This is a genomic window from Psychrobacter sp. 2Y5 (assembly GCF_051847375.1).
GTDB lineage: Bacteria > Pseudomonadota > Gammaproteobacteria > Pseudomonadales > Moraxellaceae > Psychrobacter.
This window is the reverse complement of record NZ_JBPYDA010000011.1, coordinates 1-57,671: the sequence shown is the minus strand read 5'-3', so window position 1 is coordinate 57,671 and position 57,671 is coordinate 1. Positions and strand designations below refer to the sequence as shown.

Genomic DNA, 57,671 nt, shown 5'->3' with positions numbered 1-57,671 from the left:
ACCTGTTAAAGTAAAAGTTAATTTTGTTCAAAAATACCAGTGTATATTATGATTTTAAGCCATAGCATTTTTGCGAACTATTTTTTCACTGAATAAAGCCTTTGAGCGCTATTATAACCCAAATAGGTTTTAATTCCGACCTCGCTACTGTGATTTAATCGTCATCACTACTTCCTTTATATTAAGGCGATAATATTGATTATCAAGCCACTATCGTTATAGGATATGACGACTCTTTATTTAAGTAGCACAATACCAGTATCAAGCTACTAGCCACTGCGCCTATGCTTTCTCCTTCCCTTTACAAGCCACTATTTTATGATTTCTGAAGACTTAACCTTAATAACCACCAGAGATGGCGAAAAAATCGCCGTTTGGGAAGTTACTGATGAGACTGTTAATAAACCATCGCAAAAGGCGATAAAGAGACAAAATATCTTTTTGACTCACGGTACTTTTTCGGACAAAAAAGTCTGCTTAGGTATCGCCAGTTATCTAGCAGGCCTTGGCCATACTTGCTATATCATGGAGTGGCGCGGACATGGGAGCAGCTCGATCCCTGAGAGTAGATTTAACTTTGAGAGCGTGGCTACTCATGACTATGAGGCTGCTTTTCGCTACTTATTTGACGATCTCAAGCTTGATAACTTGCACTGCGTCACTCATAGCGGCGGCGGTGTTGGCCTAGCGATGTTTTTAGTGCAGAATCCTAGTTATATCACTAAGATTAATAGTATCAGTACTTTTGCTTGCCAAGCCTACGGCGCTGTCCTAAACCCGATCAGTTACGCCAAAATCCTTGCAGCAAAAATCTTTACTAAGCTGCTTGGCTATATACCTGCCAAAAAGCTCGGTCTCGGCCCTTTTAATGAAAGCTACTACACGATGACCCAGTGGTATGACTGGAATCTACAAAAAAACTTTAAAAGTAGCTTTATAAAAAATAAAGATATCGATAAACAGCTGAAGCCCGCAAATGAGCGTTTTGATTATCGGCAAGGTATGGCAAATATTACTACGCCTATCTACGCCATCAGTGGTAGAGGCGATCTATTTATCTCCCCAGCTCAAGGCTGCAAGCTGTTTTTTGATGAGTTTAGCCATGCTGATAATGTTTTTTGTGAGTACGCAAAATCCAGCGGGCATTTAGAGGATTACGATCATACACGAGTACTTATGAGCCGCAACGCCGCAAAAGAGATCTGGCCAACAGTAGCCGCCTGGATCGAAAAATATGCCAGCTAGAGCAAACTAAGACTACAAGTATTAAACCAATGTCACAGAAGATAACTAACTTAAGCGCTCACCCTCGTTAGACTCGGTAAGAATAACTAATAAAAAACTTTCAATGCAAACAATAACTAACAGGAGTAAGTTATGAAATTATACGTCATCCCAGGAACTTGTGCTATCGTTCCCCATACCGCCTTAGAATGGACTGGTGCTGATTATGAGCTTGAGTTACTAGACCATGATTCAGTCAAATCAGAAGAGTATCTAAAAATTAATCCACAAGGTGCGGTACCAGCAATCGTCGATGGCGAGACTGATGGTTCTAAAAATATTGTTACCCAAAATATTGCCACCCAAGTCTATATCGATGCCAATTATCCTGATGCCAATATATTTGGCACAGACACTTCCCCTGCGGGCAAAGCACAAGTGATGCATTGGCTAGCGTTCGTTAATGCTGATCTACATAAAGCCTTTGCGCCACTGTTTGGCCCTGATGGTTTCGTTGAAGGTGATAAAGCACAAGAGAGCTTAAAGCAAAAAGCTAAAGAAAAAATCGCCCACTTAATCAGATTGCCAAACGAGCAGTTAAGTAAACATGACTATCTAACAGGTACGAAAACTACCGCTGACGTTTATCTTTATGTGACGTTAACGTGGGCAAAAAAGTTTGACATTGATTTGTCTAAATACAATAATTTAAACGGTTTTATCAAGCGTATGGAAGCTGATGAGGGTGTCAGCGCAGTTATTAAGCAGCAAGGTTTAGAGAAGATTGAATCGCTGTCAGATTAATTTAGTTATCTAAAAGAACTGCTTGAGACCCTTCTATTCATGCAAGAGTAGAAGGGTCTTTTACATGAGCTTAGCTTCAACAGACCCTAGTTTTGGCGCAAAACATCTTTACACTTGTCAGCCGCTAAGCGCTTGTGTCAATATTAGCGTCATTATACATTTTTTGAGTAATAACAAATAAGCTTGTCGTAGGGAAAAAGGTTTATGAGCGCATCAGCAGCAGCTAATAATAACAACCATAAACACTATAAATATCTGGTTTTTATCGGGCGTTTTCAGCCCTTTCACTGTGGACATAAAGCGGTTATCGATGAGGCTTTGCAGCGCGCAGATAATGTCATTATGCTGATAGGTTCTGCTAACTTGCCACGTAGCCTACGCAATCCATTTTCGGTCGCCGAGCGTACTGCGATGATCAAAGGCGCATATAGCGATGAAGAAGCCGCGCGTATTCACTGTGTGGCGCTCGATGATGCGCTCTACAACGACACGCGCTGGCTAAAGTATGTACAAGCGGGCGTCAGATCGGTCACCGATAATTTGAGCGCAGATATTGGCTTGATTGGTCATTCAAAAGACAGCTCTTCATACTACCTCTCGCTTTTTCCGAACTGGGCTTCGGTCTCTGTACCTAATTATCAAAACTTGTCGGCAACGCCTATTCGCGATAGCTATCTGATGGGTGCGATGCCGACCCCTGAACGTACGCCTGAGTCCACCCGCCAAGTGTTAAAAGCGTTCAATAAAACGGACGAGTACCAGCGGCTGCACGAAGAAGCAGGGTTTATTGATAAATACAAAAAACAATGGGAGTCTGCACCTTACCCGCCGACATTCATGACTGCCGATGCACTTGTAGTGCAATCCGGACATATCTTACTGGTTGAGCGCCGCAGTATGCCGGGACGCGGACTTTGGGCTTTGCCAGGCGGTTTTCTCAATCCAAAAGAAACCTTATTTGATGCCTGCATCCGCGAGCTTAGGGAGGAAACGCGTCTAAAGGTGCCGGAGCCTGTACTACGCGGCTCGTTTCACAGCCAGCATACCTTTGATGATCCATATCGCTCCGCGCGCGGTCGTACCCTTACGCAAGCCTTTTATTTACAATTAAAGAATGATGCAAAAGGTCTACCGAAAGTGAAAGGTGGTGATGACGCTACCAATGCTTTTTGGTTACCGCTAGCTGAGCTAGACGCGAAGATGATGTTCGAAGATCATTATGCGATTATCACTAAGATGGTCGGGCTTTAGTTAATTATTCAGTTTCACTGCCTAAGCCGATAGACGGCAAGGGTTTTTATACATCGTTTATTATTCTAAATAAAACGATGTTAATGGATAAATTGTTAAACGTCTGGATTATAGAAGGAAGCAGATGTACCTCTAGTACTTCAAGTCACTCTATAGCTCAGACGTAACGCAAGTGATCCATTTAATTCAAAGCAGAGGAGTTCTGTGATGTACACTAGCAATTTCAACAATCTTATCTTAAATTCCGACAGCTACAAGACCTCGCACTGGGTGCAATATCCAGCGGGTAGCGAGTATATGTCAAGCTATGTCGAAGCGCGAAAAGGCGACTACGATGTGGTGTTCTTTGGTCTGCAAGCTTTTATCAAAGAGTACCTTAGCAAGCCCATCACTCAGCAAGATATCGATGAAGCCGAGCTCGTTATTGAGGCACACGGCTTGACCTTTAATCGCACGGGATGGGAGCTATTATTAGAGAGACATAACGGCTATCTACCGCTACGTATCGAAGCCGTTCCCGAAGGTAGTATCGTCCCTGTTTCCAATGTCGTCTGCCAGGTCATCAATACCGACCCTGATTTTTATTGGCTGCCAAGCTATATCGAAACCGCGCTACTGCGCGCTATTTGGTATCCCTCAACGGTGGCTAGCGTCTCTTATTACTGTAAGGGTATTATCCGTAAGGCACTAGAGAAGTCCGCCGATAATACGGATTCACTACCCTTTCGCTTGCATGATTTTGGCGCTCGCGGGGCTTCTAGCTTTGAGTCAGTGGCGCTAGGCAGTTTGGCGAACTTAGTGAATTTCTCAGGTACCGACTCGATGACGGCTTTGGTCGCTGCTAGTCGTTGGTACGGTATGGATAAGGAGATGGCAGCTTTTTCTATTCCTGCCGCTGAGCATAGCACGATGACCGCTTGGGGCCGCGATGGTGAAACGGCTGCTTTTGCCAATATGATTGAGCAATTTGGTGGCAAAGATAAAGCCTTTTCAGTGGTCTCTGACAGTTACGACTTGTGGAATGCCATCGACAATATCTGGGGTGATGAGCTAAAAGAAGCGGTCGAAAACATGGGCGGTACTTTAGTCATTCGTCCCGATAGCGGTGAGCCGACGAAGGTAGTGCGTGAAGCTTTAGAGCGCTTAGCGATAAAATTTGGTACCACTATCAATAGCAAAGGCTATAAAGTGTTGCCAGATTGTGTACGCATTATTCAAGGCGATGGCATTAACGCGCAAAGCTTAGGCAAAATCATCGATGCGGTGATGGATGCCGGTTTTAGCGCGGAGAATATTACCTTTGGTATGGGCGGCGGCTTACTACAACAAGTCAACCGCGACACGATGAGCTGGGCGATGAAAGCCAGCGCTATCTGTATCGATGGCGAATGGATAGATATCTATAAAGACCCTGTCACTAGTCACTCCAAACGCTCAAAAAAAGGACGACTGGCCTTAATAAAAGACAGCAGTGGTCAGCTAAAAACCATTAAAGTAGATGAGCTTGATAACAGCGCTCAAGGCTTACTACGCGATGTCTATGTCGATGGCAAACTACTTATCGATGATACTTTAACTACGATTCGGGAGCGTACAGGATGGTAGCGACGACTAAAATAGCTGGCGCTGCAAAAGAGGTGCTGCTAGCGCCTATCTATCTATATCAAGGCTACAAGGTCAAACGCGACACCGTGCGTTTGCCTGAGCCTGAAGGTGAGCGTCATGGACGAGTTAGACTTACTGACGCCGTCCAGCAAATAACAAACGACAACGACCATACCTTAAGCGTTATGGTCGTTGGTGATTCGGCAGCGGCTGGAGTTGGCAGTCAAACCCAACAAGATGCGCTAGCAGGTCAACTGATACCCGCCCTACAGCAACAAGCGCTAGATAATCAAGCCTTTGGTCAGCAGTTTGATACGCTGAGCTGGTCAGTACAGGCGACAACGGGGCATACGAGTTTTGACATTTTACGCCGCTTGTATGTCATCTCTAAACCTAGTCAGCCGCTTGATGTCATGGTTATCAGTGTTGGGGTTAATGATACGACTACACAAGTCGCAGCGGCTGAGTGGCAACAGCGACTCGAAGCGATTATTACTATTGCCCAGCGTAAATTCGCAGTGCGGCAGCTGATTTTTGCAAGATTGCCACAGATGGAACAAATGCCAGCATTGCCTGCGCCTTTAAATCATTTTGTGGCAGCTAGAGCCACAAAGCTCGATGACATATTGCAGCGAGTCTGTAGCGCTCATCAGGGTGTGACTTACATGGCAACCGATTTTTCGCGGATGTTAGACGAGCATGCAAACGGTGCGCCTATTGATATCTCGGTCATGTTTGCTGATGATGGCTTTCATCCCAGTAGCCTCATGTATGGGTATTGGGCGCAGCAATTGGCGGAGCTTATAGCCGAATTGTTTGACACCTGAGCTATCAGCTCAGTCACTGTATAGAAAATAAGAACTGTTATTTTTGCTTCTTTGCATAAAAAAACCGCTAAATCATTAGCGGTTTTTTTTGGCTTAACCTTATCTTATCGATAAGCCTATTAGGATCGTATTGCTTACTCAGCGTTAGTCGCTTTCTTGCTACGACCACCAAACGCGCCAAAGCGTTTGTTGAAGCTTGCCACACGGCCTTCGGTAGAGCTCTTACGCTGCTCGCCTGTGTAGAAGGGGTGTGATGCACTTGAGATATCCAGTGGATAGTATGGATATTCTGTACCTTCGTACTCGCGAGTGGCTTTTGTATTAACGGTAGAGCGCGTCAAAAAGTACACGTCAGCGTTAGTGTCATGGAATAGAACTTCTTGATAATTAGGATGGATATCTTTACGCATAATAAACTCTCTTAAGTCCGATGTATGCCTGTTTATTGAAGCTTTAAGCATACGTAACTGAGGCACTAAGCACATCTATAAGTCTAGCAATTGCATCACTGGCTTATTCCAGCACCCAACACCACACCTTTGCTCTCTTAGCCTTTCCCCAGCGGGAAAATTGAACCGCGATTTTAACGGTTTTTAGGTCCTGATGCAAGTAATGTCTCCGTTAGCGTCCCTTAACATCCACGCCGACCTACTGTTATAGCGATAATTAAAAGCTTAGAAATTGATCACACATACTTTGAGACTACTGTTCAAGATATGAATGTAGTCTGTTCAAAATAGGAAAGGTTTGAAATTTTTGCAAGTCATTAGGGTCTGTTGAGCATTCATAAATGAGCACTGCTGATAACTAAAATTGATCTAGTCGTCGTGCCTCTTTTTGGTTTTCACTGACAAAACTAATGCATATTCTTACGTATTTACTCTGACAGCCTCTTTAGTTTTTTATAAAATACCAGTCTAAATGATAAGTACAACTTCACAATTTTTATTTACAGCTCTAATTGATTAATAACGCATACGGTTGGTATTTCGTATTGAACTTAACCTATTGCGCACGCATATCATTTACAAAGTACCTTATACGACTATTCTTAACCAATTGCGTCTATGAGCTTCAAATACTTGGTAATCAAAAGTAGTGAGCTACAGTTGCTTCTCAAACGTTAATAAGAAAATATTAATACCTGTAGCCGTTAAAGACGCCAAAACAATAAGAGCAAAATAATGACTCAATCCCATGATAAAAAAGCAACAACACCATCCCAAATACTTACGAGCCGTTTTACTAGTAAGCCTGTGATGAACAAAAATAACAATCCTAAGCGCGTTGGTATCTTAGGCGGCGGTACTGCTGGTGCTACTATTGCTATTCGTTTGGCTGCTCTAGGCCTTGAGACTTATTTGTTTGAGAAAAAAGCCTCCTTAATCGATGGTCCGCCCATGTGTCATCTACATGCCGGTGGCAACTTATATCGCGAAATCCCAGATGAGGACTGCGTAGCGCTCTTAAAACAGTGCATCGATATCTTACGTCTTTATCCTTATACCATGGACGTGCGCCCAACGGTTTTTGCAGTTCCTAATCGCGATGAGGGGATGCCCGAGGATTTACTGCCGCGCCTTGAGATATTGACCCAAGCTTATCGTGAGCTTATTGCCCAAGATCCTAATAATAAAGTACTTGGCGATCCTGAGGACTATTATCAACTTTATAGCCATGAACGTTTGATTGAGTTATCAGAGCGTGAGCAAGTGGCAGTGCCAACTACGGTGGATGAATGGGTAATACCTGTTGCTAAGTATTTGGACTTAAATAAGGTTAAGTTTCCGCTGATTGTGGTACAAGAGTACGGCTGGAATATCTTTCGCCTCGCCGCTTCAGCGCAGTTAGCGCTAAAGGGTTATGATAATGCCCATGTCTTTACCGATACGCGAGTTGAGCAAGTGACGGCTGTTGAATGCAGCGACTGTACGACTGCTCATCATCATGTCAGCAAATGGCGAGTGGATTATCAGCAAGAGGGTAAAGACAGCGGTAGCGCTGACAAGACCGAATCTATCGAAGTCGATTATCTAATCAATGCTTGTGGTTTTCGCACCGGTGTCATCGATGATATGGTGGGGGTAGATGTTGAGCGTATGGTTGAGTTCAAATCCTCTTATATTACTCACTGGGAGGATGCAGGGGGTCAAATTCCAGAGATTATCGTTTATGGTGATCGCGGTACGCCAGAGGGTATGGCACAGCTAACGCCTTATCCAGACGGTTATTTTCAGATTCATGGTATGAGCAAATTTATCACTTTGTTCGATGATGGTTTAGTGGCTTCTAGTGAAAACAGTGCGCAGCCAAAACTACCTTCCCAATATCTGCATTATATAGAAGATGGCTGGGACAAAGCGCCTTTGCAAGCTCGTAGTCAGCAAGCGATTGAGTACATAGCAGAGTTTGTACCAACCTTTAATAGTGCGCGTACAGTAGGTAATGCTCTATACGGTGGTCAGCAAATCCCAGGCAAAGACGATACGTTACGAGTAGCTGATGTTAGTCTTTATGAGCATCTACACTATGCTCGTGCTGAGAATGTCAAAGCCTCGTCAACGTTATTGGCGGCTGATGAGATTGTCAAGCAACTGATAGATATAGGGCTGCTAGTAAAAGACTTGCCCGCTGACAAAGAACGCTATACGCATGACTGGGCTTATTTAGCGCGCAATAACAGCGCAGCCGTGCATGAAGTCGCACAAGAGCTTGCAAAACAGCGTGGTTTCCCCTTAGCTATGGCAGGCGTTAACCATGGTATTAGCGAGTTGCCATTAGATAGTCTGACGACTGCTGAGGTTTAGATTGATCCGCTTTGCTCATTTATTAGAGCGTGTTGAATAGTATCGATAATAAACAAAGCGACCGTTGCTAATGTAACGGTCGCTGATTGAGCGCAAAGGGTTAAGTGTAAAGGTAGTCTAATTGCCGACCATCTTTTTGGTATCTACCTCATCTTCGATAGTAACGATGGTTTGTAGCAGCTCTATAGCTTCGTCAATAGTGTTACAGACGACTAAGCGCTCTAGATCTTGTTGCTTCATAAAGCCTTGCTCAGTAGTGAATTTGAGATGCTCAATCATACGATCATAAAAGCCATTTATATTTAGGATAATCATCGGTTTTTCGTGCTGATAGAGCTGACGCCACGTGGCGATTTCCATAATCTCCTCAAGCGTTCCAAGGCCACCAGGTAAGGTAATAAAGGCATCGGCATACTCTGCCATCACCGTCTTACGCGTGTGCATAGTATCGGTGAGATGCAAACGAGTCAGACCTTGATGGGCGATTTCGTGCTTGAGCATAAAGGTTGGAATCACTCCAACCGCTTGTGCATCACCCTTGATGACTTCATCCGCGACTGCGCCCATCAGTCCGATGCTGGCGCCGCCATAGACTAAGCCTAGACCGTTACAGGCTAAAGCTCTGCCAAGCTCACGTGCAGCCTGCTCGTATATCTCATTATTACCTAAGCGCGAGCCGCAGTAGACCGCCACTAGAGGCATACTTAAGCTAGATGTATCGACCGCTTGCTCTATGTTTGAGATATCATTACTGGTAATGACTTCATAGTTTTCATTGTTAATCTTCATTTGCATCATAATATGTCCTATATTTTATTTAACTGTTATTTTTATGCTAGTGTTTTCCTACGCAAGTTGGTAAATATTGGCTTATAGTTCATGCTTATCTTGTTTAAATTATTTCTGCTTAATTCGCTTAGTCTACTAGCTAATTAGCCTAATCTACTATGTATTTTACCATAAGCCTTATCGTCAGATGTCATCAACGACTTCTCACTACTCAACAACGACACTTTTAAGCCATCAGGATATGATTATGCTCGATAACGATACTCTTGCAATAACTGCAACAACTCATTCATCGGCCAATGATGTCAATAATTATACAAATAATACTGAAAATAGCGCTATCGATAGTTATCCCTTGACCATTATGACTGAGCGTAACCAGCCGTTAGCGGCGACTGTCTATCGCCCGCAAACCGACAGCAATTCTGAGACAACCCTTGCGATAAAAACAGCGGTAATGATAGCGCCAGCGACAGGTATCAAGCGTCAGTTTTATCTTAATTTTGCCACTTTCTTAGCGGAGCAAGGCTTTGGAGTTATCACCTTTGATAATGAAGGCATCGGTCAGTCTCTATCGACTACTCTAGCTAAGTCTGATGCTTCTCTCATTAGTTGGGGTCGCCATGACATGCCAGCGGTACTTGATGCTTTGCAGTACGAATTCCCAGAGGCCAGTTATCATCTCATCGGACATAGCGCTGGGGGTCAGCTCATCGGGATGATGCCGAACTATGCCGCTTTGAGCTCAGTATTCAACGTTGCGTGCTCATCAGGACGCATCAAAAACTTAGACATGCCGTATAAACTCAAAGCCATGGGCTTTATGGACGCGTTTATTCCACTAACTAATTTAGTCTTAGGTTATACGCCTGCTGACAAAATCGGAATGGGTGAGCCGCTACCTCGCGGGGTCGCGCGTCAGTGGCGTGAGTGGTGTAATGGCGCAGGCTATATCAAAACGGCGCTAGGCAAAACCATTCACAATCACTACTATGATGATCTGACTATGCCCTCATCCTGGCTCGGCTTTAGTGATGATGATATTGCCAATAGCGAGAATATGGACGATATGATTAGAGTATTCCCAAATATTCCCGTAGAAAAGCACTATCTAGACCCTAAAGATTTAGGCGTGAGTCACATCGGGCACATGCGTTACTTTAGTCGTAGTACTTATAGCAAAGCGCCGCAGCTCTGGCAGATGGCGGTAGATTGGTTAAATAAACAGTCATAAGCCTTAACAAAATTTAAGCAGCATCGTTGGTTAAAAGCAGATATTTATGGTGTGACAAACTGACTTCTCTCATCACTCTTTGGTTTTTTCTGCTTCTACTCGCTTCGTTAGCGCCGAATACAGCGTCGGCTGCATATTGTGAATATTCCCCAGCATCCACTTTATGTAGCTGATAGGTACCTCTTTTATCAGCTTGCCTTTGTGCTTACCAAAAGGCATCCTACTAGCGGGGCTGGCGGTATTAGATACCTTATGCGCAGCGGCAAAGTCGGTTGGCTCAATCTCTAGGCGCTCGCAACAGGCTTTATAAAGCAAATAACACATTCGCGCGTCGCCTAGTGCATCGTGAGCGGCGATAGTCATTTGCTGCGCCTCGTCTTTACCTAGCAACTGCTCGATGCACTTGGACTGACTATAACCCCTCCATTCAGGAAAAGCGACTCGCGCCAGTCTTACCGTACAAATCAGCTTGGCCGAAGGACTCCCTATCACGCGCCAATCAAAGCGTACGTTGTGTCCTATCAGATACTCTGGCAGCTCAAACTTATCTGACTCAAAACGCTCACACCCTGCGACATCATCATCGGTGATACCATGAATCTTGATGACTACCGGCGATATCGTACGCCCACTATTAAAATACTTCATCCACTCAAAACCCGTGGCGACATTGATAGTCGCCACTTGAATAGGACGCGGATCACGGCCTTGATCGGTTTCAGTATCGATGATAAGGGCAGTATTTAGATTAGTCATAAGTTAATTCAGCTAGTAGTAGCTGCAAATGTAAATGTAGCTAAAAACATTGTGATTATTAAGGTCTGTCAGTGTCAAGGTCGAATGCTCAACAGTCCCTAAGGTGTTAAACAGTCTTGCGACAATCATAATATTAAAAACAATATGTTATAAAGGTATATTATACCTATTAACCAAATTACAAGAGCGCGCGATGCCAGCCACTAAGCCTCCACCTCTACCAAAACCTTCTAATGCAAAAGCGCCTAAGCCTTCGCTTATTGGGCATATATTCAGTCTATTACTCAGAGCGGCTTTACTCTTTGCACTACTGTTCGTCGTAGATAAGGTGCTACCGAATCTGCGCTGGCAAACACAAAACTTTATCGTTGCCAAGTGGCAGCAAGTTAATCTACTACAAGAAGCATTGCCTAGTGATAATAGCTTACCAAGCCCGCTACCCGGCCAGCATTTGACTGATACTTGGGGCGCTGCTCGCAGTGCAGGTCGCTCGCATGAAGGCATCGATATCTTTGCCGAGCGTAACACCCCTGTGCAAGCGACTACACATGGTATCGTCAGTAAAGTGGGCGAAAACAACTTAGGCGGGCGCGTTGTGGTCATTGTTGGTCCAGGCGGCGCAGGACATTATTATGCGCATTTAGAAGAGTACGGCGATATTGAGGTCAATGATTGGATCGAGAGCGGCGACACTATTGGCTACGTGGGTGATAGCGGCAATGCCAAAGGCACGCCGCCGCATGTGCACTACGGGATTTATATCAAAGGTAGCGCGGTCAACCCTTATCCTTTATTAGTAAAAAATTAGGAACTGCTAAATTAGCTCATTTCTAAATTAAAATTGAGCGGTCCGTCATTGATACTCATCACTTGCATATTCGCGCCAAATTCACCCGTCGACACTTTGGGATATTGAGTCTTGGCATAAGCGACTAGCTCTGTAAATAGAGACTTTGCCGCCTCAGGACCCATCGCCCCACCAAAGTCAGGACGACGACCTTTGTCGGTCTTCGCCATCAAAGTAAACTGCGAAACCAATAATAAACCGCCACCGACCTGCTGTACATTCTGATCAAGCTTGCCAGTTTTCGCAGGATCGCTCTCATTTTCAAAGATACGATAGGTGAGTATCTTATCGATCATACGCTTCGCCGTGTGTAAGTCATCATCAGGACCAAGACCAATATAAGTTAATATCCCTTGCTCGATTGCGCCAACGCTTTGACCATCGACCTCGACACTCGCCTGCTTTACTCGCTGAATAAGCGCTTTCATTGACCACTCCTTTATGGCTATTATTGCTGATAGATTAAGTATGCGAAGACTAGGGCGTGTTGAACATTTATAAATAGGCACTGCTGATCGCTAAAATCGTTCCAGACTAGGCGCAAGTCGAAGATAATGTTAATACCTTAGCTAGACTTGCAACACCGTATGGGGCAATTTTAGCATCAGCCTGCAAGGACAGGACTCTTTTTTGCCGCTCCTTTGCTAAAAATATCCCCTTAGAATGACTAAGCTAGATATTTTTACCCTTGAATCGCCTAAAAAATAGTCTCTGTCAGTGCCATGATCGAATGTTCAACACGCCCTAAGATAAACATGCAAAGATAACTTATCCACACACAGATAAAAGCGGATCATGATAAAATAAGGGTATTGTTATCATTATTTTTAGCTGTTATTTTCAATTTATTTTTAGGTAGCTCTTATGACTCTATTTACCACCCTGCAGCAGTTTGTACCGCAGCAGAAATTAAGCAAAGCCGCCGGACGCTTGGCTGCTAGCCGTCATCCGCTAGTCAAACGCGCCTTTATTCGTAGCTTTGCCAAAGCCTACAATGTGACACTAGAGGAGTATGAGCGTGATAGCTTCAACGCTTATGAGAGCTTTAATGACTTTTTTACCCGCGAGTTAAAAGACGATGCTCGCGCTATCGATAGCACTGTGGGTGGTATCGTTAGTCCTGCTGATGGGATAATATCACAGCTTGGGCAAATCAAAGATCATAAAGTCCTGCAAGCCAAAGGCCGTGACTATGATATCGGTCAACTGCTTGCCAATAGCGCTGATGGTGATTATTTTGCGGATGGCAGCTTTGCAACTGTCTATCTAGCGCCCAGTAACTATCACCGAGTACATATGCCTTTTGCGGGTACTTTAACGAATACTCGTTACGTGCCGGGCACGCTATTTTCGGTCAACACGGTCACAGCGGCCAATATTCCCGATTTATTTGCGCGTAATGAGCGTCTGGTTTGTATGTTTGATACCGAATACGGTAAGGCGGCAGTGGTACTGGTCGGCGCTATGATTGTCGCAGGTATTGAATCGGTCGCAACAGGTAAAATCACGCGTACAGATGATATGCAGGAAGAGGCGCATAATATGGCGTTGGCGAAAGGCGATGAGCTTGGCCGTTTCTATCTCGGATCGACGGCGATTGTGGTACTGCCAAAAGCGGCAAAGGCAGATTGGCAACAGAGTATGAGCGCTAACTCGGTGGTGCAAATGGGTCAGCTCTTAGGAACGGCTAAAGCCTGATACAAAGGCGTTAGCCTGTTATTAGCCAGCCCTGCTCAGCTGCATAGTCTAGCTGTGCGGTCATCCATTGATGAATAGTGGGAAAGCTATCTTTGATAAAAACATGAGCGGCTGCCACTTGCGACCGTTTTACGCCAAGCTCAATCCATGTCCTACCTTGCGTCTTTATATTTAATAAAAAAGGCAGTAAGCGGTCGACAACCTTAAGCAACTGAGTCTCGGCACTGTTTCCAGTTTCTTGCTCTTCCCAAATCTTGCTTAGTTCTGCTATACCATTACCGCGCTCGCTTTGCAGACGGGCTATACCATCGCGCTCTTTGATATGCGCATCTTTACGAGTATTAGCATACAAAAAGGTATCACCTGCATCAATTTCGCCTAAATCATGAATGAGCGCCATCTTCAGTAACTTCTCATGATTGACCTTCAACTCAAACGCTTCAGCGATGGACCAACATGCCATCGCTAAGTGCCATGAGTGCTCAGCAGAGTTCTCTATTCTGAATTCACTGGCAAAGTCATTTTGGGTAATGTAATTACGGCGGTTGACGTGCTTGAGCGCATCAAGCTCTAACAAAAAATGAGTGATATCGTCCATGTCTCTGGCAGGATGACTGTCATTAGACTGAAGGCGATCTTGAAGGTTAGCGGACGGGCTAGCATACACAGAAGCCTTAGCAGTGGATGTAGCGGTTTGATACAAAGACATAAAAACTCGTTGAGTTGAAGCGTTAGTTTTGAGTGCTAGTAACGATAATGCTTTCATGGATGCTGCTGTATGCTACGCGGCAGCATCGCATTTATTAACGTCACTTATTAAAGATATACTATAGAAACGACTGTTTTATAACACTCGACCTTTATTTGATCAAATTACTAATCGTCTTAAAAGCAGGATCTTTACTACTGCGGCATAGCTCAAACAAGATAGATTCAACGGTAGTAATGACCCCACCTGCGCGGCGAATACGGCGAATAGCTTGCTTTTTGTCATAAGGAAAGCGCGAGCCCACAGCGTCGCCGATGATTACCGGCTGCATGCCATTGTCTAGTAGATCAAGCGCAGTTTGCATTACACAAACATGAGTCTCAACCCCGCATAAGATAACGATGCTGCGGTTTTGCTGCGCTAAGTGATGCCAAGAGTCATCATTGTCACAAGCACTAAAAGTGACCTTTTCAAAGCCTTTGGCGTTACTGCCTTCTAACACATCGGTAATCTCAGGCAAGGTTTCGCCTAGTCCTTTTTTATACTGCTCATTGAGCATAATGGGGATATCGAGCGCTTGTAGACCTTTGATCAAAGTCACTATCTTTTTAGTGATTTTTTCGTGATCTAAGATATGCGGCGTCAGGCGTTCTTGTACGTCGACAACCATAGCTTGGGTATTTTCGCGGGCGATACGGTAAGTCCGATCAGTAATCATAGTAGGCATATTACACTCCTTGTACGACTGTAGTCGTGTACTACAGAATCCTATAATATTAATTTATGCTATCTCTTATTTAGTCATAGTTTAGCTAGGGCGTCAATGAGATAAGCTCAAATATGCCCTCTCCCTTGTGAAAGATAAGAGTCAACCATAAAAAAGCCCTTAGCTATTTCGCTAAGGGCTTTGCTATATCACTAAGATTATTGCTTAATAAAAGTCAGTTCGTACTCTTATACGCGCTCAATAACGGTAGCGATACCTTGACCTAGACCGATACACATAGTCGCAAGGCCAATCTCAGTATCCATCTGCTCCATAGCGTTGAGCAAAGTTACCGTGATACGTGCGCCTGAGCAGCCGAGTGGATGGCCCAAAGCGATCGCGCCGCCATTAACGTTGATGATGTCTTGCTTATCTTCTAGGCCCATAGATTTAATAACGGCCAAGCTCTGCGCAGCAAAAGCTTCGTTGAGCTCGATGGTTTGTATATCTTCTAGGCTTAGACCGGCACGTTTCAGTGCTTTTTGCGAAGCCGGTACAGGGCCATAGCCCATGATAGCAGCGTCACAACCGGCGATACCCATGCTACGAATACGAGCACGCGGCTTAAGACCTAAGTCTTTGGCTTTTTGCGCACTCATGACTAGCATAGCGGACGCACCGTCAGATAAGGCTGACGAAGTAGCCGCCGTCACTGTACCCTTTGGATCAAAGGCAGGACGTAGCTTTTGCATTTGATCCATCGTCGCATCAGGGCGAATCACTTCATCGACCGTGCACAGCTGCAGACGACCTTGTTCATCATGGCCTTCGATACCGATGATTTCGTTATCGAAACGACCCTCAGTAGTCGCTTCCCAAGCGCGGCGATGCGACTCAAGACCGAAAGCATCTTGCTCTTCGCGGCTAACATTATTCATGCGTCCTAGCATCTCAGCGGTCAAGCCCATCATGTTAGAGGCTTTGGCATAGTGCTTAGAGGCTGCTGGGTTTAGATCGATACCGTGCATCATACCGACATGACCCATATGCTCAACCCCACCAATGATGAAGGTATCGCCTTGATTGGTCATAATTTGCGCCGCTGCCGTATGCAGAGCTTGCATCGATGAGCCGCATAGACGGTTGACCGTTTGGCCGCCCGTGGTCTTAGGGATATCAGCCAGCAGGCCGATATTGCGACCGATGTTCATACCTTGCTCTAAGGTTTGGTTGACACAGCCCCAAATGATATCTTCGACATCATTGGTATCGAAGTCATTACGCTCAACTAAAGCGCGAACTAGCTCAGCTGATAGGCTATCGGCACGCACATGACGGAACATACCGTTTTTGGTTCTTCCCATCGCTGAACGTACACCGTCGACGATGACTACGTCTGTTGGACTTAAAGTTGTCATACTGTATTCCTTTTCAATTTGTTGTCAGCGCCGTAATGCTTAGCTTGATAGATTATTATTCATCTTAAATAGTCAGCAAGCTTACGGCACTTATCCTAATAGGGTATCTATACGTTGTTGTCTATATGCTTTTAAGACTCAGTTATGCAACAGGGTAGAATCTCTCACCAGCCGCGGCCATATCGCGGATCTTTTGCGGCGCTTCATAAGCTTTACCAAGGTGCGCATATTTTTCACACAGCGCTAGATAGTTATCTAGACCCAATTGATCGATGTAACGGCATGGACCACCACGGAATGGCGGGAAACCGACACCCATAATCATTGCCATATCAGCCTCAGCAGGCGTACTGACGATATTATCTTCTAAGCAGCGTACGGTCTCGTTACAGAAAGCTAGCATAGTACGGTCGATGATCGCTTGATCGTCAAACTCTTGCTTGTCGCTATCGGTTGTCGTTTCTAACAGCTTATAAGTGGCTTCGTCAGCGACTTTCTTTGGCTTACCGCGCTTATCGGTTTCGTACTTATAAAAGCCAACGCCGTTTTTCTGACCGAGACGCTCATTCTCATATAGATGCTCAATCGCACCTTTATAATCAGGGTTCATGCGATCAGGGAAACCTTCTGCCATGACCTCTGCGCCATGTACACCAGTATCTAGACCAACCACGTCGATCAGGTAAGCCGGACCCATAGGCCAGCCGAACTTTTCCATGACTTTATCGACATGGACAAAGTCAGCACCTTGCTTGAGCAGTAAGTCAAAAGCGCCAAAGTACGGGAATAGGACACGGTTCACTAAGAAGCCTGGGCAGTCATTTACGACTACGGGCACTTTACCCATCTTGGTCGCTAGCGCTACAGTCGTAGCAATCGCTTCTTCTGAAGACTTCTCACCGCGGATCACTTCTACTAGCGGCATACGGTGTACAGGGTTAAAGAAATGCATACCGACGAAGTTCTCTGGACGTTCAAGCACTTCTGCCAAATGGGTGATGGAGATGGTTGAGGTATTAGAAGCCAAAATAGCATCTTTTTTGACTAAGCCTTCGACTTCTTTGAGTACCGCGTGCTTCACTTTAGGGTTCTCTACTACTGCTTCGATAACGATGTCGGTCTCGCTAAAGTCGCCGTAATTTAGCGTTGGACGGATGCGGCTTAAGGTTTCGCCCATTTTCGCTGGGGTCATTTTTTTGCGTTCGACCATTTTGCCTAATAGCTTGCTCGCTTCACCCATACCCAAATCTAATTGCTCAGATTTGATATCTTTCATGATGATAGGCAAGCCTTTGCTAGCGGCTTGATAAGCGATACCGCCGCCCATAATACCTGCACCTAGTACAGCAGCTTCATTGATTTCGTGTGCTTGTTTGCTGTGCTTTTTAGCAAGTTTTTTGACTAGTTGATCATTTAAGAACAGACCGACTAAGCTCTCAGCTTGCGGCGTTTTCGCGGCTTTAGCAAAGTAAGTGGCTTCTACTTCGATCGCTTTGTCACGTGGCAGATTCACGTGCTTTTCGATCGCTTCGATAGCGAGCGCTGGCGCTGGATACTGCTTTGGATTGGCTTTTGAGAAAATCATACCTTTAGCGCTATTGAACGCCATCGCTTGCTCAAGCTGGTTTAATTTAACAGGATTGAGCTTCTCTTCACGTTTGGCCTGCCAATCAAGCTCGCCTGAGATGCATTTTTTGACCAAATCGACAGCAGCATCTTGCAAGTCATCAGCGGCGACAGTAGCGTCAACTAAACCTAGCTTTAGCGCTTCGAGTGGTTTTTTGGGTTTACCTGTAGCAATAAGCTCTAAGGCATTATCAATACCGATGACGCGAGTACTACGCACCGTACCACCGAAGCCTGGGAAAATACCAAGTTGCGTCTCAGGCAGGCCGATGATAGCTTTTTCGCTCATCACACGGTATTCACATACCAAAGTCATTTCACAACCACCGCCTAACGCTGCGCCGTTGATAGCGGCAACTTTCGGGAATGGCAAGTCTTCAAAGCGATTGAAATTGTCATTGACTTTGACGCCCCAGTCTTTGATCTCATCTTCAGGTTTTTGGAATGAAGCGACAAATTCTGTGATGTCAGCGCCGGCGATAAATACGCCTTTGCTTGAAGTGACGATAAGGCCTTTAACATCGTCGGCTTTTTCTAAAGCAGTGACCGCTTCGCTAAGCTGTTTGTTAGTTTCCATGTCAAATTTATTAACGCTCTCACCTTCAGCATTAAAATGCATATTAGCAATGCCATCCTCTAGCATGCTCACGGTAATGCGATTTCCTTGATATACCATTTGAAACTCCTTGCTGGGTTATATGATTTATAGGGCTACAAAAGCTGATTGATACAATCAAAGCTTATTAAAAGTCACGTTTTTGAATGATTACTTTTCTGAATTGGTACGTTTTTGAATTAAAATTATCGTTGATAGTTATTAGTAAAAACCAATAATTAGTAAAAGACCAATAAAATGAAAGATCAGCTATTTAAGGTGATCTGTTAGAGCGTACAGCAATGTGTACTGCTATCAGCGCCCTTTAGCCTGTATCGACAATCAGTTTAGGGATTATAACCGCGACTGTCACAAGCTAAAGCCGGACTCGTAAGTCACTCTTAAATCTCTAATGGCCATTTACCTCTCCCTTAATATGCTTTATTTGTATAGCAGCACCCTAGAAGGAGCGGTTTTATAGCTCATCGTTATTGAGCGTTTAAGGGTTATATTATAAAAACATATTAGCGCTACGAATTAAATCATCAATACGTAACGAAAGCTTAGCCAATCTTGCGCAGCTGCTATATAAGCCGGTATCACTATCATGCTAAACTAAGGCCATTTTCACTCTTGTTATTTCACTTAGTCATTGGTAGCTTTATGTCTCTCCCCTCCACTCCGCATTTCGTTCCTTTTGACTCTTTTGAGCAGCTATCTAGCTCGTTACGCGTGCAATTAGCCGCAGATATTGAAGCGCTATTTACCTATGCTGATTTGCCAAGTCCTTTAGATGAAGCTTGTCGCTATGTGATGACAGGTGAAGGTAAGCTGGTACGGCCTTTATTAGTCGCCAGTGCTTTTGCTAGTGTGATCGCGACCTCTAATGATACCGCCTTGGCTGATGAACAAGCCGAAACTACAAGCGTAATAGAAGATAAACCAACAGGTCTAGCTGCTCTTTTGCGCCATGAAACTCATTATGATATGTGCCGAAGAGCAGCACTAGCAGTGGAGCTATTGCACACTTATTCGCTAGTGCACGATGATTTGCCTTGCATGGATGATGATGAGCTGCGCCGTGGTCAGCCCACCGCTCATATCGTCTTTACCGAGGCGACCGCTTTGCTAGCAGGTGATGTTTTGCAGACGCTGGCTTTTGAAGTACTGAGCGCCGAGATCGACACCTTTGCGCCTTTTAATGACTTGATAGCCAGTAAGCTTTTGGCCGTATTTGCACCGCGAGCGCGGCGGATGGTGGCAGGGCAAATGCTCGATCTCAATGCAGAAGCGAGTACAGGCATATCGCAAATGGATTTGGAAGCTATTCACCGTGATAAGACCGGCGCGTTAATAGAAGCGGCGCTGCTGATGGGCGGGATCTGTGCGGGTGCTACGGCGCCGCAACGTATAGCACTGCAAGACTGCGCTCAGTATATTGGTCTGGCCTTTCAAGTACAAGACGATATCTTAGATGTGACTGGTAATACCGATGATCTAGGTAAACCGGCTGGCAGCGATGAAAAACTAGACAAATCAACCTATGTCAAGCTCATGGGCGTCGACGCGGCCAAAGACTACGCGCAGTCGCTGTTTGCGCAAGGTCGCAGTGCAATACCTCGTGAATTAGGTAACAACAATGCGGTGTTAGCCGTTATTGAATGGCTTTGGCAGCGGAAAAAGTAAGGCCAAACTCATCATCGTGAGAACTAATAAAGAGTTTTAATAAGTAGTCATTATGAATAATAATTCTACTCCTACTATATATCTAGGCACTGGCGGTTATAGCGATACCGACTTGCTGGGTACGCTATATCCTCAAGGCACCAAAAAGACCGATTTCTTACGTGAGTACGCCCGTCAATACGGCGCGGTCGAGATTAACAGCACCTTCTACGCGCCTATCGGTCAAAAAGCCTTTGCCGGTATGATGGATAAAGCCTACGTACAAGCGGATAGTGAATTGAAGTTTGCGGTCAAACTGCATCAAGACTTTACTCATGCGCGCAAAGGGTCAGCGGAGCACGCGCAAGCTTTTCTGAATGCTTTGACGCCACTAATAGAAGCGGATTGCTTAGCGCCATTATTACTCCAGTTTCCGCATGGTTTTGATCGGACTCGCGAGCACAGGCTATATTTAGCTAACTTGGTCAGCTGGTTTGGCGACTATCCACTAGCCGTCGAGTTTCGTCATAACGCATGGCACACCCCGCAAGTGGTCGATAGCTTTAAACAGCAAGGTCTCATCTGGTGCAGCGTTGATTATCCTAAAGTCAGCGGTCTACCGCCGTCACGATTGATATTTACCGAGCGTACAGGGTATCTGCGCATGCATGGCAATAATCTAAACTGGTGGGATGCGATGAGCGCCGCCGACCGCCATGATTATCGCTACTCTGAGGTGGAGATGCAGGACTGGGCACAAGCGATTGCCAATCAGCGTCAGCATTTCGATACGCTATATATCTTCTTTCAAAATACCGTCAATGCGCATGCGTATTATAATATTGCGATGTTACGTGAGGCATTAGGTAAGTTTGGGTTTGAGGTGTTGTAGGGTTTGGTTAGTTTTATCAAAGTCTTACTGACAGTATAGTATTGTCCTAGCCGCTTATATTAGTAATGGAGGACACTACACTAATCCTCATTTCACCTCCAAAATCAAACCAAAAAAAAGACGCCTCTCAGCGTCCTTTTTTATTAATCAAATACTTGAGTTAAAGATTACTCTTCAACACCAGCATCTTGACCTTTATATTTTGCGTTGGCGTAGTCCCAGTTCACTAGCTTGTCTAGGAACGTGTCAACATAGTCAGGACGACGGTTACGATAATCGATGTAGTAAGCATGTTCCCACACATCACAAGTCAATACTGCTACTTGATCATGCGCCAGTGGGTTATCAGCGTTACCCGTCTTAGCAATAGATAGTTTACCGCCAACTTTATCAGCAACTAGCCATGCCCAACCTGAACCGAACTGTGAAGTGGCTGCGTTTTTGAACTCTTCACGGAACTTATCATAGCTACCGAAATCTTCTTCGATTTTGCCTTTTAGATCACCAGTAGGTTCGCCGCCACCGTTTTCTGGCGTCATGCAGTTCCAGTAGAAAGTATGGTTCCAAACTTGTGCCGCTTGGTTAAACATCGTTTGTTTGCTATCGTCTTTTGACGTGCCTTCGATGATTTCTGGTAGAGTTTTGCCTTCATAGCCAGAACCAGGTAGCAAGTCATTTAGCTTATTCACATAAGCAGCATGATGCTTATCATGATGATACTCTAGCGTTTCGGCACTGATATGTGGCTCTAGTGCGTCTTTGGCATAAGGGAGATCTGGTAATTTAATATTTGACATAGTTATTTTATCCTTGCTGTTTTAGCCAACGATTTATAGCATTAGACTCTACATAGTTTTAATTATAGAATTCGCTATAAAAGAGTAGACTAAGTTGGCTGAGTTTATTATTAGTGAATATGCAATGGTGCTTAAAGTACTTATGCACCTTGTTATAAATCTAAAAGTTATAACCCTAAAACGAGCTTAAATGACTCCGAGTTACTGTCTGTCCATTTTAAATCCGTTTTATGGATTTTAAATCGACAAGAGATGAACTCAGAAGGCATAAGCTGTAAGCTATAATTCACTGTAGCTTGTGAACTAGTATAACAACAGTCGTGGATGATATCCGTTACTGAATGTTATAGAGCGTTTGCTAATCATTATAGGCTGACTGATTACGCAGCATAAATTCTCAATTCTTGGATATATTTTATGAGTACAACGACTTCTCAAACGCATACACAGAGCTTAGCAAAGGATCAGTTCAGCGAATTTTTAGCACAGAATCAATGGGTGCTTGCTAGTAATAATAAAGGTAAATTAGCAGAGTTTGAGCGCTTATTTACAGCAGCGAATTTAGATGTCACTATTATTCCGCAGGATCGGCTAGAGATAGAAGATGCGATAGAGGACGGTTTAAGCTTCATTGAAAACGCGATTATCAAAGCGCGTCACGCTAGCCGCATTAGCGGTTTGCCGGCGATTGCTGATGACTCAGGCTTATGTGTGCCAGTATTGGGCAACGCACCCGGCATCTACTCTGCCCGCTATGCAGGCGAGCATGGCAATGATGCTAAGAACAACGCCAAGCTCATCACTGACTTGCAGCCTATTCGTGCGCAAAATCGCACTAATAATAAAGACACGCCGATCAAAGGACTGTTTGTCTGTGTCCTAGCGCTGGTCCGTCACTCTGATGATCCGCTACCTATTATCGCTCAAGGTCTATGGCAAGGCGAGATATTGGAAGCGCCTCACGGTCAGGGTGGTTTTGGTTATGATCCGCTGTTTTGGTTACCTGAACTAGAAGCAACGGCGGCGAGTTTGGACAGCACTCATAAAAACCAAATCAGTCATCGTGGGCAAGCGATTAAGCAATTATTGCAGCAATTATGAGGTTTTTGACATTCATTTATTGCTTTTAGGAAGGAATTTAGAGCAAATATACTATCAGGTAACAGATAGCTTTTACTTTAATTAGCAGATAGATTATACTGTTCTACTTTTAAATTTTATTGCTGCTCGACTTTAGCCCCTTTTGTTTGATAACTGACTGATTAAAAAAGTAATCAGGGTTTACGGACAGCGATAATGGTTATCAGCGCTAAGTATTTAAAGCTTAGTATTCTAAGCTGATATCTGCGATACCCTATTCATTCTAACGGCAATCGATAATTCGTTTATCTTCATCCATATATAAGCGCGATTGACTATTATTTAAATCATCTAAGGTGTAATTAACATGGCTACAGATTTACAAGTCACAACCAATAAGCTGTCTAACAAAGAAACACAACTGACCGTTAAAGTTCCTGTTGAAAAAATCCAAAATAAAGTCGAAGGTCGTATTCGCCAAGTGGCGAAAACCGCCAAAATTGACGGTTTCCGTAAAGGCAATGTGCCAATGTCGCATATCCGCTCACAGTATGGCGCGGGCATTCAGCAAGAAGTTATCAATGACGTTATCCGCGATACTGTCTTTGAAGCGATCAAAGAAGAGGACATCCGCGCGGTTGGTATGCCAAATATCGATGACGTCAAACTTGAAGATGACTTCTTAGTCTATCAAGCGACCGTTGAGATCTTCCCAGAAGTGGAAGTACAAGGTATCGATGAGATCGAAGTAGAGCGTCATACCGCCTCTGTAGATGATGCTGATGTCGATACCATGATCGAAAACCTACAAAAGCAGCGCCAAGAGTTCGTTGAGAAAAAAGGCAAAGCGACCAAAGATACTCAGGTCACTTTTGACTTTGAAGGCTCCATCGACGGCGAGAAATTTGAAGGCGGTAGTGCTGAAGATTTCAAATTAGTTATCGGTAGTAACCAGATGATTCCAGGCTTTGAAGATGGCATCAAAGGCATGAAAGCTGGCGAAGAAAAAGTCATCGATGTGACTTTCCCAGAAGATTATCAAGCTGAAAATTTAGCGGGTAAAGAAGCTCAGTTCAAAATCAACGTCAAACTGGTTGAAAAACCTAAGCTACCTGAGATTGACGATGAGTTCCTTGAGCTATTTGGCGTAAAAGAGGGTGGCATCGATAAGTTAAAAGAAGACGTGCGCAAAAATATGGAACGCGAAATCAAGAACGCGGCTCGTAGCCAAGTCAAGCAAGCGACTTTTGATGCACTACTAGAGAAGAACGAGTTTGATGTACCAAACGCGATGCTTGAGCAAGAAATCGACCGTCAGCGTAGCATGATGATGCAGCGTTTCGCTCAGCAGTTCGGCTCTAGCGCTGATAGCTTCGATAAAGATATGCTGCCAAATGAGCTGTTTGAAGAGCAAGCGCTACGTGCCGCTCGCCTTGGTATCATCGTCGCTCGCGTCATCGATACCAAAAACATCGAAGTCGATCAAGATCGCGTCGAGACTTTCATCAAAGAAGCGGCTGAAAACTACGAAGATCCAGCGGAAGTTATCGAATACTACACTAACGATAAGCAGCAACGCGCTAATATCGAATCAGTAGTCTTAGAAGATCAAGTCGTTGATTATCTCATCGAGCAAGGTAAAGTCACTGATAAAGAAGTCAGCTATCAAGACTTGCTAGCTGCTCAGCAACAACAGCAGCAAGCAATGTAATGAGTGAGAATTGCGGTCTTTGCGTATCAATGATTTATCATTATGGCATTGACTGATAACGGGATAATATAAACTGCCTCAACACCTCTGTTGGGGCATTTTTGTCAGTACCGTTTGTTTTAGACAGTGATGAATAGCTAGTTTTTTACTATCTTTGCCGCGCTGCCCTTGATAAATGACTACTGACGCCTTATTAATAGGGGACAATTTATCATTTGTGACGCTAGGCATTTACTATTACTCACTAAAAAAGTTACTATTGCTGCACTTTTTACTGAATAGCCCAGTTGCTTTATAGACTATAGTCGAATTACTTTAAAAGTGTCATAGCACTGCTGGGATGAATTTTACGCGACCTCTGTGATAACAGCACGCAAGTAAAATTTATACCAGTAGCGCGTTCAAATTTATAACAACTTTATTTTGAACTGACTATATTCACTCTATTCTAAAAACAGCTCTTTTTATAAAAACAGTTATTTTGTCTCTACCTTTTAATACTTATATTCCAATACTAGGACTTCCCTATGACAGATTATGATCGCATTACAGCCAATCCTCATTTCGATATGCTGATGAGCGCCCACGATCAGGTACAAAGTGCAGGCCAAGCGGCACAAGGCGCACTCGTTCCTATGGTGGTTGAGCAGTCCGCTCGCGGCGAGCGTTCGTTCGATATTTTCTCGCGTCTATTACGTGAGCGCGTTATCTTTTTGACTGGTCAAGTCGAAGATCACATGGCCAACCTTATCGTCGCCCAGTTGCTATTTCTAGAAGCGGAAAACCCGGATAAAGATATCCACTTATATATCAACTCTCCAGGCGGTTCTGTGAGCGCAGGTCTCGCTATTTTTGATACCATGAACTTCATCAAGCCGGAAGTCTCCACTATCTGTATGGGCGGCGCTTATAGCATGGGCTCATTCTTACTGGCAGCGGGCGAACGCGGCAAACGCTACGCCCTAGCCAATTCACGGGTGATGATTCATCAACCATCAGGCGGCGCTCAAGGTCAGGCGACTGATATCGAGATTAATGCGCGTGAAATCATCAAAACGCGTGCGCGTCTAAACGAGATTTTGGCTGAACGTACGGGCCAGCCTGTAGAGAAAATCGAGAAAGACGTTGAGCGTGACTACTGGTTAGATGCCAAGGAAGCCAAAGAATATGGCTTAGTCGATGAAGTATTAGAGCGTCGCCCAGCGGACCTAAAAAAATAGTCTGTTGTCTAGACAGCTATTAAACCAAAGAAATCGCCAAACTTCGTTTATCGCTAAGTTTTAAACCAGAAAAGTAAGATTTTAGGAGTGCCTCTACATGGCAAAAGACAAGACCCCGCAGTGTTCATTTTGCGGTAAAGCCAAAAATGAAGTGAAACAGTTAATTGCCGCTGATGATGCCAATATCTGTAATGAATGTATCGAGCTTTGTACAGACCTTATCGTAGACAGCGTTGACGAAGAAGAAACAGATGGCGAGCTAGATACCTCATGGGTCAATAAAAAGCTACCGACTCCTAAGGAGCTGCGCGCGAAGCTTGATGATTATGTTATCGGTCAAGACGCGGCCAAAAAAGCTCTGGCAGTCGCGGTTTATAACCACTATAAACGTCTCAAAGTGAGCCAAACCTTAGCTAGCGATAAGAAAAAAGCTAAGATCGGCGCGGATGATGCGATGGTTGAATTGGCGAAGAGTAATATCTTGCTAATCGGTCCAACCGGTTCAGGTAAAACCTTGTTAGCGCAGACTTTAGCGCGGTTATTAGATGTCCCTTTCGCTATGGCGGATGCGACAACGCTAACTGAAGCCGGTTATGTCGGTGAAGACGTCGAAAACATCGTCCAAAAGCTTCTGCAAGCTTCTGACTATGACGTTAGTAAAGCGGAACAAGGCATCATCTATATCGATGAGATCGATAAAATCAGCAAAAAAGGCGAGAACCTATCGATCACTCGTGACGTCTCAGGCGAAGGCGTTCAACAAGCGCTGCTCAAACTGATCGAGGGCACGGTTGCCGCTATTCCACCGCACGGTGGTCGCAAGCACCCACAACAAGAGCTGATCCAAGTCGATACTAGTAATATCTTAATTATCGTTGGTGGCGCTTTTGCTGGACTTGATAAAGTCATTCAGCAGCGTACTGAAAAAGGCGGTATTGGCTTTAATGCTGATGTCAGCTCAAAAGACGATAGCCGCCGTAGCTCAGATCTATTACAGCTAGTAGAACCGGAGGATTTAATCAAGTTCGGCCTTATCCCAGAGCTGATCGGTCGTTTGCCGGTTTTGGCAGCTTTAGAAGAGCTAGACGAAAAAGCGCTCATACAGATATTGACTGAGCCTAAGAACGCTTTGGTTAAGCAGTACGAGTATCTATTCGATATGGAAGGCGCTAAAATTACCTTTACCCAAAAGGCGCTTGATGCCATTGCCAAAAAAGCCATGGAGCGCAAGACAGGGGCACGCGGTCTACGCTCTATCGTCGAAAATGCCTTACTTGAGACTATGTACGAGCTACCATCGATGGAAAATGCTAAATCGGTCACTGTAGATGATACCGTCATCAACGAAGGCAAAATCCCCAAAATTGCTTAATTGGTTATCGGTTATCGGTTATCGGTTATCGGTTATCCTAAAGGTGTCTGGCATTATGTATGCTAGACACCTTTTTTTATGCTAAAAAATGACAGCTGCGTATACCAATGTGTTTCGGCTGTAAGCCTAAGCCGTGATAAGCTCATATAATAAATTATTATGTTTACCGTATTATTTTACTCATTTAACACTCGTGCTTTATACCTTATCATCACTCTCATTATTACAAAGGATTGTTAATCATGTTGAATTCCATGACTGCTATGACCTCGGCCCTGCGTCAACACTTGCCTGACTCCTTAAAAGCGCATTCTACAAATACTAGCAAAGATATCAGCGACTTCTATAAAGGTCACGTCGCCGCTATTACTGGTGCAGGATCGGGTATGGGCCGAGCGCTTGCCATCCACTTGGCCAAAATGGGCTGTGAGGTGGCGCTCTCAGATATCGGCGCAGAGCCGCTAGCTGAAACGCAAAAATTGCTCGAAGGTTTTGATGTCAAAAGCACTATTGCCGTCCTTGATGTCGCTGACAAAGATGCCGTTTATGACTGGGCGGATAGCGTCGTAGCAGACCATGGTAAAGTAAATTTTGTCTTTAATAATGCTGGCGTAGCGCTCTACTCTACCGTAGAAGGTAGTAGTTTAGAGGAGCTAGAATGGGTGATGGATATCAACTTTTGGGGCGTGGTTTATGGTACTAAGGCTTTTTTGCCATTGATTAAAAACAGCGTCAAGCTTAGCGAAACCGAAGCTAGTACTAAAAAGGATGATAATAAATTGCGCCAATTCAATGAACACGGTCATATCATTAATATCTCAAGCCTATTTGGCCTTACCGCTCAACCTTCACAGTCCGCTTATAACGCCAGCAAATTTGCGGTACGCGGCTTCACCGAGAGCTTGCGTCAAGAGCTAGATATTCAGCGCTGCGGTGTCTCGGCTACTTGCATTCATCCGGGCGGTATCCGTACTAATATCGCCAACAGCGCGCGCGGTAACGATAGCATCAGCGAGCTTGGGATGCGCTCTGGTCCAAGCGCTATTAGAAGCTTTAACAAATTCCTAAAATTTGATGCCAACGACGCGGCTTGGGTTATTCTGGAAGCAGCCGCCACCAATCAGCCACGCCGCTTGATTGGTAACGATGCTAAAATGATAGATGCCGTGCAGCGGGTATTCCCCAACCGTTATAGCAAAATACTTAATGATGTTAATAAGGTGAGTCGTAAACTGAAAAAACGTAACTCATCAAAATCTAGCAGTTCTTAGTTCGCCTGTTTGTTTAGTCCTCCATTTATCACAGAGTCAAAAAAACGCCTAAACTTTAAAGCTTAGGCGTTTTTTGTAGGTGAGAGGTTTGTGTATAAACGCTACTTATGACATTTGAGCTTAAGGCAACCTCATGTCACCCGCGACTAGCCAGCCTGACTTTCTCATCAGCCAAGCCACTAGTCCTGCAATAATAGCGGGTAATACAAACATCAATAAGATAATCGCTGTCCATAACTGTGTGGTGCTCATCAGCGCCTGTGAAGCCTCAATCACGCCAAACACCCCAACTAGTCCTGCCGTGCCCATACCCGCGCCCGTCGCCGTACAAGCCAGCTCAAACACCACAGTGGCGATAGGACCAACAACGGCACTAGCCACGATGGCCGGCAATAGAATAATGGGTTTTTTCAATACATTTGGAATTTGCAGCATACTAGTACCAAGGCCTTGCGAGATGACACCGCTAAAGCCATTGTCCTTAAAGCTTGCGACCGCAAAGCCAATCATATGCGCCGCACAGCCGACCACCGCCGCGCCGCCGGCGAGGCCGCCAAGACCAATCGCGATACAGATCGCGGCGCTAGAGGTTGGTAGCGTCAGCAAAATACCGACGATGACCGCAATGACGATACCCATTAAAAAGGGTTGCAGCTCAGTCGCAGCCTGTATGCCTTGACCGACCGCATTCACCGCGACAACTACTGGCGGGTTTAAAAAAGCGCAAACTGCCCAAGCAACAGTACAGACCGCTAAGGGTACAAGCAAGATATCTAGTTTAGTCTTACCAGAGACCCAAGTACCCGCTCGATATGCAAACACTGAGGCCAAATAAGCACCAATAGGATTGCCGGGTAGAGCTAAAAAGGTCGCGGGACCTGACTCTTGTGCGGTAAACAACGTCCCTGACATAAAGGCTTCGGTATGCGCGCCAAGCATACCGGCGACTAAGCAGCTGAGCATTACTAGCGTCGGCGCTTTGAGATAGTAAGCAATACCTACGCCTATCCCTGCGCCCATCAACACAGAGGCGAGTTTGCCGATAGCCATCAGTGCTGGAATCTGTAACCAGCCGCCGATTTGCGAGATGATAAGTCCAGCGATTAAGGTAACAAACAGCCCCAAGGCCATACCAGTAAAAGCATCGATAAAGTATTTTTGAAAGAATGATTTGATCATGCTATTTGACGCTGTCGTCGTCTCAGCTGAGTTCATTGTTAAGCTCTCATTGTCAATTGATAAAGGGAGGTAGTCTTGCTGATTGCCATCAGCTCAGATAATCCATGACTAAAATATTTTCTTGCAAAATACCTCTTGCTTAGTTCACTCCTCAAAAAAATAGCACAAAAAAAGCGTCAATGTGACGCTTTTCCTTAATAATAAAGAATTCTCGCAACTATCGACGCTGCTCAACGATAATAGAGTCGATGCCGTTGTTTTGTAAGCGCTGCTGTGCACTAGTGACCGCCTGACGATTATTCATTGGACGTGAAATCACCTGATAAATAGGTAAGCCATTGCCGGTCGTGTTTTTGACGACTCTAGCATCCACCCCTGCCATCAACACTTGCGCGCGGCGGCGATCCGCCTCATCAGCATCGCCAAAGCTATTGATTTGTAGAATGTAAGTGGAGGCTGGCGCTTTTTGTACTGTCGCTGTGCCACTGCCAGCCGCTATATTCGTATTGTTTGCTCTGTTGCTATTAGGAGATGTAGGCGCGGTACCGTCGTAAGTCGCATTTTCTTCTACTATCGTAATCTCATTATCGGCATCGCTGTTATTAGCTGCTGAGCTGCCACTCGGTTCAATCGTTGTGTTTTCAGAGATACCCAAATTGCTATTATTATCAGCACTAGCCTCAGGCTGAGTCACTACAACGTCAGCCTCGAAGTCATCCGTAGCACCTAAACGATCATTCTCTACTCCGCCGATATCTTCATCAGGAATGGTCGCCATCTCTTGGTTAGGCAGAATGTCATAAAACTCATAATCTGCATTGTCAGTGTCCGTCTCCACTCGCTGCTGTATCTGCCGATCAGAATCAGCCGCGGTTTCACTCTCGGCAGGACTAAAATTAAACAATGGCGAGAGGTACAAAAACACCCCTATCATAAGCGTCAATATCGCGCCAACGAACATCCACAATAAGCCTGATACGCTACTTGACTTACGTTTTTCAGTGGCGCCTCTAGGTTTTTTGGCTAACATGGATTGGTTTCTCCCTACTGAGTTGATATAAGACTACATTGATATCAGTATAACGTATTCGCTTACATGCTAGAAGGTGCAGTCAGCCCTAAAAGATTTAGGCCATTAGCCAGTACTTGCCGAACTGCTTTAGACAAGCGCAGGCGTGCCTGCATCATATTTAGCTCATCGGCACTTGGTGTCGCCCCTGAAGTCAGGCTCATAGGCAAGATACGATTGGTGTCATACCAGCCGTGGAACAGCGCTGCTAATTCTTTTAAGTAGTTGGTCAAGATGTGCGGCTCATAACCCGTCGCTGCCCGTAATAAAGTCGCAGGATAAGCGGCTAATAGCTTAATAAGCGCTTCTTCACTTGGCGCGCTAAGCAAGTTTTGCTGCGCCGCGCCAACGCTGTCATCGACGCTCAGCCCGCTAGTCTGTAGTTTTTCTAATACGCGGCAAACGCGAGCGTGCGCATACTGAATGTAATACACTTGGTTGTCTTTGCTTTGTGATTTGGCCAGCTCTAAATCAAAATCTACGTGCACCTCAGGCTTACGCGCCACATAATAAAAACGCGCCGCATCATTGCCAACCTCTTCGCGTAGCTCACGCAGCGTCACAAACTCACCAGAGCGCGAAGACATCTGCACTTTTTCACTGCCACGCCATAGGGCGACAAACTGCACTAATACTACATCCAAGCGCTCAGCATCTATACCAAGCGCTAATAGTGCGGCTCGTACTCGCGGTACGTAGCCATGATGATCCGCGCCCAATACATCAATCACTTTATCAAAACCGCGATCGAATTTATTCTTATGATAGGCGATATCAGAGGCAAAATAGGTGGTTTGGCCATTAGCACGGCGTACTACGCGATCTTTTTCGTCGCCAAAATCTGTGGATTTGAACCAAATATTGCCGTCTTGCTCATATAGATGGCCTTTTTCCTGTAACACTTGCAGTGCCGGCTCGATCTCATCAGTGATCGATCTCTCGCTAAACCAGCGCTCATAACGCACGCCAAAATCGTTCAAATCGTCTTTAATATCAGCCAAAATGCCAGTCAGCGCGGCATTAAGAAACAGCTCATAATTCTCGCCCAATAAGCGTTTGCTATTAGCAATCAGCCCATCAATATGCGCCTCTTTATTGCCTGAGATCAGCTCTTTGTCACCGTTAGCAGTGATATCATACTTAGCATCTGCAGTAACGTCTTTAGCGACCTCTGCAAAAGAATGCACGTAACTATCGCCATGCTGCGTCTTTACGGTTTCGGCGATATCACGGACATAGTCGCCTTTATAAGCGTTAGACGGGAAAGCCACACTCTCGCCGTTCGCTTCTAGATAGCGCAAATAAGTACTCGTCGCTAAGATATCCATCTGCCGACCGGCGTCATTGACATAGTATTCACGGGTGACGTCATAACCCACTGCTTCGAGCAAATTAGAAACACTCATGCCAAAGGCTGCGCCGCGACCATGACCAACGTGTAAGCTTGAGGTTGGGTTAGCGGAGACAAACTCCACTTGCACCTTTTGCCCTGCAAACTGATCACTGAGACCAAAACGATTTTGCAGCGTAAAAATATCTTCTAAAACTGCAAACTTAGCATCGCTATTTAGAAATACATTAATGAAGCCAGGCCCGGCGATATCGACTTGGCGGATATCTTGGTTTTCGGGTAGCGCGTTAACGATTTGCTCTGCTAAAGCGCGCGGATTACTTCTAGCGGCCTTGGCAGCGGTCATCGCAATGTTGCTGGCAAAATCGCCGTGACTAAGGTCTTTAGTACGGGTGATTTGGCTATTATTCTGCCAATCAGCAGGCAATACGCCGCCTTCTTTTAGAGTTTGGACAGCATCCTCAAACAGGGCTGCTAAAGTATCAATTTGGGCTTGTGACATAAGGGTATAAACTCAGATAAATATGACGAAAAAGTGATAACCCGTAAATATAACAATCTTTGCAGGTTATTGCATCATTATTGATAAAAATAGCGCTAAACAGCCACAATTTATGGCATCTAAGGACTAGGGCGTGTTGAATGTAGTAATACTGTCATATTGCCAACCGCAAAAGTTCATATCAAAACCGTTCCACGTTATAATATGGCTTTTATTTTTATTGCACTTAAATTGCACTTAAGGAAAAAAGTATGTTCGCCATTGCTGCTAGTACGGTTACCAACTGGGGACTGTATATATTATTGCCCGTATTTATCGCTTTCTTATTTTTTATTATTTGGGACCTTTCTAAAAAATCTGACGCAGGGCGCGCGGGAACCTTTTGGATGTTTTTAGCTTTAGGCGCAGGTTTTATAGGGTTTATTATCAAAGTTTTAGTCGAAGTTGCTTTTGAAAAATGGTTTATTGGTTAGGCTCAACCACTTCACTGACATAAGTGGGCATGCTCCAAGCCCCACTAGCTTCTATTAAGCGACACATGCCAGTAGTCAATTCACTAGACAGCACAAAACTTTTGCCATCCCAAACCCAGTTAGACATTGACCAACAGTCGCCTAATCCACGACCTTTATGCGCGGAAAATATCTCACCTTCACTATACTCTGAACCAGATAGAGTAATTAATTCAGGTTTACTCGGTTTGTCGTTATCTAGCAACCAATAACCATGACCAAAGTTGTAGGCCCCCGTCCAGCATGGGTGGCGAGCCAAGGTATAATTCCTATCAATAGCTATAAACTGCCAAACTTTATTGTTTTTATCGAACCAGCTTTGATCTGAGGTCAGCACGTTACAATCGGTGCGCGCTTCGTTATCAAGAGTCGCTATTGCCCACTTATCAATATTCTCTTGAAAATAGCTCAGTGTTGATGGGGTAAGTGGTTTGTTATCTTCGTCAGAATAAGCAAATGCTTTTCTGATAATAGGTTTTGCTTTAGCAGATTTAGGAATTTGCCGATTGGGATTAGTTTTACTGACTAAAGCTGAAGACGTTCCTACCCGGCCCTGAACATCATCTAGTTTTAATAACACAGCCGCCATACCCTGATCAGATATTTGCCATTGATACGCGCCTTTTTTAAATACTACTTTGCTATTTTTTCGCGCCTGTTTGATAAGTTGGGCCGTTTGCGCATCGGTCAACCCCCTAGCGCTACTCCCATCTACTGGCGGCTTAATGGCTCCATAAAACTTATCATTTAGCCATAGCTCAATAGAATTATTCTTACCTTCAATTTGAGCGATTATCTCGTCTGATGACTCCAAATAGTTTAATACCACTTGTGTACTTGGTATTTTATCACCTGCCGCTACGGTCATCAAAATACTACCGCGCCATTCAGCACTCTCATCAGTATAGCCGGCAGCACGGCAAGTCAAAGTATTGTCACAGACCACATGCCAGTCATCACTTACAAAACCGCTGCCATGGAATGGGTCGCCATAAGCGTCTGCAGCTAGAGCGGGAAAGGAGAAAAAACTGGCCGTCATCACAGCTATAGCTATTTTCACAATATATCACCCCTATCTTTGTAGGCTGCATTGCATGCCTCCTCATAGTTTGACTGGTATTTAAAAAGCACCCTACGCTTCGAGCCTTTGCAAAATGATAAGATTACCTTCTAGCTATGATCGTCGCGCGCTTCGGCGCCGGATAACCTTCAACCGTTTTGCTAGGATCATTGGGGTCAAGGAAATCCGTGAGCGATTGATAAGTCATCCACTCGGTCGCTCGCTGTTCCTCTATTGTAGTCACATCGACATCCACGCAGCGCACTTCATTAAAGCCAACCTTTTCTAGCCAGCCTATTAGTGCATCTACTGAGGGCAAGAAATAGACATTATTCATCTGTGCATATCTATCGTGCGGCACTAGTACCGTATTGGCATCACCATCGATCACTAAAGTCTCAAGTACTAACTCGCCACCTTTTACCAGCTGTCCACGCAGCTGCTGTAAATGCTCAAAAGGTGACTGGCGATGATAAAGCACCCCCATGCTGAACACGGTATCAAACAGTTGACTGCCTTGGTCGCCACTGGCAGGCAACGCCTCTAGTGGCACTGGAATATAATGAGTTCGGTAATTGTCAGCATTCCCCACAAAATGCCGAATCGCCATAAACTGATGATAAAACAAACACGATGGATCGACGATGATAACCGTCTCTGCGCCCGCCCCTGCCATACGCCAACCGTGATAACCAGAGCCGCCACCGACATCAAGGACACGCCTGCCTTTCAAAGGACTCAAATGCGGAGCCACCCGATCCCATTTCCAATCGCTATGCCATTCGGTATCTATCCGAATGCCTGCTTCATCGTCACCAATTTGACCGCCAATATAAAAAGGCCCTTTTCGCCAAGGCATCAATTGCTTGAGTAACGCGGTAATTTGCTTATGTTCGGAGTCACTAAGCTCGCTATTCACCGTAATAGCTGAACTATTCAAATCAACGCTATCAGCAGCAATAGTCGGCAATCGTGTCACGGAGGACTGATAAGCTGGCGCATGCGCGTAACTACGCTTATCCTTGATAGCCGTTAGCCACTTAGGCAGTAGCGCCAACCATTCGTAAGCCACCGGCTGCGTCTCAGCGATGGTCAACAAGGTTAAATACAGTTCACGTTCAGCGTTGACAATAGTGTTGTTGGTCATAGAAATTTCAGTTTTCGTTAGATTATAAGTGGCTAGATAATAGTTATAAAAGGAAGAACAAAGATAAAAAGATTGGCCTCAAGCTTAGCGTTCTTTCATAGTCGTGAAATCTGCGGGGCATGGGTGATTTATTTTTAAGGGTTTGTTCAAAAACTACTTAAACGCCACAATCGACACAAAGTTCAAAAACTGAAACCAAGTCAAATGCCTTGCAAACCCTACTTCGCTTAAACGCTGATGGTGCTGATCTAGAGTATCGGTAATCAGCACATTTTCCAGCGCGTTACGCTTACCGCTGATCTCCATCTCGCTATAACCATTAGCGCGTTTAAAGTCATAATAACGCTCGACCAACCAAGCATCGTATTGCTCATCTATAGCATGAGTCTTCTCCGTCAATACTAAGATACCGCCCTCCTCTAGCGCGTTATATATCTTCTCTAGCACCGCGACTCTATCCCCAGCAGGCAAGAACTGTAGCGTGAGATTGAGAATAACCATATCGCAAGGCTCAAGCTCGATATCGCGAATATCGGCGGTAATCACTTCGATATCATGCTCGGGGTAATTATCGCTTAGCAGCTTCTCTGCTTCACTAGTCATCGCAGGCGAGATATCGACCGCCTTAATCTGTAAATCTGACGACGCAAACTCGCCCGCTAGCGCCATCGTTGCCCCGCCAAGCGAGCAGCCCAAATCATAAATACGGCTAACCCGTTGACCCTCACTATTCTGTTGACGATACTTGCAATGACGCCGCGCAAAGAGTGGCAGCATAGCGAGTACTTGACCATAACCGGGCACACTACGGCGAATCATGTCAGGGAAACAGGCGACCACTTGCTCATCAAAGGAGAAGCGTGCGACTTTATCTAGTGGCGTGGTAAAGGGCCTATCAAATAAGGTATCAGGCTTAACATTAGCTTCGATATCAGTTTTTGGAGAGGGATTAGATTGACTCATGGAACGGCTCATTTAGCAAACAGTTTGTATAGTAAGACATTTAGCAAAAGCCCATTATAACATTACTGTTTGTTACTCATAGCTCAAAGCCTGCTTGTTATCCTAAATAGGTAAAACTAAGCTTTGTAAGTACATAGTGAAAGTCGCAAAATAGGCTTAGTTTAAATCATTAATAATAGGAAATATTATGCAAACAATTATCTTAGGTGGTGGCTGCTTTTGGTGCACCGAATCGGTATTTTTATCCGTAAAAGGCGTCCAGTCTGTGGTTTCAGGCTATATGGGCGGTGAGGCGGCAACTGCCAACTACGGAGCCGTCTGCGGCGGTAATAGTGGTCATGTGGAAGTCATAAAAATAGAGTTTGATGACTCAGTATTGCCGCTAGAAGTGCTGCTCGATGTGTTTTTCGCGACTCACGATCCAACGACTAAAGACCGCCAAGGCAATGATGTCGGTAGCCAGTATCGCAGCATAGTCTACTACACGGATGAAGCACAAAAACCAACCGTTGATCGTACGATTAACAAACTGCGTGATATGGGCGTCAACGTCGTCACCGAAGTACATCCTGCGGTTGAATTCTATCGTGCAGAAGAAGATCATCAAGACTTCTTTAATAGAAACCCTAGTCAAGCTTATTGTAACTTTGCTATCCCTCCAAAGCTTGCTAAGCTACGTCAAGAGTTTAAAGAGTACATGGTCGCTTAGACAGTCGACGTTATTTTTGTAGGTGCTAAAGCCAAGTGTGATTACGCTTGGCTTTTTTGTGCTATTTAGCGTTATCATAATGACAATGATAACGACCTCTAATGCCGTCATATTAGTAAACAGGTTAAGGAAATAGAATATGCAAGCTGATTTTTGGCAATCGCGCTGGATCGAGGGTCGTATTGGCTTTCATAAGTCTGAGGTCAACCCCTTGTTGCTCAAGCACTTTCCGGCTCTAAATCTCGCAAAAGCCAGTCGCGTACTCGTACCGTTAAGTGGTAAATCGATAGACATGGCTTGGCTGGCACAGCAAGGGTATGATGTCATTGGTGTTGAGCTGGTCGAATCTGCAGTAGAAGAGTTTTTCGCTGAGCAAGGTATGACTCCGAAAATTAGTCGGCCTACCGATAATGACACTATTAAATGCTATCAAGGTCAGCTATCAGGGCGGACGATTGAGCTATGGGTAGCAGATATCTTCGCACTAACGGCTGACAACATAGGTCAAGTTGATGCAGTGTATGATAGAGCCGCCCTGATTGCCCTACCGCCAGATATGCGCCCAAAATATAGCGAGCAGATACGTAAACTGAGCGTCAGTGTTGATAATAAAAACGCCCCACAATTACTTATTACGCTTAATTATGATCAAAGTCAAAAGGACGGTCCACCGTTCTCAATTAGCGCTGAGCAATTGCAGCACTACTATAGCGATACTTATCAGCTCACTGAGCTTGAGCATAACCCTTCAACCTTAAATGCTAATGCCGCACTGAGCGTCACTGAGCATGTTTGGTTATTAACGCCTACCGTTAATGGATAATAGGCCTTAAAATAGAGTCGTGATATGAAAATCATCGTGTTACTAATGAGCTTAGCGGCATTTTTACTAGTGACGCTACCTGGCCCCCTTTATAAATCTGGCATTGTTGAGTTGGGGACTGCTTTTGCGGGTTTTAAGTATGCAGTTATCGCTGGTATAGCGGCGTTGGTATTACTTATCATGCAGATGCTATTTAAGCGAAAAACGGTGACTTTTACTAGTGCGGCGGTCGCGATAATCTTCTCTCTAGTCGCTATCATTATGCCTTTGTGGATGATGAGTACGGCCAATAATGTGCCTGCTATCCACGATATTTCAACCGACATAACGACGCCACCTGAGTTTGTAGCGATTGCGCCGCTACGTGCTGATGCTCCTAATCCAGCAGCATATGCGGGTATTGAGACTGCCAAAAAACAACGCGAAGCTTATCCTGAGCTGCAAACTTTGCAGTATTCACAGTCCAAAGCAGAGCTAGTAGCCGCTGTTGAGCAGGCCTCTAATAATCTAGGCTGGAATTTAGTCAATAGTGATGAAAAAGACGGGCTGATTGAAGCGACCGATGCGACATTATGGTTTGGGTTCAAGGATGATATCGTGGTGCGTGTGCAAGATACTGGTGATGAGCGCTTAGTCGATATTCGCAGTAAATCAAGAATGGGCAAAAGTGATTTGGGTAAGAATGCCGAGCGTATTGGCAACTTTATTCAGGAATTGGATATCGTTTTGAGTCAGTAGTAGGTCGGTTAACTTTAGTCATAGCGAATATAGGCTTATGATGGTCTCTAATAAAGCGATTATGCTAGTCATTAGCGTCATACGAATGACCATTATTCTTAGCCGACTTCAATGCCAACCTCTCCTGCATCCTCACCCTCCTGTCAGCTTATCGTAACCAGGCCATGCTAGTGCTTTTCTTTATTATCGATATTAGTTACTCTAACTAAATCTTTGATTTTATGCTCTGCTTTTCACCTTTACAGGATATCTCCATGCGTTTGAATAAGCTCTCTACCCTCTCCCTGTTGACCGCTGCTATCAGCCTCAGTCTTGCCAGCACCGCGCAAGCCGCTAAGCCACCGGCTCCCGACCTATCTAATAGCGAATTTCAGCAGTGCCTAGATGGTCTCAAAAACTCTAGTAAATTTCGCAGTGTAGACAGCTTCACCTTTAATAACTATCGTCCGACTCAGCCTGATCCGAGTGTGATTCAATCGCTGAACTATCAGCCTGAATTTCAAAAAGACGTTTGGGATTATTTATCCGCGCTAGTGGATCGTGAGCGGGTCGAGGACGGTATTCGCGCCAAGCGCCAATGGGGCGACACCTTGCGCCAAATCGAGTCGCGTTATGGCGTCAAGCCTGAGCATGTATTGGGGGTATGGGGTGTTGAGTCCAACTTTGGCCAGACTTTAGGCAAAAAGCCTTTGTTTGAGTCTTTAGCGACGCTATCCTGTTTTGATCGTCGCCAAAGCTACTTCCAAGGTGAGTTTGCCAATGCGCTCAAAATCGTCCAACGCGGTGATATCGCACCAAGTGATATGACGGGCTCATGGGCGGGGGCGTTTGGGCAGACGCAGTTTATGCCGAGCACCTTTTTAGAATTGGCGGTCGATTTTGACGGTGATGGTCGTCGCGACCTCGTCAATAGTGTCCCCGATGCGCTAGCTTCAACAGCTAACTTTTTAGACAACCGTGGTTATCGCACAGGCGAGCCTTGGGGTTATGAAGTCAAACTTCCTGATGGTTACTGGGCAGCATCAGACCGTAAAAATAAAAAATCGATAAGCCATTGGCGTAATCAAGGGCTGACGCTCGCAAACGGCAGCCCGCTACCTTATGATTTAGATAGCGCCGGCTTATTATTACCCGCAGGCATCGACGGTCCTGCTTTTTTAGTCGGTAAAAATTTCGATACTTTCTACTCGTACAATGCTTCAGAAAACTATGCCTTAGCAATTGCGCATTTATCTGATTTGATTACCCGTGAGGACAGTAACAAAACTGACTTTATCACCGCTTGGCCGACCGATGATCCGGGTATCAGCCGTCAGCAAGCAAAAGATATTCAGCAAGCCTTATTAGACGCAGGCTTTGATATTGGCGGAGTTGACGGCATTATCGGCGACAATACCCGCACCGCCATTCAGCAGTATCAAACCAGCCACGGTGTCTTTCCTGCCGATGGCCGGGCCGGCCAGAAGTTTTATCGTACCATTATTGGTAATGCTGCCCCTAACCAAAATCAGTATAGCAACCAATACAGCCAGCCAGTAAATAATCAGTCAAACAATAGCCAGCCTCTAAATCCGGCAGCTGCCGATCGTATGGGGCAACTGATTCAACAGCAAACGGCCACGCCTAATGTTTATTCTTCGCAGCCCTCTGTGCAGCGCTCTATTCAACCGGCCGATTCTGGAAATATCCGCTATCGCCGAGTGACCAATAGCGATGGTAGCGTACGCCTTGAGCGCATCAACTAAGTCATACTAGACTTTAGAAATTACATCAAAAAACCACATCAAGTTGATGTGGTTTTTGTTTTAGCTATTAGTTATTAGTTATTTTGCTTTATACATATTTTGGTTTATACAATAGGCGGTGGATTAGGTTCACCATTATCACCATTCCAGTTTTCGCGGGCTTTGTCATCGAGATCAGCGGGCGTTTTTGGCTCCCACTTGCCGTTTTCTTTCCAGGTGTCATCGCCCCAATCCTCGTCTTCTTCTTTTCTATCTAGATCTTTATAGGCTTGGCTTGGATCGATACCGCGGCGCTTCATATCAGCCACTTGCTCTTCTAGGGTGCGAAACTGATCGGCATCATACATGGCTTTTTCTAACCCATCAATTTCATGTTTTAGTTCATCATTTTTAGAGTTACTCATTACGCTCTCCTTAATCGAGTGAATAATTTACAAAATATGCTCTATAAGACTAAGTTCCATTAAACAGCAATCAGACCTAATTTTATTTTTCTTATTCATTCATGGTAGTCATGTATTAACAGTCATTGGTTAATAGTAGTTATTTCGTCTGCTAGTACTTTCTATTATTATGAATATAAGCAAGTTTAACAAGCGTTGACACGTATGCTTTGTATTACGAAACGTAGTCCTGCTCGACTCCTTAAAAGCTAAAGGGTTTTTTTATAGGGATAGAGATTTTTAATAGAAAGTAGGGTTTTAAGCTTACGCCTATAAACTGCGTGTACTAATCTTGAGCAGAGGATTGCTGTCCATTGTTGTTGCTAGTTTTATTTTCTACTAGTAATTTTTTGGCATAAAAAGTCAAACTCCAAAGCTCTTTGGTAGAGCGTATCTCAGAACCAGAGCTCTTTATCTGAATCCAGTTGGCGGCTATCAGTAGTCTTTGTAGCTTATCTAAATCACTTTTTATAATTTGACAGCGAGCAACAGCATGAACTTTAGGCATGAGCTGTTTGATATCACCCTCAGCCTTAGGCGCAATCAACCGGTTGAATTGACTTTGCAGACCATAACTTGAAAAAAAATCTGGCATCCCTCCTAAAGCAAATAAAACGTTTTGCCAAGTGATTGACATAGTCATTATCACATCCGTTAAGTTACCATCCTCGTAGGCCTGAGCACTGTACTCGATATCAAGAGACTCGTTTAGATCAATCGTTGTAGTGACACTATCGCTAGCTTCATAACTGTTATTAGTCTGATGGCGAGCATTTGCTAGACGACTCGCTTGAGGATTTAAATTTCCGTGGGTGTTCACCGCCGTTTTGCTGACAAGGTCTCTAGCATTTATCCACTCTGCCGCTAAATTCGACTTTTCTATCATATTGGCGTGCATGCTGCTTAATAGCTGCTTAATATCAGTATTATCATCATAATAGTGCACTTCATTCTTTTTTTGTTCTACTATACGAATAAAGGCTTTGAGCGACTCACTGAGCTCGTCAGGATCGTAATGTCTTTTTATGAGCGTCATCATAGGCTTGACTCGAGCCTTAGCATTGAAATAACTCAGATGCATTTGACTAAACCCCGTATTCTGCACTGCTCCGTAACTATCGCCAATCACCATCAGCACATAATCACAAGCATCAACGCATTGTCGACCGTATAAAGCCGATTGTGATAAATGGGTTGAGAGATCGTAAGTCAAAAACGCGCGCGATTGAAAAAATACCGCCAAACTGTCCAAAATCAGTGGCTGACTATGGGCAACGCAGATAACATGAATGTGATATCGACGGTTTGGCAAAGTGACCTCTACAGTATCTGGCTATGCTCATGCTCGTATTTTGTCTAAAACATGGCTTTGTTATTATTATTGATTTATCCTAACACAATACTGTTAAGCGTTTTTAAAATACTGAAGCGGGTTTGCAGATAATGGCTCTAGCGTTAAGCGACGTATTGAATATTGACCTGCTTACCCAGCAGCCGCTCAATAACCTGACCCAAATTATCGTCATATTTACTAGTATAAAGCCGCAATGGATTATCCATCCCTGTCTTGTCTGATGCCGCCAGCATGCGCTTTTCTATTAATAAAGAGCGCACTCGAGCAGCGATTGCTTGCCCCGAGTCTACAACCGTTATTGGCAGCTTTTGCTCACGAATCTCTTGCAACAAAAATTCCTTAAAAAAAGGATAATGCGTACAGCCCAGTACTAAATAGTCGATATCGTCATCGGCCAACTGCTGGAGCTTTTGCCGCAAGCGAATAGCCGTTGGCGAGATAATTGGCATCCCTGCCTCTACCCATGGTACTAATTCTGGATTGAAATATTTACTCACTGCTATATGGTTAGGCTCGGCTATCTCAGCGATGACTTGATTGAGTAAAGTGCCCTCAAGGGTCGCTTTGGTTGCCATAACAGCGACTCGGCCGCTACGACTGCCTAATACCGCAGGCTTGAGCGCTGGTACTAACCCTACGATAGGTATCTGCGGATAGCATTCGCGGGCTATCGTTAGCGCGTGCGCAGAAGCGCTGTTGCAAGCGATGACGATAAGTTTGCAGCCTTGCTCATATAGCCACTGCACTGCCGTTAGCGTCAAATCTTTGATATCTTGGCTGTCGCGATTGCCGTACGGGACGTGCTTGGTATCTGCATAATACAAATAACGCTCGGCAGGTAGCTGCTGAGCTAAGTGTAGATACACTGACAAGCCACCTATGCCTGAATCAAAGACGCCTATTGGTGCTTCACTTAGATCATGACTTAAGGTGCGATCTGGCGCGTGATTTAAGGTCGCGTTTGGCGCATTGTCTATAGTGCAAACATCGCTCTGCTCGCTATCAACTACTGATTGGTGGTTATTTTTGGACATATCATTTTTATAAATAGTATCATTGATAATGAGCTTTAGACCGATAGCTATAGCATCGTCATTTATAGGCTCAAGTTGACTCATAGCTTAACTGCCATCGCTTATCTGTATCTTATAGCTGATTCACTTCCAAACCTATACAGTGCTACTGCAATGGATTTTGCGCAGCATCGAACAGTGCGAAGCGCACAACAAGCAAGGAAAATTTGTACCAGTAGCACGACAATAGTAGCGTATCGATTTTCTTTCGAATTGACTATAACGCATGAATACACTGATAAGTTTATGAGTATATACTAGATGCCAATACTTTATGTTCAATCTCGACAAAATATAGCTAATAGAGGATGAAATGATTTTTAGGTCTGGCAAATATCACTAAAAAACTTTGAAAGCTGGAAATGAACTAAAATTAGCCGCTATAGTTTAGGGGCTATATACAGAAGCTATCTACTTAACTATTCATTATCAGGCATGGAGAGCTGATACTCTTGGCCTCCACTTTGTAATGTCAAAATAGTCATTCCTGCTTGCTCGCTCAGCGTACCAATTTCGGTTAAATGATAAAAAGCATTGCGACCGATAAGCGCCTCTAAACCATTACGGACCATCATATAAGGCCGAACTTGTCCATCGGCATTATTATGGGTGTGAGAGTTGTCTTTGCTATCAGCGTGAAAAGCCCGGAGCGCTATAGGATGCTGCGAATCTAGTCGAACGATATCACCGGTTGAGGTACTAAATTCAAGCCAGCTCACCCCTTCCTCGTTGACGATACCGACATCGTTGATGAGCAGCGGCGCATCTTCGACTGCAATACGCAATTTCTGTACTGGTGTTTTTAAAAAATACTCCGTCTTGCCGTCTTGGTCTTCTTTCCATAAAATGGTTGCGAATAGACTGACTAATGACTCACGCGTCATATGTGTCCCCTCGTGCCACCATTCACCATTAGCTTTTATGACAAGATCCATATCCATGACTTGTTCAGGATGCCATTTTTCTAACGGCGGTATACTACGACCTTGACGTGTTCCTGCTGATGACTTTAAATAGTGGCTAAGCGCCTCCATATTACTTAAGTCTGATGGCATATCCTGCATAGCCTTAGCGGTATCGATAGCATTTTTTTCATCGGATTTATGACGACTATCCATAAGGCAGTTTCCTTGTTAGCGATATATTATTAGTTAAAGTTTGCTGTGTATAATTGAGTGATTCATTTTAGTTTTAGGTCAAGCAACTTAACGTCTTTATATTCATGATAGGGTTTAAGCCTCACCTTAACATTGATGTCCATAAATGCGTATCGTGTTTGTGGTGTTTTTCTTTTATAATGAGTAACGATTTTTTTGAACCGGTTGTGTGAGCGTCCATTCAATTACGATCACAAAGACAGCTTTATCGAGTAGCCCAATATCTTAGGCAGTGAATAGAGCAAGCCTTATTAAGTGACGATGCGAATACTGTCCTGAGATAAGCCACTAAGAATTTAGGAGTAGGTATGCAAGAGCAAGACAAGCAAGCGCCAGTTTTAGATGCAGAATCTGATATCACTAATGAGGTGGTAACGACAGAAGCTACTGAAGTAGAAGCGAATTCGGTGGATAAAGCAGAAGTAGTGGAAGAGCCAGTCACCGAAGAAGCGGTTGTAGAAGAGCCCATTGCTGAAGAGCCAGTCACCGAAGAAGCGGTTGTAGAAGAGCCCATTGCTGAAGAGCCAGTTGTCGAAGAAGAACCCGTTGCTGAAGAACCAGTGGTCGAAGAAGAGCCAGTTATCGAAGAAGCGGTTATAGAGGCGCCTGAACCAGAACCAGAGGTTGAACGCGAATCGATGGAGTTTGACGTTATTGTCGTCGGTGGTGGACCTGCTGGTCTATCTGCTGCTATCCGTCTGCGTCAACAGGCTATCGCCGCAGGTAACGATGAGTTTATGGTTTGTGTGGTCGAAAAAGGTTCTGAGTTTGGCGCTCATATCTTATCAGGCGCGGTTATCGAGCCGCGCGCCCTAGATGAGCTGATTCCAGATTGGAAAGAGAAAGGCGCACCGCTAAATGTACCGGCGATTGAAGATCGCGTCTATATGCTTGGTTCTGCGACCAAATCCACGAAGCTTATGGATTCAGTAGTTCCGGCCCTCATGCATAACGATGGGAATTATATCGTCTCGTTGGCTAACGTGGTACGTTGGCTCGCTGAGCAAGCTGAAGAGCTGGAAGTGATGATGTTCCCAGGCTTCCCTGCCGCTGATATTCTCTATAATGATGATGGTTCGGTTAAGGGTATCTTGACTGGAGATATGGGGGTTGCGGCAACCGGTGAGGAAAAACCAAGCTTTGAACCTGGCTATGAGCTCCTCGCTAAGTACACTATCTTTGCAGAGGGCAGCCGTGGCCATCTTGGCAAACGCTTGATTAGCCGTTTTGGTCTCGATAACGACTCTGACCCACAACATTATGGTATAGGCCTAAAAGAGCTTTGGGATATCGATCCTGCTAAGCATGAAGAAGGCGTAGTACTGCATGGCTCTGGTTGGCCGTTGAGTGATACCGGATCTTCTGGTGGTTGGTGGTTGTATCATGCTGAAAACAATCAAGTCAGCTTCGGTATGGTCATCGACTTATCTTATTCCAACCCTTATATGTCACCGTTCGATGAGATGCAGCGCTTAAAGCTGCATCCACTTATTCGCAATATCTTAGAAGGCGGCGAGCGTATCTCGTATGGAGCACGAGCACTGACCAAAGGTGGCCTCAACTCTTTACCTAAATTCACCTTCCCAGGTGGCGTGCTAGCAGGTGATGACGCTGGTTTCTTAAACCCAGCCAAAATCAAAGGGACGCATACTTCTATGAAGTCCGGTATGCTTGCCGCAGAAGCTATCTTTGAGGCGCTACAAGCCGGGCGTCAGCACGATGAAGTAGTCGCTTATAGTACTATGTATAAAGAATCTTGGTTATATCAAGATAACTATGAAGCTCGTAACTTTTCGCCGGCTATGCACCGCATGGGCCAATGGATGGGCGGCGCGTTCAACTTCATCGAGCAAAACTTGCTTGGCGGTAAGATGCCTTTGACTATTCATGATAACTCGCATGACTATCACCACTTAGAGCGTGCGGCTCATGCTTATCAGCCTACTTATCCTAAGCCTGATGGCAAGCTTATTTTTGATAAACTCTCTTCAGTGTTTATCTCAAATACTAACCATGCAGAAGATCAACCGGTACACTTAAAGCTAACCGATCCAACGGTACCTATCGCTATTAACTTACCCTTATATGCCGAGCCTGCACGTTTATACTGCCCAGCCGGTGTTTATGAAGTAGTTAAAGATGCAGAAGGGGCTAAGTTCGTTATCAATGCGCAAAACTGTGTCCATTGCAAAACTTGCGATATCAAAGATCCTTCGCAAAACATCACTTGGGTGACGCCAGAGGGCGGCGGTGGTCCTAACTATCCAAACATGTAAGCGCTAGCTAAACCTGTAAGCAGTAGCTTTAAGCTAAACGATACTAAAAAACCGCTCTAAGATAAGGGCGGTTTTTTTATACTTTATGAGCTTTTAGCTCATCAGCTTAGTTTGATCAGGTTTAATCAATCCAAGCATCACGATTGGCCTCGTCTCTTAATTTAACAAAATCATCCGGATTAAATTTGATTTGATCCCCGGTCTTACCCGCTTTTATCTGACGCTCATAGTCACGAAGTATTCTGAGTGCCACTGGCGATAACAACATAATAGCGATTAAGTTGGTCAATGCCATGAGTCCCATTGATAGATCAGCAAAGTTCCATATCGCCGGCAAGCTGGCAATGGCACCGACAAACACCATCGCTAATACCATAAAGCGAAAGATCATAATCATCACTTTGGCATTCTTACTACCAGAGATAAACTCAAGGTTAGACTCACCATAGCTATAATTGGCGATGATAGAAGTAAAGGAGAAGAAGAAAATCGCAATGGCAACGAAGATAACGCCCCAATCGCCGACATATTGGGATAAAGCCAACTGCGTGAGCTGAATACCCTCTTGCTCAACATTCGGGTCAACCACACCTGATAAGATAATAATCGAAGCAGTTGCCGTACAGATGACTAGCGTATCCATAAATACCCCAAGCATCTGCATAAATCCTTGCACCGCTGGATGATTAGGATTGGTTTTGGCGGTAGCAGCCGCATTTGGTGCTGACCCCATACCGGCTTCGTTAGAGAAGAGACCGCGCTTAACCCCATTAATGATAGCTTGTGCGATACCGTAACCTAGTACCCCGCCCGCGGCTTGCTCAAAACCAAAAGCTGATTTGACAATTAAGGCAATGGCGGCTGGAAATTGGCTAAAGTTGGTTATGATAATAAACAATGCTAATAAGATATATAAAATCGCCATTATCGGTACGATTTTACCCGCTATACGCGCCACTGAGCGCAGACCTCCAAATACCACTGGTGCGACTAACACTACCAAAATCAAGCCAGTCATCCAGGTAGGAATTCCAAAGGCTTCATTCGTCGCTTGCGCGATAGTATTAGACTGTACGCCATTGAATGCCAAGCCAAAAGCGACTAGCAGACAAACGGAGAAAAACACCGCCATCCAGCGCTTGCCTAGACCTTTTTCGATGTAATAAGCAGGACCGCCACGATAGACATTATCAGTGTGTGGCACTTTGTAAGCCTGCGCCAAAGTCGATTCGATAAAGCTAGTCGACATGCCGACTATTGCAGTCATCCACATCCAGAATATAGCACCAGGACCGCCCAAATAGATAGCAATCGCCACCCCTGCCAAGTTACCTGTGCCGACGCGCGCGGCCAAAGAGGTCATCAAGGCTTCAAAAGAGCTGATACCACCATCTTTGCGCCCTTGGTTAGACACCCATAACAGTTTCCACATATGCCCAAAGTGCCGAAACTGCATAAAGCGCGTCACGACCGTAAAATAGAGACCCGCTCCAATCAGTACAAACATCAACAAGCCATACCATGGATTGCTAGCGATTAACCAATCATTATTACCCCAAATAATACTCACACCGTAGTTCACGATACTGTTGAACCACTCTGCAATATTCTCACCCATGGTGTTACCTCTTCTCTTTATTATCGATACTACTACTTATTCATAAAACTACTATGTATCAAATTTTCTTTACCATAAAAATCATTTAATGTCTAGACACCTGGAAGAGCTTTAGTGAATAAAAGTTGGCTATAATAATCACGCCAGAAGATAGCTTTTATATAAGTATTCACTAAATAAATGATTTCTGATTACTTTGATTTTTATTGCCTTTTTTGAGTTATCGTTCAAACCCGTCTTGTCAATGGTACAGTATACCTGTCTTTGCGCCTTTAACTCAGCTCATAAAATGTATTTATTTACAGTTTAGACGCTCCGTTACCACAAAGTAATTTTAAATTACTTATTGTTAATTGACTCAATTTTGTATATATTCCTAATAAGTTTATGACTGTGCAGTATAGTCATCGACAGGCAAGACAATAACGAATACTTAAATTTGCAGATTTTATTTCAATTTGACGTTAGTTATATATGATGACACTGTCACATATCAATTAATGTTTGATAAAACTGGTTAAGTAAGCAATTAGCCGTTATGCTTGAACCATCTATATAAGTCTTTAGAGCCGATATGATTGCAGCTATATATAGATAGCACTGAGTTATGGTGCGATAGACGTTAAGCCACGATTGTTAACTCTTAATCGTTAAGTAAATATGACTCATTAGCAACGGCTCAACCATCTTGTTTTATTGTTAGGCAAAAGGAGTTGTCCTATGGAGAACCACAACGATCCATCCGGCTATTGGCGCGCCAATATTCGTCTTATTATAGGTAGCCTTATCATTTGGGCATTATGCTCATATGGGTTTGCAATTCTATTACGTCCATTATTAGCAGGTATCAAAATTGGTGGTACCGATTTAGGCTTTTGGTTCGCTCAGCAAGGGTCCATTGGCGTATTTATCATCTTAATTTTTTTCTACGCTTGGCGTATGAATAAGTTAGATAAACAATATGGCGTAGACGAGGAATAGACCTATGAGTCAATTTATAATTAATATTATTTTTGTAGGGGCCTCCTTTGCGCTCTATTTCGGCATTGCCATTTGGGCTCGTGCTGGTTCTACTAGTGAATTTTATGTCGCAGGTGGTGGTGTCCATCCCGTAGTCAACGGTATGGCAACTGCAGCTGACTGGATGAGTGCGGCGTCCTTTATCTCTATGGCAGGCTTGATTGCAGCTAGTGGTTATGGCGCCTCTACTTATCTAATGGGTTGGACGGGTGGTTACGTCCTACTAGCGATGCTACTAGCCCCATACTTACGCAAGTTCGGTAAATTCACGGTCCCTGATTTCATCGGTGACCGTTTTTACTCTAAGACTGCTGCTATGATTGCGGTGGTGTGTTTGATTGTCGCCTCTACCACTTATGTTATCGGTCAGATGACAGGTGCTGGTGTTGCTTTCTCACGCTTTTTAGAGGTTGAAAATACTACAGGTCTTATCATTGCTGCTATTGTCGTCTTCTTCTACGCCGTGCTAGGTGGTATGAAAGGGATTACCTACACCCAGGTTGCACAGTATGTGGTACTAATGATTGCTTATACTATCCCAGCAGTCTTTATCTCACTTGAGCTAACAGGTAACCCAATTCCAGGTTTAGGCTTGTTCTCGAACCACGTTGAATCAGGTGTACCTATTTTGACTAAGCTTAACCAAGTCGTTACTGATCTTGGCTTTGCCTCTTATACCGCTGATGTTCCTAATAAGCTCAATATGGTACTGTTTACTTTATCTCTAATGATAGGTACAGCAGGCTTACCACACGTTATTATTCGCTTCTTCACCGTACCTAAAGTGGCTGATGCACGTTGGACAGCGGGTTGGACACTAGTGTTTATCTCACTATTGTACTTTACGGCTCCTGCAGTCGGCGCTATGGCACGTTTAAACTTAATTGATACTGTCTATCCACAAGGTGTTGAGGCTGAGCCGATCAACTACGATCAGCGTCCAGACTGGATGAGAACATGGGAAGATACAGGTCTTATTAAGTACAACGATTTAAATAACGATGGTCGTATTCAGTTCTATAACGACGGTGGTCTTGGTGCCGCTGAAGCCGCTCTAGCTACTGCTACCGCTGATGGCGGCGATGTCGCAGCAGCAACTGCAGCTGTCGATGAAGCCCGTGTCAAAAACAGTGAAGTATTAGATGGCGAACTTGCTGCTCGTGGTTGGGCTGGTAATGAGTTAGATGTTAACGCTGATATCATGGTACTAGCAAACCCAGAGATTGCCCAGCTTCCACCTTGGGTTATCGGTCTTATCGCTGCAGGTGGTTTAGCTGCTGCTCTATCTACAGCAGCCGGTCTACTACTGGCTATCTCATCAGCGATCAGCCATGACTTGATCAAACGTAATCTGAATCCAAATATTACTGATAAGCAAGAGTTGAAATATGCTCGTATCACTATGGGTATCGCTATCGTCATCGCTACATACTTAGGTATTAATCCACCAGGGTTTGCCGCACAGGTAGTAGCATTAGCCTTTGGTATTGCGGGAGCTTCGCTATTCCCAGTACTAATGATGGGTATCTTCTCTAAGCGTATTAACAACTTAGGCGCTATCTGCGGTATGCTCTCAGGCTTGATCGTTATCTTGGTATACATCTTTGTGTTCAAAGGTTGGTTCTTTATCAGTGGTACGGCGAACTTCCCTGATACTGAAGAGTACTGGTTATTCGGCATCTCACCATTGTCATTTGGTGCCGTTGGTGCTTTAATCAACTTTGTTGTAGCGTTTGTGGTTTCTTATGCTACTGCACCACCACCACCACATATCCAAGAGTTAGTTGAAAGCGTACGCTCTCCACGTGGAGCTGGCGGTGCTATCGATCACTAAGCTATAGATTAATAGGTTTACGTGTATTGTTCTGTTCATTCCATTTATCACTCACAGGCAAAAACTGCTTGTGAGTGATTTTTTATTCGCTCATAACTATACTAGCACTGACATAATCTTCAATTGTATAAGTTGGTTCTGTCAGAATCGGTGCTGATCGCATTAAGGAAAGTTTTATGCTTTTTGAGTTTATTGCTACCATAGCCGCGGCTTTTGGCATGGCAGGTTTAGCCCTTGTTATAACTCACCTCACTAAACTGGCAGGTAAGCGCGCCCCAAGATGGCTTATTCCCTTGTTTGCTGCTATTGGTATTTTTGGCTTCCAAATTCATCAAGAGTACAACTGGTACCCTCAACAAGTCGCTGAACTACCAGAGGGAGTGAACGTTGTTAAGACGGCTCAGAGTAGCACTTGGTTTCGTCCGTGGTCTTATGTTAAGCCACAGACTTTTCGTTTTATAGCAGTAGATAGTGTTGGTGCTCGTACACAAATAGACAATCCGAATATTCATTTGGTTAATTTATATCTATTTGAGAGACGTTTGAGTGTTCAGCAGATACCACAAGTCATTGATTGTGCAGCACCTGCACGTGCAGATTATGTCTTACAAGACAAAGGAAGTGAGCTGAATATAGAGGAACATGTCAAGCAGACGACTAAGTGGCGCGAGTTAGAAAAAGAGGACCCGTTATATATAAATGTCTGCACAGATCAGAGATAAGGCTAATCAGTAAAAGCAGAATTAGCTGTTTCAAACCAGTTCGCTTAGGGCTACTTAGCTATTTTATAAGCGTGCTTTGAATTTGCCCCTATCAACAATCCGGCGCATAGACCACCAAAATGCGCTGCAAAAGAAACGCCTGGCTGTGGCATTAGACCTTGTTTAATGGTCAGCCAATACCCTGCTCCCATAATAATACAAGCAAGCAAATAGCCCCAGCGCCTTCCAAATACAGCCCCGCCTATCATAAATCCGAGCATAGCAAAACAAAGTCCTGAAGCGCCAATGTGGATAGAGAGTGGTGAGCCTATCAGCCAAGTCATTATCCCAGAGGCAATAATAAGCTGCAAAGTCGTGCGATAAGCATTATTTTCAAATAAGCCAAATAAGAACAGTATCTGCAATAATACTAACGTATTACCTATAATGTGCGAGAGATTGCCGTGCATCGTCCATGACGCAAAGACGCCAATCAGACTGCGTAAGTCAAGCGTACGCGGAGCAATACCAAAGATATTCCACAAGCCAAACATAACGGTATTATTAATAATAAACATACCCCACATAGGTATTAATACGAATGCGTATAAGCCTATGACTTGCTTTAAGCGCCTCATAGTCAAGGATAGTATGGCTTGTCCATTCATCGATTGCCTCTTATTATTTGACTCATAACCCCTCAAAACAGTGCTAACGTCAGTAAGAATACCTTATACCTTATTCATCTGAAATCAACTCAAACCTTAGGCGCAAAAACTGGCTGCACGGTCGGCTCAAAGGTCAAAGATGAATCGAGGAGCTCATTGCTGTTCAGATAACTATTATCATATAGCAGCGATGTAGAATGATAAGGGACTAAAGCGGTCGGCATAAAGCGACGCGCGGCATCTATGTGCTTGATAGAATCGTCAAAGAAGATATGCGGGGCAAAAGTTTTGAGCACCGATGTTTTTTCAAGCCCTCCCAAAAAGAAAGCCATATCAACATCTACGCCCCAAGCTCGCAAGGTTTTTATCGCTCGTAGGTCTGCAGGAGCATTGCGGGCAGTCACTAAAGCAATCTTTATCGGACAATGATGCACCTTGGCAGGTAAGCGCTGCTGCAATTTCGATAGCTTAATTAATAACTCCGCATAAGGGCCCTTTTCGATCGGTAAATCGATCATCTCAGCCTCTCTATCATGAAAAGCTTGTAGGCCCTTTTGTTTATATAGCAGCTCTCCTGAATCATCGAACAATACCGCATCCCCGTCGAAGGCAATACGTAACTGATCGGTATCAAGCTCATAAGTGTTGACGGGAGTAGCGTCCAATATCGCACAAGCGCAACTATTAGCATCGGCTACTTGTTGTGCATCCTCTCGATTGGTCGTCAAAAACAGATCTACGTTAAAGTCTTCGATATATGGAGCGACCGGGCTTCCAGATACGAATGCGGAGCGTGAAATATTCAATCCATTCTCACGAATAGCGTTAAGCACTTGAATACCCGTATCAGGACTGCTCTTTGAGACAATGACCACTTCAACGAGTGGTGACTCAGTCGTTGAATCCGCTGATAAGCAGTCGTTACAGTAATTATTAAGATTTAGCAGCGCTTTAATTAACGGATACCCTGCACCACTATCGAGTGGCTGATCTTCACGCTTCGCCATATAATCGCGAAACTCCTTTACCGCTTGATCAGGGCGCTGCTGTAGCAGCTGCAAAAGATGGTTCTCAGACTCTGTTAAATCAAATAATGCGGTTGCTGATATAGCCACTATTAAAGTATTCGTTAAATCGACTGCCATTTTACTCATTCTCTATCATAGGTATGGTGATTTATAATTGGCATTTAGTTTAGCAATTAAACCTCAATAGGTACGTAAGATTTTTATTATTGACTCTCATCTAGGAGTAATCACTTTCTATATCGACATTTAGTTAATTAATACTTAACTATTAGTAGTATAAATTAATATCAACTACATAATACTATTGAAATTTCTCCCTCCGACCTCAAATATATACCTATAGATTGGTAAATCTTAATGATTATCAACAGTTATTAAAAAATCAGGAGAGAATAATGAGTAATATTATAGTGAATAATGTAAAAGATACCGTCACCCAATCTCGCCAAATCGAACAGCTTTTTGCTGGGGTAGATACCCAAGATGGTGCTGGGGTCAAACTCACTCGCGTGCTCACGCAGCAGCTGCAACAGCGCCTCGACCCTTATCTGATGCTAGATAACTTTAAAAGCGACAATCCAGATGATTATGTCGCTGGGTTCCCCAACCACCCACATCGCGGTTTTGAAACCATCACTTATATGATTACTGGCCGTATGCGCCATCGTGACAGCGCGGGTAACGAGGGGTTATTACAAAACGGCGGCGTACAGTGGATGACGGCAGCGAGTGGTGTGATCCATTCAGAGCTACCGGAACAAGAAGACGGCGCGATGGAAGGCTTCCAGCTTTGGCTCAATCTACCTGCCAAAGACAAAATGAATGATCCTTGGTACAAAGACTTCCAAAGTGATGATCTACCTAAATATACCACTGAAGATGGCGTGGACGTTACGGTAATCGCAGGTACATCGCACGGTGTTGAAGGTGCAGTCACCCGCGATATCACTGAGCCGACTTATTTGGATATCCATCTACCAGCAGGCACTAGCTTTAGCCAAGCCATTCCAGCCGATCACAATGCGTTTGCCTTTGTGTATCGTGGTACGGTAGATATCGAAGGGGATACTGTACCGACTAAGACTATGGCTATCCTGAAAAACGACACTGATACTGATGGCGTTACTATCACAGCCGATAGTAGTGAGGATACCAAAGTGATCTTAATCACTGGTCGCCCACTACGCGAGCCGATTGTGCAATACGGTCCCTTTGTGATGAACAGTCAGCAAGAAATCATGCAAGCGGTCACTGATTTCCAAAGTGGTAAGTTTGGTGAAGGGGCTTAGTAGTTAGCCTAGTTTGTTAAATACTATATTGCATGTTAAAGCTCGTATTAGTTCGCTAATATGGGCTTTTTGTGGGGAGGTTTTTTGATTTGACTGTTTGCGAAGTCGTTCTGAGCGTCAGCTAGGTTTTGAATTTAAAGACATGGTTGAGCTTGAGGAGTTGCTAGAAAAATAAAAATTATTAAGTTGTAATCACATTCTATCACGGATTTATATTCCACCTACTTGGTAGTCTATTGTTTGGCTCTGCTTTTAGATATGGAGTATTTATACCTAAAACAGCTGCAATGAGTTTTGTGTTAAAAGATTTAAACTGAAGATTATAGTTCTCTTCTGGATAAGAATATCCAATTGGATTTCCACCATACTTTGCTTCATGAACTAGTTCATTGCGTTGTTTACTAAGTCGGCTTTTTCCATCTGAATTTAATTTTGACCATATAGGTAATTTTAAACCGTACTTTTCCGTAAGCTTTACTGGTCGCTGTGGATGTGGATGTGGAATATAGTTACCTTTTTTACGTTTATTATCCTCCGCTATTCCTGAAAGATTCCATATACCGTCCATTACTTTATATTGAGCATCAAATTTATCCCATGCAAACTCATAGCTTTGGGATATCAAATACCAATGGATACAAGCGAACATTTGATTACGTTTTTCTTCATCTGAATCAATATAAAATTGATTTATACTCTCCATACCATTAATATAGTCATCGCCTTTTAACAGTAATCCATTTAACTTATTGGGCTCATAAGCTGTACGTCCAAGATATGAGTAACCTTCTGGAGTAAGATATAGTCCCTGCAAAAATCCGTATCCTAAAATAAGAAACCTTAAATGGTCATCAGAGTAATCTTCAGTTGATGTTATTTCGTGCGTAGAATTCATTTGGAAGAATGATTTACGAACTATAGGAGCATTAGCCTCAAAGTTCTTTTTTTCAGCAGATGATTTGCTAAGTTCTATTTTTGGACCATAAAGCCATCCTTTACTAATACAGGCTGACTTATGAAAATCTTTTAAGATTGAATCAAACTCAAAAACAGGAGATATTTTAAATCCATTACATACAAACGTTTTAGAGTCAATAAGAAAGCCAAACTTCATAGTATTTTTAATCCTTATATATTATTCTCTATACAGCACAAATTTGGGCAAATTTCTAAAGACATTAAGTTCTAACTGTTCAATATAAGACAATTTTTATTCTATTAGCAATCAAGTGTTGAGTTAAATAAATTATCATATCCTAGTTTCTACATAATTCCATAACTCATTCAGCAAGGCTTGAACCTCTAAAAGAATATCATTCACTAACTTGATTTGATTATTAATTTCATCATTATATTCTCTACTAGTAGGGTGTGATACAGGTATAAACTTTGCGCAATAACTACCATTATATGAATAGTTTCCATTTTCTCTAATATTAAAAAGTTGAGATAGCAAACTGACTATTTGATCTTGCGTATCTCTTATATTCGAATCGTAAGATCTGAGTTCTATATTATAAATGTGAACATTCTGAAAAAAATTTTGAAGTTTCACATACACTTCTTGTTCGAAATAATATCCAGTTTCTGTACCTACAAACATTAATCCATGGCAATCATCTGTATATGAGAGAATATCTATTACAGTCTTCCAAAAACAATAGACTCTATCACCTTCTTGCGCCCTATTAAAAATATTGTTATTTGATGAAATCCTTAATATTTCTTTGTAAGAATATAAAGATTTTCTATCAATAATATTATTATGAGCCATTTTATGGTGCTTATCGCATAACAGTATAAGGTTTTCTTTTCGATTATCTGCTCTATTAACATTTATGTGATGAATCTCGAGATAAGTATGCTCTGTACATTCTTTTACTGAACATTTATGTCCTGCTTCAACCTCTACTTCACGCCTAGTATAAGCTGGTATGCTAGGTCGACCTACGTTGTATATACTCATAATTAATAAACCTAACTTTAAATAAAAACTTAGAAGTATATCGCTAGTATAGATAAATTAATTGAAACTGTTTAATACATTTTCGTTAAAACGAACCTCAAACCTCAAAAAAAAGCCCCCTAACAGTTAAGTTAGGGGGCTTTTTAGGAATAGAGAGCTGACGATGACCTACTCTCACATGGCCGGAGCCACACTACCATCGGCGCTACGATGTTTCACTTCTGAGTTCGGGAAGGGATCAGGTGGTGCCATCGTGCTATTGTCGTCAGCAAAGGGGGTTAGATATGAGTCTGTTGTTTTACTTAATGACTTAAGTATCACTTATCCTAACTGAACCAAGGATAAAGGTGATATCGATATAATGCTTACCATTCTATAAATAACCATTGCGCGTTTTGTCTGTCAAGGGACCTTCAAGTAATTGAAGGTGCGTGACAGACGCATAATCGTCACTCTATAGATAATTACAAACCACTTGGGTGTTGTATGGTCAAGCCAAACGAGCAATTAGTACAGGTTAGCTACACGCATCGCTGCGCTTC

The 57,671-nt window shown here is 44.0% G+C and carries 50 protein-coding genes and 1 rRNA gene; 26 read left to right on the top strand and 25 right to left on the bottom strand.

Features of this window, described 5'->3' with window-relative positions; all coding sequences use genetic code 11:
- Nucleotides 1–318 precede the first annotated feature (318 nt).
- The 5 genes from ACS8E3_RS11305 to ACS8E3_RS11285 all read left to right on the top strand — a co-directional run bounded on the left by ACS8E3_RS11305 (nucleotide 319) and on the right by ACS8E3_RS11285 (nucleotide 5,711).
- Complete coding sequence (locus ACS8E3_RS11305) at nucleotides 319–1,245, top strand: alpha/beta fold hydrolase (protein ID WP_439244248.1); 927 nt, start codon at nucleotides 319–321, stop codon at nucleotides 1,243–1,245.
- A 132-nt stretch (nucleotides 1,246–1,377) separates the two neighbouring features.
- Nucleotides 1,378–2,028 (top strand): glutathione S-transferase family protein, encoded by a 651-nt coding sequence (locus ACS8E3_RS11300; RefSeq protein ID WP_439244246.1) that lies wholly within the window; start codon nucleotides 1,378–1,380, stop codon nucleotides 2,026–2,028.
- Nucleotides 2,029–2,232: 204 nt separating this feature from the next.
- Nucleotides 2,233–3,279: a bifunctional nicotinamide-nucleotide adenylyltransferase/Nudix hydroxylase gene (locus ACS8E3_RS11295; protein WP_439244244.1), complete on the top strand. Its 1,047-nt coding sequence runs from the start codon at nucleotides 2,233–2,235 to the stop codon at nucleotides 3,277–3,279.
- 207 nt (nucleotides 3,280–3,486) lie between these two features.
- Entirely contained in the window at nucleotides 3,487–4,884 is a 1,398-nt protein-coding gene (locus ACS8E3_RS11290) for a nicotinate phosphoribosyltransferase (RefSeq protein ID WP_439244242.1), read from the top strand.
- Nucleotides 4,878–5,711, top strand: coding sequence for an SGNH/GDSL hydrolase family protein (locus ACS8E3_RS11285; RefSeq protein WP_439244240.1), 834 nt, complete (start codon nucleotides 4,878–4,880; stop codon nucleotides 5,709–5,711). Before ACS8E3_RS11290 ends, ACS8E3_RS11285 begins: the two co-directional genes overlap by 7 nt.
- 134 nt (nucleotides 5,712–5,845) lie before the next feature.
- Here the strand turns inward: ACS8E3_RS11285 and ACS8E3_RS11280 are convergent, their stop codons facing one another.
- The gene (locus ACS8E3_RS11280) at nucleotides 5,846–6,121 is read right to left on the bottom strand and encodes a type B 50S ribosomal protein L31 (RefSeq protein ID WP_439244238.1); all 276 of its coding nucleotides are present in this window, start codon (nucleotides 6,119–6,121) and stop codon (nucleotides 5,846–5,848) included.
- A gap of 849 nt (nucleotides 6,122–6,970) precedes the next feature.
- Here ACS8E3_RS11280 and ACS8E3_RS11275 point away from each other — a divergent pair.
- A complete protein-coding gene (locus ACS8E3_RS11275; protein ID WP_439244285.1) occupies nucleotides 6,971–8,518 on the top strand; it encodes an FAD-dependent oxidoreductase in 1,548 nt (515 codons plus the stop codon).
- A gap of 117 nt (nucleotides 8,519–8,635) precedes the next feature.
- On the opposite strand, the gene ACS8E3_RS11270 is transcribed toward ACS8E3_RS11275, so the two are convergent.
- Nucleotides 8,636–9,313 carry an LOG family protein gene (locus ACS8E3_RS11270; RefSeq protein WP_439244284.1) on the bottom strand — a complete coding sequence of 226 codons (678 nt, stop codon included), beginning with the start codon at nucleotides 9,311–9,313 and terminating at the stop codon, nucleotides 8,636–8,638.
- A gap of 241 nt (nucleotides 9,314–9,554) precedes the next feature.
- Between ACS8E3_RS11270 and ACS8E3_RS11265 the strand changes: the two genes are divergently transcribed.
- On the top strand, nucleotides 9,555–10,541 hold the full coding sequence (locus ACS8E3_RS11265) for an alpha/beta hydrolase family protein (RefSeq protein WP_439244236.1): 987 nt from the start codon (nucleotides 9,555–9,557) through the stop codon (nucleotides 10,539–10,541).
- Between the two features lie 72 nt (nucleotides 10,542–10,613).
- On the opposite strand, the gene ACS8E3_RS11260 is transcribed toward ACS8E3_RS11265, so the two are convergent.
- Nucleotides 10,614–11,297 carry a 3'-5' exonuclease gene (locus tag ACS8E3_RS11260; protein ID WP_439244234.1) on the bottom strand — a complete coding sequence of 228 codons (684 nt, stop codon included), beginning with the start codon at nucleotides 11,295–11,297 and terminating at the stop codon, nucleotides 10,614–10,616.
- A 193-nt stretch (nucleotides 11,298–11,490) separates the two neighbouring features.
- Here ACS8E3_RS11260 and ACS8E3_RS11255 point away from each other — a divergent pair, with 193 nt between their 5' ends.
- The gene (locus ACS8E3_RS11255) at nucleotides 11,491–12,105 is read left to right on the top strand and encodes a M23 family metallopeptidase (protein WP_439244233.1); all 615 of its coding nucleotides are present in this window, start codon (nucleotides 11,491–11,493) and stop codon (nucleotides 12,103–12,105) included.
- Nucleotides 12,106–12,116: 11 nt separating this feature from the next.
- Here the strand turns inward: ACS8E3_RS11255 and dtd are convergent, their stop codons facing one another.
- On the bottom strand, nucleotides 12,117–12,572 hold the full coding sequence (gene dtd, locus ACS8E3_RS11250) for a D-aminoacyl-tRNA deacylase (protein WP_439244231.1): 456 nt from the start codon (nucleotides 12,570–12,572) through the stop codon (nucleotides 12,117–12,119).
- A 436-nt stretch (nucleotides 12,573–13,008) separates the two neighbouring features.
- Between dtd and asd the strand changes: the two genes are divergently transcribed.
- Nucleotides 13,009–13,842, top strand: coding sequence for an archaetidylserine decarboxylase (gene asd, locus ACS8E3_RS11245; RefSeq protein ID WP_439244230.1), 834 nt, complete (start codon nucleotides 13,009–13,011; stop codon nucleotides 13,840–13,842).
- Between the two features lie 10 nt (nucleotides 13,843–13,852).
- Here asd and ACS8E3_RS11240 read toward each other — a convergent pair whose 3' ends face one another.
- From ACS8E3_RS11240 to fadB, 4 genes are all read right to left on the bottom strand, one after another.
- Nucleotides 13,853–14,551 carry an HD domain-containing protein gene (locus tag ACS8E3_RS11240; RefSeq protein ID WP_439244228.1) on the bottom strand — a complete coding sequence of 233 codons (699 nt, stop codon included), beginning with the start codon at nucleotides 14,549–14,551 and terminating at the stop codon, nucleotides 13,853–13,855.
- 151 nt (nucleotides 14,552–14,702) lie between these two features.
- Entirely contained in the window at nucleotides 14,703–15,278 is a 576-nt protein-coding gene (locus ACS8E3_RS11235) for an isochorismatase family protein (RefSeq protein ID WP_439244227.1), read from the bottom strand.
- A gap of 227 nt (nucleotides 15,279–15,505) precedes the next feature.
- The gene (gene fadA / locus ACS8E3_RS11230) at nucleotides 15,506–16,675 is read right to left on the bottom strand and encodes an acetyl-CoA C-acyltransferase FadA (protein ID WP_439244226.1); all 1,170 of its coding nucleotides are present in this window, start codon (nucleotides 16,673–16,675) and stop codon (nucleotides 15,506–15,508) included.
- 142 nt (nucleotides 16,676–16,817) lie between these two features.
- Complete coding sequence (fadB, locus tag ACS8E3_RS11225) at nucleotides 16,818–18,977, bottom strand: fatty acid oxidation complex subunit alpha FadB (protein WP_439244224.1); 2,160 nt, start codon at nucleotides 18,975–18,977, stop codon at nucleotides 16,818–16,820.
- Nucleotides 18,978–19,559: 582 nt separating this feature from the next.
- On the opposite strand from fadB, the gene ACS8E3_RS11220 reads away from it, so the two are divergent.
- Nucleotides 19,560–20,582: a polyprenyl synthetase family protein gene (locus ACS8E3_RS11220; RefSeq protein ID WP_439244223.1), complete on the top strand. Its 1,023-nt coding sequence runs from the start codon at nucleotides 19,560–19,562 to the stop codon at nucleotides 20,580–20,582.
- A 52-nt stretch (nucleotides 20,583–20,634) separates the two neighbouring features.
- Nucleotides 20,635–21,453 carry a DUF72 domain-containing protein gene (locus ACS8E3_RS11215; RefSeq protein ID WP_439244222.1) on the top strand — a complete coding sequence of 273 codons (819 nt, stop codon included), beginning with the start codon at nucleotides 20,635–20,637 and terminating at the stop codon, nucleotides 21,451–21,453.
- A gap of 167 nt (nucleotides 21,454–21,620) precedes the next feature.
- Here the strand turns inward: ACS8E3_RS11215 and ACS8E3_RS11210 are convergent, their stop codons facing one another.
- Complete coding sequence (locus ACS8E3_RS11210) at nucleotides 21,621–22,250, bottom strand: superoxide dismutase (protein WP_439244221.1); 630 nt, start codon at nucleotides 22,248–22,250, stop codon at nucleotides 21,621–21,623.
- 417 nt (nucleotides 22,251–22,667) lie between these two features.
- Between ACS8E3_RS11210 and rdgB the strand changes: the two genes are divergently transcribed.
- The 5 genes from rdgB (at nucleotide 22,668) to ACS8E3_RS11185 (ending at nucleotide 28,904) form a co-directional block, all read left to right on the top strand.
- Nucleotides 22,668–23,351 (top strand): RdgB/HAM1 family non-canonical purine NTP pyrophosphatase, encoded by a 684-nt coding sequence (gene rdgB / locus ACS8E3_RS11205; RefSeq protein ID WP_439244219.1) that lies wholly within the window; start codon nucleotides 22,668–22,670, stop codon nucleotides 23,349–23,351.
- A gap of 346 nt (nucleotides 23,352–23,697) precedes the next feature.
- Nucleotides 23,698–25,041: a trigger factor gene (tig, locus tag ACS8E3_RS11200; protein WP_439244217.1), complete on the top strand. Its 1,344-nt coding sequence runs from the start codon at nucleotides 23,698–23,700 to the stop codon at nucleotides 25,039–25,041.
- Between the two features lie 575 nt (nucleotides 25,042–25,616).
- Nucleotides 25,617–26,261: an ATP-dependent Clp endopeptidase proteolytic subunit ClpP gene (clpP, locus tag ACS8E3_RS11195; RefSeq protein ID WP_439244282.1), complete on the top strand. Its 645-nt coding sequence runs from the start codon at nucleotides 25,617–25,619 to the stop codon at nucleotides 26,259–26,261.
- A 97-nt stretch (nucleotides 26,262–26,358) separates the two neighbouring features.
- Nucleotides 26,359–27,633, top strand: coding sequence for an ATP-dependent protease ATP-binding subunit ClpX (clpX, locus tag ACS8E3_RS11190; RefSeq protein ID WP_439244216.1), 1,275 nt, complete (start codon nucleotides 26,359–26,361; stop codon nucleotides 27,631–27,633).
- A gap of 242 nt (nucleotides 27,634–27,875) precedes the next feature.
- On the top strand, nucleotides 27,876–28,904 hold the full coding sequence (locus ACS8E3_RS11185) for an SDR family NAD(P)-dependent oxidoreductase (RefSeq protein WP_439244214.1): 1,029 nt from the start codon (nucleotides 27,876–27,878) through the stop codon (nucleotides 28,902–28,904).
- Between the two features lie 120 nt (nucleotides 28,905–29,024).
- Here ACS8E3_RS11185 and ACS8E3_RS11180 read toward each other — a convergent pair whose 3' ends face one another.
- From ACS8E3_RS11180 to argS, 3 genes are all read right to left on the bottom strand, one after another.
- Nucleotides 29,025–30,119 (bottom strand): PTS transporter subunit IIC, encoded by a 1,095-nt coding sequence (locus ACS8E3_RS11180; protein WP_439244213.1) that lies wholly within the window; start codon nucleotides 30,117–30,119, stop codon nucleotides 29,025–29,027.
- Nucleotides 30,120–30,300: 181 nt separating this feature from the next.
- Nucleotides 30,301–31,113, bottom strand: coding sequence for an SPOR domain-containing protein (locus tag ACS8E3_RS11175; RefSeq protein ID WP_439244211.1), 813 nt, complete (start codon nucleotides 31,111–31,113; stop codon nucleotides 30,301–30,303).
- A 62-nt stretch (nucleotides 31,114–31,175) separates the two neighbouring features.
- A complete protein-coding gene (gene argS / locus ACS8E3_RS11170; RefSeq protein ID WP_439244209.1) occupies nucleotides 31,176–33,005 on the bottom strand; it encodes an arginine--tRNA ligase in 1,830 nt (609 codons plus the stop codon).
- A gap of 251 nt (nucleotides 33,006–33,256) precedes the next feature.
- Between argS and ACS8E3_RS11165 the strand changes: the two genes are divergently transcribed.
- Nucleotides 33,257–33,478 carry a DUF2788 domain-containing protein gene (locus ACS8E3_RS11165; RefSeq protein WP_439244207.1) on the top strand — a complete coding sequence of 74 codons (222 nt, stop codon included), beginning with the start codon at nucleotides 33,257–33,259 and terminating at the stop codon, nucleotides 33,476–33,478.
- Here the strand turns inward: ACS8E3_RS11165 and ACS8E3_RS11160 are convergent.
- The 3 genes from ACS8E3_RS11160 to cmoA all read right to left on the bottom strand — a co-directional run bounded on the left by ACS8E3_RS11160 (nucleotide 33,468) and on the right by cmoA (nucleotide 36,699).
- Nucleotides 33,468–34,577, bottom strand: a complete 1,110-nt coding sequence (locus ACS8E3_RS11160; protein WP_439244206.1) for a DUF1176 domain-containing protein — start codon at nucleotides 34,575–34,577, stop codon at nucleotides 33,468–33,470. The two genes, ACS8E3_RS11165 and ACS8E3_RS11160, sit on opposite strands and share 11 nt — an antisense overlap.
- 103 nt (nucleotides 34,578–34,680) lie before the next feature.
- A complete protein-coding gene (gene cmoB / locus ACS8E3_RS11155) occupies nucleotides 34,681–35,724 on the bottom strand; it encodes a tRNA 5-methoxyuridine(34)/uridine 5-oxyacetic acid(34) synthase CmoB (RefSeq protein ID WP_439244205.1) in 1,044 nt (347 codons plus the stop codon).
- A gap of 153 nt (nucleotides 35,725–35,877) precedes the next feature.
- A complete protein-coding gene (cmoA, locus tag ACS8E3_RS11150; protein ID WP_439244203.1) occupies nucleotides 35,878–36,699 on the bottom strand; it encodes a carboxy-S-adenosyl-L-methionine synthase CmoA in 822 nt (273 codons plus the stop codon).
- A 175-nt stretch (nucleotides 36,700–36,874) separates the two neighbouring features.
- Between cmoA and msrA the strand changes: the two genes are divergently transcribed.
- From msrA to ACS8E3_RS11130, 4 genes are all read left to right on the top strand, one after another.
- Complete coding sequence (gene msrA / locus ACS8E3_RS11145; RefSeq protein WP_439244202.1) at nucleotides 36,875–37,396, top strand: peptide-methionine (S)-S-oxide reductase MsrA; 522 nt, start codon at nucleotides 36,875–36,877, stop codon at nucleotides 37,394–37,396.
- Nucleotides 37,397–37,535: 139 nt separating this feature from the next.
- A complete protein-coding gene (tmpT, locus tag ACS8E3_RS11140) occupies nucleotides 37,536–38,219 on the top strand; it encodes a thiopurine S-methyltransferase (RefSeq protein ID WP_439244200.1) in 684 nt (227 codons plus the stop codon).
- 24 nt (nucleotides 38,220–38,243) lie between these two features.
- Complete coding sequence (locus ACS8E3_RS11135) at nucleotides 38,244–38,957, top strand: DUF1499 domain-containing protein (protein ID WP_439244199.1); 714 nt, start codon at nucleotides 38,244–38,246, stop codon at nucleotides 38,955–38,957.
- 254 nt (nucleotides 38,958–39,211) lie between these two features.
- On the top strand, nucleotides 39,212–40,702 hold the full coding sequence (locus ACS8E3_RS11130) for a lytic murein transglycosylase (protein WP_439244197.1): 1,491 nt from the start codon (nucleotides 39,212–39,214) through the stop codon (nucleotides 40,700–40,702).
- A 104-nt stretch (nucleotides 40,703–40,806) separates the two neighbouring features.
- On the opposite strand, the gene ACS8E3_RS11125 is transcribed toward ACS8E3_RS11130, so the two are convergent.
- The 4 genes from ACS8E3_RS11125 to ACS8E3_RS11110 form a co-directional block, all read right to left on the bottom strand.
- Entirely contained in the window at nucleotides 40,807–41,106 is a 300-nt protein-coding gene (locus tag ACS8E3_RS11125; protein WP_439244195.1) for a hypothetical protein, read from the bottom strand.
- 325 nt (nucleotides 41,107–41,431) lie between these two features.
- Complete coding sequence (locus tag ACS8E3_RS11120) at nucleotides 41,432–42,457, bottom strand: DUF4062 domain-containing protein (RefSeq protein ID WP_439244193.1); 1,026 nt, start codon at nucleotides 42,455–42,457, stop codon at nucleotides 41,432–41,434.
- 143 nt (nucleotides 42,458–42,600) lie between these two features.
- A complete protein-coding gene (gene murI, locus ACS8E3_RS11115) occupies nucleotides 42,601–43,617 on the bottom strand; it encodes a glutamate racemase (RefSeq protein WP_439244191.1) in 1,017 nt (338 codons plus the stop codon).
- Nucleotides 43,618–43,991: 374 nt separating this feature from the next.
- Nucleotides 43,992–44,636, bottom strand: coding sequence for a DUF1285 domain-containing protein (locus ACS8E3_RS11110; RefSeq protein ID WP_439244279.1), 645 nt, complete (start codon nucleotides 44,634–44,636; stop codon nucleotides 43,992–43,994).
- Nucleotides 44,637–45,367: 731 nt separating this feature from the next.
- Here ACS8E3_RS11110 and ACS8E3_RS11105 point away from each other — a divergent pair.
- Nucleotides 45,368–47,005, top strand: a complete 1,638-nt coding sequence (locus tag ACS8E3_RS11105) for an electron transfer flavoprotein-ubiquinone oxidoreductase (protein WP_439244277.1) — start codon at nucleotides 45,368–45,370, stop codon at nucleotides 47,003–47,005.
- A 121-nt stretch (nucleotides 47,006–47,126) separates the two neighbouring features.
- On the opposite strand, the gene ACS8E3_RS11100 is transcribed toward ACS8E3_RS11105, so the two are convergent.
- Nucleotides 47,127–48,623, bottom strand: coding sequence for an alanine/glycine:cation symporter family protein (locus ACS8E3_RS11100; RefSeq protein WP_439244190.1), 1,497 nt, complete (start codon nucleotides 48,621–48,623; stop codon nucleotides 47,127–47,129).
- Between the two features lie 720 nt (nucleotides 48,624–49,343).
- On the opposite strand from ACS8E3_RS11100, the gene ACS8E3_RS11095 reads away from it, so the two are divergent.
- The 3 genes from ACS8E3_RS11095 to ACS8E3_RS11085 all read left to right on the top strand — a co-directional run bounded on the left by ACS8E3_RS11095 (nucleotide 49,344) and on the right by ACS8E3_RS11085 (nucleotide 52,199).
- Complete coding sequence (locus ACS8E3_RS11095) at nucleotides 49,344–49,604, top strand: DUF4212 domain-containing protein (RefSeq protein ID WP_439244188.1); 261 nt, start codon at nucleotides 49,344–49,346, stop codon at nucleotides 49,602–49,604.
- A gap of 4 nt (nucleotides 49,605–49,608) precedes the next feature.
- Nucleotides 49,609–51,477, top strand: coding sequence for a sodium:solute symporter family protein (locus ACS8E3_RS11090; RefSeq protein WP_439244186.1), 1,869 nt, complete (start codon nucleotides 49,609–49,611; stop codon nucleotides 51,475–51,477).
- A 176-nt stretch (nucleotides 51,478–51,653) separates the two neighbouring features.
- On the top strand, nucleotides 51,654–52,199 hold the full coding sequence (locus tag ACS8E3_RS11085) for a hypothetical protein (RefSeq protein WP_439244184.1): 546 nt from the start codon (nucleotides 51,654–51,656) through the stop codon (nucleotides 52,197–52,199).
- 50 nt (nucleotides 52,200–52,249) lie between these two features.
- Here ACS8E3_RS11085 and ACS8E3_RS11080 read toward each other — a convergent pair whose 3' ends face one another.
- Together ACS8E3_RS11080 and ACS8E3_RS11075 are read right to left on the bottom strand one after the other, a co-directional pair.
- Entirely contained in the window at nucleotides 52,250–52,756 is a 507-nt protein-coding gene (locus ACS8E3_RS11080) for a rhomboid family intramembrane serine protease (protein WP_439244182.1), read from the bottom strand.
- Nucleotides 52,757–52,935: 179 nt separating this feature from the next.
- Complete coding sequence (locus ACS8E3_RS11075; RefSeq protein ID WP_439244275.1) at nucleotides 52,936–53,991, bottom strand: 5'-nucleotidase; 1,056 nt, start codon at nucleotides 53,989–53,991, stop codon at nucleotides 52,936–52,938.
- A gap of 278 nt (nucleotides 53,992–54,269) precedes the next feature.
- On the opposite strand from ACS8E3_RS11075, the gene ACS8E3_RS11070 reads away from it, so the two are divergent.
- Nucleotides 54,270–55,163 (top strand): pirin family protein, encoded by an 894-nt coding sequence (locus ACS8E3_RS11070; protein WP_439244180.1) that lies wholly within the window; start codon nucleotides 54,270–54,272, stop codon nucleotides 55,161–55,163.
- 202 nt (nucleotides 55,164–55,365) lie between these two features.
- Here the strand turns inward: ACS8E3_RS11070 and ACS8E3_RS11065 are convergent, their stop codons facing one another.
- From ACS8E3_RS11065 to rrf, 3 genes are all read right to left on the bottom strand, one after another.
- On the bottom strand, nucleotides 55,366–56,277 hold the full coding sequence (locus ACS8E3_RS11065) for a hypothetical protein (protein ID WP_439244179.1): 912 nt from the start codon (nucleotides 56,275–56,277) through the stop codon (nucleotides 55,366–55,368).
- A gap of 135 nt (nucleotides 56,278–56,412) precedes the next feature.
- On the bottom strand, nucleotides 56,413–57,129 hold the full coding sequence (locus tag ACS8E3_RS11060) for an HNH endonuclease (protein WP_439244178.1): 717 nt from the start codon (nucleotides 57,127–57,129) through the stop codon (nucleotides 56,413–56,415).
- A gap of 155 nt (nucleotides 57,130–57,284) precedes the next feature.
- Nucleotides 57,285–57,399: ribosomal RNA gene (rrf, locus tag ACS8E3_RS11055) — 5S ribosomal RNA — on the bottom strand.
- Nucleotides 57,400–57,671: the final 272 nt, after the last annotated feature.

Coding starts and splice junctions, on each gene's coding strand:
- murI (WP_439244191.1), bottom strand. CDS start 43,617: ATGAGTCAACTTGAGCCTATAAATGACGATGCTATAGCTATCGGTCTA.
- ACS8E3_RS11235 (WP_439244227.1), bottom strand. CDS start 15,278: ATGCCTACTATGATTACTGATCGGACTTACCGTATCGCCCGCGAAAAT.
- clpP (WP_439244282.1), top strand. CDS start 25,617: ATGAGCGCCCACGATCAGGTACAAAGTGCAGGCCAAGCGGCACAAGGC.
- fadB (WP_439244224.1), bottom strand. CDS start 18,977: ATGGTATATCAAGGAAATCGCATTACCGTGAGCATGCTAGAGGATGGC.
- ACS8E3_RS11180 (WP_439244213.1), bottom strand. CDS start 30,119: ATGAACTCAGCTGAGACGACGACAGCGTCAAATAGCATGATCAAATCA.
- ACS8E3_RS11090 (WP_439244186.1), top strand. CDS start 49,609: ATGAGTCAATTTATAATTAATATTATTTTTGTAGGGGCCTCCTTTGCG.
- ACS8E3_RS11305 (WP_439244248.1), top strand. CDS start 319: ATGATTTCTGAAGACTTAACCTTAATAACCACCAGAGATGGCGAAAAA.
- ACS8E3_RS11165 (WP_439244207.1), top strand. CDS start 33,257: ATGTTCGCCATTGCTGCTAGTACGGTTACCAACTGGGGACTGTATATA.
- ACS8E3_RS11085 (WP_439244184.1), top strand. CDS start 51,654: ATGCTTTTTGAGTTTATTGCTACCATAGCCGCGGCTTTTGGCATGGCA.
- ACS8E3_RS11220 (WP_439244223.1), top strand. CDS start 19,560: ATGTCTCTCCCCTCCACTCCGCATTTCGTTCCTTTTGACTCTTTTGAG.
- msrA (WP_439244202.1), top strand. CDS start 36,875: ATGCAAACAATTATCTTAGGTGGTGGCTGCTTTTGGTGCACCGAATCG.
- ACS8E3_RS11215 (WP_439244222.1), top strand. CDS start 20,635: ATGAATAATAATTCTACTCCTACTATATATCTAGGCACTGGCGGTTAT.
- ACS8E3_RS11285 (WP_439244240.1), top strand. CDS start 4,878: ATGGTAGCGACGACTAAAATAGCTGGCGCTGCAAAAGAGGTGCTGCTA.
- ACS8E3_RS11100 (WP_439244190.1), bottom strand. CDS start 48,623: ATGGGTGAGAATATTGCAGAGTGGTTCAACAGTATCGTGAACTACGGT.
- tig (WP_439244217.1), top strand. CDS start 23,698: ATGGCTACAGATTTACAAGTCACAACCAATAAGCTGTCTAACAAAGAA.
- ACS8E3_RS11095 (WP_439244188.1), top strand. CDS start 49,344: ATGGAGAACCACAACGATCCATCCGGCTATTGGCGCGCCAATATTCGT.
- ACS8E3_RS11130 (WP_439244197.1), top strand. CDS start 39,212: ATGCGTTTGAATAAGCTCTCTACCCTCTCCCTGTTGACCGCTGCTATC.
- clpX (WP_439244216.1), top strand. CDS start 26,359: ATGGCAAAAGACAAGACCCCGCAGTGTTCATTTTGCGGTAAAGCCAAA.
- ACS8E3_RS11070 (WP_439244180.1), top strand. CDS start 54,270: ATGAGTAATATTATAGTGAATAATGTAAAAGATACCGTCACCCAATCT.
- ACS8E3_RS11080 (WP_439244182.1), bottom strand. CDS start 52,756: ATGTTTATTATTAATAATACCGTTATGTTTGGCTTGTGGAATATCTTT.
- argS (WP_439244209.1), bottom strand. CDS start 33,005: ATGTCACAAGCCCAAATTGATACTTTAGCAGCCCTGTTTGAGGATGCT.
- ACS8E3_RS11110 (WP_439244279.1), bottom strand. CDS start 44,636: ATGCAGGATATGCCATCAGACTTAAGTAATATGGAGGCGCTTAGCCAC.
- ACS8E3_RS11125 (WP_439244195.1), bottom strand. CDS start 41,106: ATGAGTAACTCTAAAAATGATGAACTAAAACATGAAATTGATGGGTTA.
- ACS8E3_RS11175 (WP_439244211.1), bottom strand. CDS start 31,113: ATGTTAGCCAAAAAACCTAGAGGCGCCACTGAAAAACGTAAGTCAAGT.
- ACS8E3_RS11300 (WP_439244246.1), top strand. CDS start 1,378: ATGAAATTATACGTCATCCCAGGAACTTGTGCTATCGTTCCCCATACC.
- ACS8E3_RS11135 (WP_439244199.1), top strand. CDS start 38,244: ATGAAAATCATCGTGTTACTAATGAGCTTAGCGGCATTTTTACTAGTG.
- dtd (WP_439244231.1), bottom strand. CDS start 12,572: ATGAAAGCGCTTATTCAGCGAGTAAAGCAGGCGAGTGTCGAGGTCGAT.
- ACS8E3_RS11260 (WP_439244234.1), bottom strand. CDS start 11,297: ATGACTAATCTAAATACTGCCCTTATCATCGATACTGAAACCGATCAA.
- ACS8E3_RS11240 (WP_439244228.1), bottom strand. CDS start 14,551: ATGTCTTTGTATCAAACCGCTACATCCACTGCTAAGGCTTCTGTGTAT.
- ACS8E3_RS11185 (WP_439244214.1), top strand. CDS start 27,876: ATGTTGAATTCCATGACTGCTATGACCTCGGCCCTGCGTCAACACTTG.
- ACS8E3_RS11275 (WP_439244285.1), top strand. CDS start 6,971: ATGAACAAAAATAACAATCCTAAGCGCGTTGGTATCTTAGGCGGCGGT.
- ACS8E3_RS11290 (WP_439244242.1), top strand. CDS start 3,487: ATGTACACTAGCAATTTCAACAATCTTATCTTAAATTCCGACAGCTAC.
- asd (WP_439244230.1), top strand. CDS start 13,009: ATGACTCTATTTACCACCCTGCAGCAGTTTGTACCGCAGCAGAAATTA.
- ACS8E3_RS11075 (WP_439244275.1), bottom strand. CDS start 53,991: ATGGCAGTCGATTTAACGAATACTTTAATAGTGGCTATATCAGCAACC.
- ACS8E3_RS11105 (WP_439244277.1), top strand. CDS start 45,368: ATGGAGTTTGACGTTATTGTCGTCGGTGGTGGACCTGCTGGTCTATCT.
- fadA (WP_439244226.1), bottom strand. CDS start 16,675: ATGACAACTTTAAGTCCAACAGACGTAGTCATCGTCGACGGTGTACGT.
- ACS8E3_RS11280 (WP_439244238.1), bottom strand. CDS start 6,121: ATGCGTAAAGATATCCATCCTAATTATCAAGAAGTTCTATTCCATGAC.
- ACS8E3_RS11265 (WP_439244236.1), top strand. CDS start 9,555: ATGCTCGATAACGATACTCTTGCAATAACTGCAACAACTCATTCATCG.
- ACS8E3_RS11060 (WP_439244178.1), bottom strand. CDS start 57,129: ATGAGTATATACAACGTAGGTCGACCTAGCATACCAGCTTATACTAGG.
- tmpT (WP_439244200.1), top strand. CDS start 37,536: ATGCAAGCTGATTTTTGGCAATCGCGCTGGATCGAGGGTCGTATTGGC.
- rdgB (WP_439244219.1), top strand. CDS start 22,668: ATGAGTACAACGACTTCTCAAACGCATACACAGAGCTTAGCAAAGGAT.
- ACS8E3_RS11255 (WP_439244233.1), top strand. CDS start 11,491: ATGCCAGCCACTAAGCCTCCACCTCTACCAAAACCTTCTAATGCAAAA.
- cmoB (WP_439244205.1), bottom strand. CDS start 35,724: ATGACCAACAACACTATTGTCAACGCTGAACGTGAACTGTATTTAACC.
- ACS8E3_RS11065 (WP_439244179.1), bottom strand. CDS start 56,277: ATGAAGTTTGGCTTTCTTATTGACTCTAAAACGTTTGTATGTAATGGA.
- cmoA (WP_439244203.1), bottom strand. CDS start 36,699: ATGAGCCGTTCCATGAGTCAATCTAATCCCTCTCCAAAAACTGATATC.
- ACS8E3_RS11210 (WP_439244221.1), bottom strand. CDS start 22,250: ATGTCAAATATTAAATTACCAGATCTCCCTTATGCCAAAGACGCACTA.
- ACS8E3_RS11270 (WP_439244284.1), bottom strand. CDS start 9,313: ATGCAAATGAAGATTAACAATGAAAACTATGAAGTCATTACCAGTAAT.
- ACS8E3_RS11295 (WP_439244244.1), top strand. CDS start 2,233: ATGAGCGCATCAGCAGCAGCTAATAATAACAACCATAAACACTATAAA.